44 protein-coding genes (1 of these 44 only partly in view) are annotated in these 57,671 nt (G+C 52.3%); 34 read left to right on the forward strand and 10 right to left on the reverse strand.

All coding sequences use genetic code 11. The features are described 5' to 3' along the window. Positions 1–12: 12 nt before the first annotated feature. Complete coding sequence (locus tag L384_RS22625; protein ID WP_219810704.1) at positions 13–6,903, forward strand: Ig-like domain-containing protein; 6,891 nt, start codon at positions 13–15, stop codon at positions 6,901–6,903. Positions 6,904–7,066: 163 nt separating this feature from the next. Further along, positions 7,067–7,936, forward strand: coding sequence for an OmpA family protein (locus tag L384_RS11125; RefSeq protein WP_223237575.1), 870 nt, complete (start codon positions 7,067–7,069; stop codon positions 7,934–7,936). Between the two features lie 76 nt (positions 7,937–8,012). Here the strand turns inward: L384_RS11125 and L384_RS11120 are convergent, their stop codons facing one another. Continuing rightward, the gene (locus tag L384_RS11120) at positions 8,013–8,708 is read right to left on the reverse strand and encodes a helix-turn-helix transcriptional regulator (protein WP_023315445.1); all 696 of its coding nucleotides are present in this window, start codon (positions 8,706–8,708) and stop codon (positions 8,013–8,015) included. A gap of 362 nt (positions 8,709–9,070) precedes the next feature. On the opposite strand from L384_RS11120, the gene L384_RS11115 reads away from it, so the two are divergent. The 20 genes from L384_RS11115 (at position 9,071) to L384_RS11020 (ending at position 33,545) form a co-directional block, all read left to right on the forward strand. Beyond that, positions 9,071–10,207 (forward strand): polysaccharide export protein, encoded by a 1,137-nt coding sequence (locus L384_RS11115; protein ID WP_023315446.1) that lies wholly within the window; start codon positions 9,071–9,073, stop codon positions 10,205–10,207. 2 nt (positions 10,208–10,209) lie between these two features. Then, positions 10,210–10,659, forward strand: coding sequence for an arsenate reductase/protein-tyrosine-phosphatase family protein (locus L384_RS11110; RefSeq protein ID WP_023315447.1), 450 nt, complete (start codon positions 10,210–10,212; stop codon positions 10,657–10,659). A 17-nt stretch (positions 10,660–10,676) separates the two neighbouring features. Then, positions 10,677–12,824, forward strand: coding sequence for a polysaccharide biosynthesis tyrosine autokinase (locus L384_RS11105; protein ID WP_023324190.1), 2,148 nt, complete (start codon positions 10,677–10,679; stop codon positions 12,822–12,824). A gap of 288 nt (positions 12,825–13,112) precedes the next feature. After that, the gene (locus L384_RS11100; protein ID WP_023315449.1) at positions 13,113–16,985 is read left to right on the forward strand and encodes a two-partner secretion domain-containing protein; all 3,873 of its coding nucleotides are present in this window, start codon (positions 13,113–13,115) and stop codon (positions 16,983–16,985) included. A gap of 88 nt (positions 16,986–17,073) precedes the next feature. Further along, positions 17,074–18,693 carry a ShlB/FhaC/HecB family hemolysin secretion/activation protein gene (locus L384_RS11095; protein ID WP_023315450.1) on the forward strand — a complete coding sequence of 540 codons (1,620 nt, stop codon included), beginning with the start codon at positions 17,074–17,076 and terminating at the stop codon, positions 18,691–18,693. A 17-nt stretch (positions 18,694–18,710) separates the two neighbouring features. Beyond that, complete coding sequence (gene acpS / locus L384_RS11090) at positions 18,711–19,079, forward strand: holo-ACP synthase (RefSeq protein WP_023315451.1); 369 nt, start codon at positions 18,711–18,713, stop codon at positions 19,077–19,079. A gap of 20 nt (positions 19,080–19,099) precedes the next feature. Further along, complete coding sequence (locus L384_RS11085; protein WP_023315452.1) at positions 19,100–19,855, forward strand: SDR family oxidoreductase; 756 nt, start codon at positions 19,100–19,102, stop codon at positions 19,853–19,855. Between the two features lie 3 nt (positions 19,856–19,858). After that, positions 19,859–20,407: a 3-hydroxyacyl-ACP dehydratase FabZ family protein gene (locus tag L384_RS11080; protein ID WP_023315453.1), complete on the forward strand. Its 549-nt coding sequence runs from the start codon at positions 19,859–19,861 to the stop codon at positions 20,405–20,407. 21 nt (positions 20,408–20,428) lie between these two features. Continuing rightward, the gene (locus tag L384_RS11075; protein ID WP_023315454.1) at positions 20,429–20,710 is read left to right on the forward strand and encodes an acyl carrier protein; all 282 of its coding nucleotides are present in this window, start codon (positions 20,429–20,431) and stop codon (positions 20,708–20,710) included. A 29-nt stretch (positions 20,711–20,739) separates the two neighbouring features. Further along, positions 20,740–21,900, forward strand: a complete 1,161-nt coding sequence (locus L384_RS11070) for an aminomethyl transferase family protein (protein ID WP_023315455.1) — start codon at positions 20,740–20,742, stop codon at positions 21,898–21,900. A gap of 97 nt (positions 21,901–21,997) precedes the next feature. After that, positions 21,998–24,556, forward strand: a complete 2,559-nt coding sequence (locus L384_RS11065; protein ID WP_023324191.1) for a beta-ketoacyl-[acyl-carrier-protein] synthase family protein — start codon at positions 21,998–22,000, stop codon at positions 24,554–24,556. 4 nt (positions 24,557–24,560) lie between these two features. Further along, entirely contained in the window at positions 24,561–25,778 is a 1,218-nt protein-coding gene (locus L384_RS11060; protein ID WP_023315457.1) for a beta-ketoacyl synthase, read from the forward strand. An 18-nt stretch (positions 25,779–25,796) separates the two neighbouring features. Next, positions 25,797–26,747, forward strand: coding sequence for a hypothetical protein (locus L384_RS11055; protein WP_023324192.1), 951 nt, complete (start codon positions 25,797–25,799; stop codon positions 26,745–26,747). 10 nt (positions 26,748–26,757) lie between these two features. After that, a complete protein-coding gene (locus L384_RS11050; protein WP_023315459.1) occupies positions 26,758–27,465 on the forward strand; it encodes an ABC transporter ATP-binding protein in 708 nt (235 codons plus the stop codon). After that, positions 27,449–28,096 carry a hypothetical protein gene (locus L384_RS11045; RefSeq protein ID WP_023315460.1) on the forward strand — a complete coding sequence of 216 codons (648 nt, stop codon included), beginning with the start codon at positions 27,449–27,451 and terminating at the stop codon, positions 28,094–28,096. The genes L384_RS11050 and L384_RS11045 overlap by 17 nt, the downstream gene beginning before the upstream one ends. Next, entirely contained in the window at positions 28,097–29,407 is a 1,311-nt protein-coding gene (locus tag L384_RS11040) for an ABC transporter permease (RefSeq protein WP_023324193.1), read from the forward strand. Between the two features lie 39 nt (positions 29,408–29,446). Beyond that, on the forward strand, positions 29,447–30,205 hold the full coding sequence (locus tag L384_RS11035; protein ID WP_032628354.1) for an outer membrane lipoprotein-sorting protein: 759 nt from the start codon (positions 29,447–29,449) through the stop codon (positions 30,203–30,205). Next, positions 30,202–31,590: a hypothetical protein gene (locus tag L384_RS11030; RefSeq protein WP_023315463.1), complete on the forward strand. Its 1,389-nt coding sequence runs from the start codon at positions 30,202–30,204 to the stop codon at positions 31,588–31,590. Before L384_RS11035 ends, L384_RS11030 begins: the two co-directional genes overlap by 4 nt. A 10-nt stretch (positions 31,591–31,600) precedes the next feature. Further along, positions 31,601–32,533 carry an ACP S-malonyltransferase gene (locus L384_RS11025; protein ID WP_023315464.1) on the forward strand — a complete coding sequence of 311 codons (933 nt, stop codon included), beginning with the start codon at positions 31,601–31,603 and terminating at the stop codon, positions 32,531–32,533. Between the two features lie 10 nt (positions 32,534–32,543). Beyond that, on the forward strand, positions 32,544–33,545 hold the full coding sequence (locus L384_RS11020) for a hypothetical protein (protein WP_023324195.1): 1,002 nt from the start codon (positions 32,544–32,546) through the stop codon (positions 33,543–33,545). A 70-nt stretch (positions 33,546–33,615) separates the two neighbouring features. Here L384_RS11020 and L384_RS11015 read toward each other — a convergent pair whose 3' ends face one another. The 7 genes from L384_RS11015 to fadE form a co-directional block, all read right to left on the reverse strand. Further along, positions 33,616–35,361 carry a TolC family protein gene (locus L384_RS11015; RefSeq protein WP_023315466.1) on the reverse strand — a complete coding sequence of 582 codons (1,746 nt, stop codon included), beginning with the start codon at positions 35,359–35,361 and terminating at the stop codon, positions 33,616–33,618. A gap of 4 nt (positions 35,362–35,365) precedes the next feature. Continuing rightward, positions 35,366–36,715: an HlyD family type I secretion periplasmic adaptor subunit gene (locus L384_RS11010; protein WP_023315467.1), complete on the reverse strand. Its 1,350-nt coding sequence runs from the start codon at positions 36,713–36,715 to the stop codon at positions 35,366–35,368. Continuing rightward, on the reverse strand, positions 36,712–38,961 hold the full coding sequence (locus L384_RS11005) for a type I secretion system permease/ATPase (protein ID WP_023324196.1): 2,250 nt from the start codon (positions 38,959–38,961) through the stop codon (positions 36,712–36,714). Before L384_RS11005 ends, L384_RS11010 begins: the two co-directional genes overlap by 4 nt. Positions 38,962–39,213: 252 nt before the next feature. Continuing rightward, positions 39,214–39,849 carry a hypothetical protein gene (locus L384_RS11000; RefSeq protein WP_023324197.1) on the reverse strand — a complete coding sequence of 212 codons (636 nt, stop codon included), beginning with the start codon at positions 39,847–39,849 and terminating at the stop codon, positions 39,214–39,216. Positions 39,850–40,036: 187 nt separating this feature from the next. After that, the gene (locus L384_RS10995) at positions 40,037–40,699 is read right to left on the reverse strand and encodes a helix-turn-helix transcriptional regulator (RefSeq protein ID WP_023315470.1); all 663 of its coding nucleotides are present in this window, start codon (positions 40,697–40,699) and stop codon (positions 40,037–40,039) included. Positions 40,700–41,151: 452 nt separating this feature from the next. Next, positions 41,152–41,928 (reverse strand): amidohydrolase, encoded by a 777-nt coding sequence (locus L384_RS10990; protein WP_023324198.1) that lies wholly within the window; start codon positions 41,926–41,928, stop codon positions 41,152–41,154. Between the two features lie 108 nt (positions 41,929–42,036). Beyond that, complete coding sequence (gene fadE, locus L384_RS10985) at positions 42,037–44,481, reverse strand: acyl-CoA dehydrogenase FadE (RefSeq protein WP_023315472.1); 2,445 nt, start codon at positions 44,479–44,481, stop codon at positions 42,037–42,039. A gap of 239 nt (positions 44,482–44,720) precedes the next feature. Here fadE and lpcA point away from each other — a divergent pair, with 239 nt between their 5' ends. Then, positions 44,721–45,299 (forward strand): D-sedoheptulose 7-phosphate isomerase, encoded by a 579-nt coding sequence (lpcA, locus tag L384_RS10980; protein ID WP_003863232.1) that lies wholly within the window; start codon positions 44,721–44,723, stop codon positions 45,297–45,299. A 48-nt stretch (positions 45,300–45,347) separates the two neighbouring features. Continuing rightward, complete coding sequence (locus L384_RS10975; RefSeq protein WP_017383120.1) at positions 45,348–46,115, forward strand: class II glutamine amidotransferase; 768 nt, start codon at positions 45,348–45,350, stop codon at positions 46,113–46,115. Here L384_RS10975 and dpaA read toward each other — a convergent pair. Next, positions 46,086–46,826: a peptidoglycan meso-diaminopimelic acid protein amidase gene (gene dpaA / locus L384_RS10970; protein ID WP_023315473.1), complete on the reverse strand. Its 741-nt coding sequence runs from the start codon at positions 46,824–46,826 to the stop codon at positions 46,086–46,088. The genes L384_RS10975 and dpaA overlap by 30 nt on opposite strands. 300 nt (positions 46,827–47,126) lie before the next feature. Here dpaA and L384_RS10965 point away from each other — a divergent pair, with 300 nt between their 5' ends. The 8 genes from L384_RS10965 (at position 47,127) to dinB (ending at position 54,332) form a co-directional block, all read left to right on the forward strand. Continuing rightward, positions 47,127–48,470, forward strand: a complete 1,344-nt coding sequence (locus L384_RS10965) for a Na(+)-translocating NADH-quinone reductase subunit A (protein WP_023324199.1) — start codon at positions 47,127–47,129, stop codon at positions 48,468–48,470. A 2-nt stretch (positions 48,471–48,472) separates the two neighbouring features. Then, positions 48,473–49,708, forward strand: coding sequence for an NADH:ubiquinone reductase (Na(+)-transporting) subunit B (locus tag L384_RS10960; protein WP_022647143.1), 1,236 nt, complete (start codon positions 48,473–48,475; stop codon positions 49,706–49,708). Next, entirely contained in the window at positions 49,701–50,495 is a 795-nt protein-coding gene (locus L384_RS10955; protein WP_003863221.1) for a Na(+)-translocating NADH-quinone reductase subunit C, read from the forward strand. Before L384_RS10960 ends, L384_RS10955 begins: the two co-directional genes overlap by 8 nt. Further along, a complete protein-coding gene (locus L384_RS10950) occupies positions 50,488–51,126 on the forward strand; it encodes an NADH:ubiquinone reductase (Na(+)-transporting) subunit D (protein ID WP_003863219.1) in 639 nt (212 codons plus the stop codon). Before L384_RS10955 ends, L384_RS10950 begins: the two co-directional genes overlap by 8 nt. A gap of 6 nt (positions 51,127–51,132) precedes the next feature. Further along, positions 51,133–51,729: an NADH:ubiquinone reductase (Na(+)-transporting) subunit E gene (nqrE, locus tag L384_RS10945; RefSeq protein WP_003863217.1), complete on the forward strand. Its 597-nt coding sequence runs from the start codon at positions 51,133–51,135 to the stop codon at positions 51,727–51,729. Positions 51,730–51,739: 10 nt separating this feature from the next. Continuing rightward, positions 51,740–52,963, forward strand: a complete 1,224-nt coding sequence (gene nqrF / locus L384_RS10940) for an NADH:ubiquinone reductase (Na(+)-transporting) subunit F (protein WP_023315477.1) — start codon at positions 51,740–51,742, stop codon at positions 52,961–52,963. A gap of 2 nt (positions 52,964–52,965) precedes the next feature. Then, positions 52,966–53,166 carry a (Na+)-NQR maturation NqrM gene (gene nqrM, locus L384_RS10935; protein ID WP_003863212.1) on the forward strand — a complete coding sequence of 67 codons (201 nt, stop codon included), beginning with the start codon at positions 52,966–52,968 and terminating at the stop codon, positions 53,164–53,166. A gap of 107 nt (positions 53,167–53,273) precedes the next feature. Beyond that, a complete protein-coding gene (dinB, locus tag L384_RS10930; protein ID WP_003863209.1) occupies positions 53,274–54,332 on the forward strand; it encodes a DNA polymerase IV in 1,059 nt (352 codons plus the stop codon). A gap of 55 nt (positions 54,333–54,387) precedes the next feature. Here dinB and pepD read toward each other — a convergent pair whose 3' ends face one another. Further along, positions 54,388–55,845 (reverse strand): cytosol nonspecific dipeptidase, encoded by a 1,458-nt coding sequence (gene pepD / locus L384_RS10925; protein ID WP_003863206.1) that lies wholly within the window; start codon positions 55,843–55,845, stop codon positions 54,388–54,390. A gap of 259 nt (positions 55,846–56,104) precedes the next feature. Here pepD and gpt point away from each other — a divergent pair, with 259 nt between their 5' ends. After that, positions 56,105–56,563 (forward strand): xanthine phosphoribosyltransferase, encoded by a 459-nt coding sequence (gene gpt, locus L384_RS10920; protein WP_003863205.1) that lies wholly within the window; start codon positions 56,105–56,107, stop codon positions 56,561–56,563. 104 nt (positions 56,564–56,667) lie between these two features. Further along, positions 56,668–57,671 carry the 5' portion of an esterase FrsA gene (gene frsA, locus L384_RS10915; protein ID WP_023295967.1) on the forward strand. It continues 241 nt past the right edge of the window, so the window shows 1,004 of its 1,245 coding nt (coding positions 1–1,004); its start codon is at positions 56,668–56,670; its stop codon lies beyond the right edge, outside the window.

Consider the following 57,671-nt stretch of genomic DNA (forward strand, 5'->3'; position numbering starts at 1 on the left):
ACCGATGCGCCGGTGAAGCCGACCATCGACGCGGCGCTGGACGACGTGGGCACCGTACAGGGCGCCCTGTCTAACGGCAGCAGCACCGACGACCCGACGCCGACCCTGAGCGGCAAGGCGGAAGCGGGCAGCACCGTGAAGATCTACGATCAGAACGGCCTGCTGGGCGAAGTGACGGCGAAGGCCGACGGCACCTGGAGCTTCTCACCGACGGCGAAACTGCCGGAAGGTGAGCACCGCTTCCACGTGACGGCGACGGACAGGGCGGGTAATACCAGCGCAGCGTCCGACGATTTCGTGCTGAACCTGGACTACACCGCACCAGAAGCAAGCAAAGTGAGCATCACTGACGTGGTGGATGACTTTGGTTCTGTGACCGGCTCCGTGACGTCAGGCGGTAAGACTGACGATAACACGCCGCTGATCAAAGGCACCGGCGCGGAAGCGGGCAACACCATCACCGTGTACAACGGCGACAAGGTGATTGGCACCGCCAAAGTACAGGCTGACGGCACCTGGGAGCTTCAGGTCACGAAAGCCCTGCCTGACGGGACTTACAACCTGACGGTGAAAGAGACCGACAGCGTGGGTAACACCACGGCGGCTTCACCGGAATACATTATTCAGATCGATGCAGGCGGTCAGCCGCTGCCACCGACCCTGAGCAGTGTCGAAGATGACGTCGCGCCGCATACCGGTCCATTGCAGAAGGATGCGACAACCAACGACAACACCCTGCTTCTGACCGGTACTGCGGAAGCCAACGTGACGGTTCGCATTTATGGCGGCCCGAACGGTACCACCCTGCTGGGTGAAACCAAGGCCGATGCCCAGGGCAAATGGAGCTTCAACACGCCGAAACTGGCGGACGGCGTTCATACGTTTGTCGCGGAAGCGATTAACGACATTGGTCAGGTAAGCCCGCAGACTGGCGGCTTCCCAATCACGGTTGATACCAGCGCGCCGGGTGAGGTCACAGGCTTTATCGTGAGCGATAACGAAGGTCCGAAGACCGGCGTATTGGCTAATGGCGACACCACTGACGATGCGACGCCGACCATCAGCGGTAAGGCAGAGCCAGGCAGCGTTGTTCACGTCTACGTGAACGGCCAGGAAAACGGTACTGCGGTTGCAGACGCGAACGGTAACTGGACCTACACCACCGGTTCTCTGGCGGATGGAGAATACACCTTCACCGCGCGTGCTGAAGATTCAGCAGGCAATCTGGGAGCTGAAAATGCCGGTGTTACCGTCACGCTTGATACCTCCAGCGTTCCGGTCACCATCGTTCGCGTGATGGACGATAAAGGCAGCGTCACGGGTGAAATGAAGGCGAACGACGTCACTGACGACGCGCGTCCGGAAATTATCGGTAAGGCGAAAGCAGGCAGCACTGTCACCATCATGGATGGCAACGTGGTGTTGGGCAGCGTCAAGGCCGATGCCAGCGGCAACTGGGTATTTACGCCTACCAGCGATCTGGGCGATGGCGTACACAACATTACGGCAACCGCGAAAGATCTGACGGGTAAAGAGGATACCTCCAGCACCTTCAGCTTCGAAATTGACAGTAAAGCACCGAATCGTCCGAGCATTGATTACGCGGAGGATCAGGTGGGTACCGTTAAGGACGACCTGAACAGCAACGATGTCACTGACGATCCGCAGCCGATCCTGCACGGTACGGCTGAAGCGGGCAGCACCGTCAATATTTACACCGTTGACGGCACCCTGCTGGGTTCAGTCACCGCGAACAGCAACGGGGCATGGAACTTCAAGCCGGGCAGCAAGTTACCTGAAGGGAAAAACACCTTCTACGTGACGGCCACGGATGAAGCCGGCAACGTCAGCGACAAGTCTGCGGACTTTATTCTGACTACCGACTACACCGCGCCGGATGCGAGCAAAGTGACCATTGATTCCGTCACGGATAACGTGGGTAACGTTCAGGGGATTGTTGCAGATGGCGGCGTTCTGGACGATTCACGTCCGGTAATTCGCGGCTCTGGTGCGGAAGTAGGCAACGTTATTACCGTGTACACCACGGATAAAGACGGCAACACCAAAGTACTGGGCACCACCACGGTCGATCAGAACGGCAAATGGGAACTGACGCCATCTGAATCGCTGTACGGTGATTCCATCAACCAACTGACCGTGACGGAAACCGATCGCGTTGGCAACGTGGCGAAACCGGCTGACAGCTATGACGTCATTATGTCCGACACGCCGGATGCGCCAGCGATCCTTAACGTTCTGGACGATACCGGCACAACCGTTATCAACCTGGCCAACAATGCGTTGACCAAAGACGATACGCCAACCCTGAAAGGAACGGCGGACGGTGCTGCGGGCGATACTATCACCATTTACAACGGCAGTCAGGTTGTAGGTAAAACAACGCTGAACAGCGATGGCACCTGGAGCTTCACGCCATCTCCGGCACTGGCTGACGGTAGCTACACCTTTACGGTGACCAATACCAACAGCGCGGGTCAGGAGAGCGATCGCAGCGGTTCGTTTACGGTAACCATTGATTCAACAGCGCCGAATCCGGTTTCCGGACTGCAGGTGTCTGACGATCAGGGTGCCTGGAAAGGTCAGTTGACCGACGGTATGACCACCGACGACAACAAGCCAACCTTCACCGGTAAAGCGGAGCAGGGCAGCACGGTTACTATCTATGATAATGGCCAGGCGATGGGTACCGTCACCGTCACCAACCCAGACGGTAGCTGGCAGTTCACGCCGTCCACGCCGCTGGTTGATGGCGAACACCAGTTCGCTACCCAGGTAACGGATCCGGCAGGTAACGCCAGCGCGATCGTTGACGATATCACCGTTAACGTCTCTACGGGCGCAAGCTATCTGCAGCTGCTGCAGGTGGTGGATGATGTCCAGGAAGCGGGTGGTTCTCGCGTGCTTCGCGATGGTGAAGTCACCAACGACAGCCAGGTACAGCTGGTCGGTAAGGCGACGGCGGGCAGTACCATTATCATCACCGACGTGGGTGGCGTTCAGCTGGGCACCGTGAAAGCGGATGCCAACGGTAACTGGGAATTCACGCCGACGAGCAGCCTGAGTGATGGCGCGCACACGCTGCGTATCACCGGGACCGACCCGTCCAATAACCCGCTCACGCCGATCGACTTTGATCTGGTTGTGGATACGGTTGCGCCTGTCGCACCGGCTATCACCGATGTGCTGGACGACGTCAACCCGGTTCAGGGTTCCGTTGCTCACGGCAAGCCGACCAACGACACCACGCCGGAAATCACCGGTACGGCAGAGAAGGGAAGCACGGTGAATGTGTACCATCAGGTGGATGCGACAACCCGCATTCTGCTGGGTACCGCCGTTGCCGATAGCACAACGGGTCAGTGGACGCTACAAATCACTGACGCGAACAAGCTGGCTGAAGGCACCTGGAATCTGGTCGCAACCTCCACGGACGCGGCGGGCAACGTCAGTACGCCGAGCAACACCTGGACAATTGTTGTCGATACCACCGTGTCTGACGCGGTTATCAACATCAGCTCTGTCTCGGAAGACCGTGGCGCTTCAGATACTGACTTCATTACCAGCGATAACACGCTGTTGATTAACGGTGAGCTGAACAAAGCCCTGCAGGCGGACGAGTGGGTTGAGATTAGCCTCGACAACGGTGTGACCTGGACGCGTGCCTCAACGGTAACCGGCACATCCTGGACTGTGGATATGCAGAGCACGCCGCTGAACGATGGTGCTTACACCATTCAGGCGCGCGTGGTGGATAACGCCGGTAACGTCGGCAGCACCGATTCTCAGGCGCTGCAGGTGGCATCGGGCGGCAGTGACATGAACGGTCTGTCTACGACAACCAAAGTGACTACCGATACCAGCCATGGTCTGACGACCGGGGATCACTTCAGCCACGCGGCAACGGCAACCAACGGCGACATGGTCACCCGTGACCGTACGGTGACCATCAGCGGCAACCTGAGCGCGGCGCTGCAGGCGGGCGAACATCTGCAGATCTCTCTGGATAACGGAAAGACCTGGAAAACGCTGGCGCTCAACGGCCAGAGCTGGAGCTATGAACTGCCGGAAGCGACGGCAAGCACCACCCACAGCTTCAAGCTGCAGGTGATTGACGTTGCGGGTAACCCGGGTACGAACACGAACTTTGCCGATAGCTACAACGTGGTTATCGATCTGGATTCTCCGAACGGTATTACCGGGGCGCCAGATGTGCCGCAGCACACCACCACAGGAGATTCGTTCACCTTCTCCAGCGGTCAATACGGTCGTGTTGAAGCGGGGGCGATTATCTCGCTGGTGAGTGACGTCAACAACAACGGGACATATCAGGAAGGTCTGGATCAGGTCATTGGCTTCGTGAAGGCTAACGCTGACGGCTCCTGGAGTCTGAATACGTCGCTGCCTTCTGGCGCACATAACCTGGCCTTTGTGGTCTGGGATGAAGCGGGTAACCGCTCAAGCATGAGCGCCAGCACCAGTACAGGTGTCACCGAAGGTGGCGGCAGTACGCTGATTGAACAAACCTGGGGGGGAACGACCGATGCGGATAGCCGCGGTTTGAACGCCGCTGCGGTGACCATCAGTCAGGACGGTTTGTGGTCATTCTTCCAGAGTGCTCGCGGCACTTCTGGTACAGCAACCGCTAACGCCGGACGTGTCTATGACTCCGTCACGCGTGAAGACTACGATTCAACGTACCTTGCCCAACCGTCAACTGAAAACGGTGCGGGTTACGACGTAGATAGCACGTCATACAGCCGTTATGTTAACTCCGCAGCCTTTGCGGACATTAACCGCGATGGCTATGCCGACGTCATGTCTCAGATCAGTAGCTATAGTAACGCGGGTCGTACCGCCTACTGGCTGCAGAACGCAGACGGTAGTTACTCCGCGAAGGCGCTGGATCAGGGCACCCTGAACCACCTCGGCGGCGTGATTTCCTATGACCGTGAAGGTGATGGCTATCTGGACTTTGTGCTGGGTGACTCCGAAGCAGACTCCATTTCGTTCATCAAAAATACGCAGGGCACGCTGAGTTACGAGGATAATTCCGGCTTCTCTGACGGACATCCTGGCGGGGCACTGCCAACGTCGCTGAGTGTGCTGCACGAAGTAGGGGCTGTGGATATCGATAACAACGGTACCGTAGATATTACGGCACATATCGACTACAACGGCGCTGGCAACCTCGTCGGCAACAACTCCCGCGGTCTGGGTATCTTGTATAACCAGACTACCGGGACGTCGAAGACCAACTTCGGTGAAGTTGGCTACTACGCGAACGTGTTCCGTGACGATGGCCATGAAGACTACGGTAACTTGTCTATCTCCATGACCTATGCGGATTACAACAACGATGGTTGGCTGGATCTGTTCCTGAGCCGTGGTTCGAAGGGGGGCAGTAACAGCGACGAGAGCCGTATCTATCTGAACGATGGTACCGGTAAGCTCAATGCAACGGACAGCCAGGCGCAGTGGTTTGGCGATAACGTTGATGGCGGCACGTCGCTGGCAGTGGACTGGAACCACGACGGTAAGATGGACATCATCGAAGTGCCACGCTCTGGCGTGACTGGCTCGCCAATGTTGTATACCAATACCGGTAGTAACAACTGGGGCGCCAATAAAGTCAGCCTGACAGGTAGCACGACGTTCAACAACATGACGGGTGCCGTCGCACTCGACTATGACTGGGACGGTTCGATGGACCTGGTGCTGTACCGCTCTGGCGCGGATGCTGATGTCGTGGCAAGAGACGACGCGGGACGCACGATGCTGGTGAAAAACACCAATATCGCGGCGGACGGCACGAGCCTGCAGATCCGTATTGTTGACGGCAACGGCATCAATACCTTCTACAGCAACACCGTGAAGTTATACAACTCAGCGGGCGAGCTTGTGGCAACCCAGTTGATTAACCCGCAGTCCTCTGGTTCCAGCAACAGCATGGGTCTGGTGAGCTTCTTCGGGCTGGATCCGAATGAAGTTTACTCCGTGCAGATGCTGCGCATTACCGACGGTGAAGCGGATCACGTTGGCGCAACGAGCAGCATTGGTGGTTACACCAACGGTACGGTAAATGAGAGCTGGGGTGGCCTGACAACAGGTAAAGCCCATGACTCCTACGTACTGACGGCGGAAAGCGGCAATGCGGCAAACAACACCTCTGGCAACAGCGGGATCGTCGGGACGGGCTATAACGACACCTTCTTCGGTTCTGCAGGCAACGACACCTACAACGGTGGCGGCGGCTGGAACCAGATTGTGAGCGGTAAGCCGGTCTGGAGCGAAACTGCCGGTATGGACGTTGTTGACTATAGCCGTTCAACTACTGCGATCAACGCGAACCTGTGGACAGGTACTGCAACCGGTAACGGCACCGATAAACTCCTCAATATCGAGGGTCTCTTAGGTTCCAGCCAGCAGGATACGTTTACGGATAACTCCGCAAATAACCTGTTCGATGGTCGCGGTGGCAATGACGCCTTCTACCTGGTCAACGGCGGTAACGACACGCTGATGTACAACGTGCTGGAAGGAATGACCAACGACAGCACCGGCGGCAACGGGCACGACACTATCCACGGTTTCAAGGTGGGTAATCTGGTGAAAGACAGTGATGCAGACCTGCTCGATATGAGCGAGCTGCTTGACTATAAGGGCTCTATCTCCTTCTTCGAGGACGATGGAAAACTGGAGCTGGATTACTCCTCCCGCGGCGTGCTGGATTACGTCAAGGTGGAAGTTGTCGGAAGCGATACCGTGATCAGTATCGACCGTGACGGTCAGGGCGGACAGCATGGATTTACTCAGGTTGTCACTCTGGCTGATGTTCAAACCGATCTGGTTACGCTGCTGCAGAATAACCAAATAATGATGTAACCCAGTAAAACCCGCCATCTTCGGATGGCGGGATTTCTGCGCATCTCTGTTGTTTTACGATCAATCACTGGGTTAATCGGGAATTTGATAAATGAAAGTAACCCCTCGGAATTTTAAAAAAATAAATCTGGCGTTCTGTGTCGCTGCTGCCTTAAGTGCATTTATGGCTAATCCCGCTTATTCAGCCGAAAAAGTGGAAAAGGCCATCGATTTACCGGTAGTGATTAAACCAGCGCCAAAAAATACGGCACCGCAGCCTTATCGTCCGGTAGCTGGCGTAACGCCTGAACTGGCGCAGGTTGTCGTCTATTATCCGCAGGGCACCGTTCCTGCGACAGTCTATGTGGACCGCGAGCTGCAGTCGGTGCTGTTGCCAGGCCAGTTTACCGTCCTGTGTGCCGCACCCGGTGCGCACACGGTGGAATCCTGGTTCAACGACCAGCCGACCTATCAGGGCAAACAAAACCCGCAGCAGCAGCTCAATACCGAAAGTGCTCAAACCTATTTTATTCAGGTGAACCCAGGCACTACGGGAAATACGGCGGCGCTGGAGGAACGCGCGCGCGCGGAATCACTTCTGAAAAATATGCATAAGCAGACCAGGATTATTAATCGAGCCTCGCAGGTCAAACCCTGTGATTACGTTAATAATACCGGCATAGTGCTTATTCAGGAGCAGGTACTGTTCCGCTTTGCCGCAAGCAACACGGTGGGCATTTTTGCGGAATCTCGCCAGAAGTTGGATGAGGTAGTGAAATTTATCCGCCAGGCGAATAACGTTCGTGAAATTCAGATTATTGGTTATACCGATGCGATTGGTAGCCGTGAAGCCAACCAGCGTCTCTCTGAAGCGCGTGCGAATACGGTTCGTTCGTTATTGATTGAGAAAGGTATTAAGCCAGAGCTTATTAATAACACAGTTGGACAGGGGGTAGCACAAACCGCTGAAGGTTGTGGAACCAGTGCCACCCAGCAAGCGGCGGGTTGTAACGTTAATAGCCGTCGTGTAGAAATTTTAGTGAAAAGCCACTAATTATGCCTAAAGAAAATACGGATCGCAGCGATGCTTTCCGTATTTTTTTGCAGAAGCGAGGAAGGGTTAACGGCGATTATGCACACTGGGGTTCGAAAGCAAGAGGGCTGGCGCTGCTGTAGTATTTTTTCTTCTCCCTGATAATCTCGTTCTCGATTGACTCCCGGATGATCTCGCCACAGGAATATATTTTTTTCAACGAGTTAAAACCCAGTTGCTTCATAATATTATTGGTATAGGTGTAGGTTGTTTTAGGTTTAATGTTGTGCACGAGGCTAATGTCATCAATGGTGTAACCCGCAATCATCAGCTTCAACACACAAAACTCCATATGCGTCAGTTCGATGTATTTGTTAACTACCTTGCTTTTGCTGGGGTGACGCTGGGCATGCATTTTTTTGATGATCTCATCGTTCGTAAGATTATTTATGTTTACAAGACGATGCCTGAAATGGGAACAAATGCAGGAAAACAGTGTGGGAAAAATATCCGAATGATAGGCGATAATAACTTCTGATATGGTTGCATTATGCGCTTTTTTTCGAAGAGAGATCAGCCAGTGGAAGTAAATGATATTACTGTATATCGAGTCAGGTAAAACTAAATATAGGGTAAAAAAAGAGCCCCTCCTGACCTCTTTAGTCCAGGAAAAAAGATTCTGTTGATTGTCAAAAGAGATGACTTTCTCTTTCCTGAATGTTTCTGAAAGCAAATGATGTAGACCGATATTGCTAAACTGACATCGTGATAAAATAACTTTAGACGTATCCATTGGTATTCCTTTGGTTAACTTGAATGGAAGGAGTCCATCTTCGTAATGTTGCATACCGACAGACAGGTACTACGGTATGAATATATTTATATTTTACACGACATGAATAAACTATTAATTAAGAACACTCCTTCAGTAAATGGGAATTGTTAACCTCGCAGGAATGTAATTTCACGCTGACATTAATGTAAGAAAGCGATGTTTTCAACCAGGAATAATCCACATATCCAGGACAGGCAAAACATGTGATGGTTATAATTTTATAAATAATGGCTTGCTGGATTTCTTCCTTACGGGAAGCATGTCGTTTGGCCGATTAATTAAAGAGAGTGTCGTTGTACAGGGATGACATTGTGAAAAGCATGAAAAAAATCGCGGTTCTGTTTATTTTAAGTTCTACCTTACTTCTTGCCGGCTGCCAGATCGCGCCGGGCAGCCATATCGATACCTCCGGAAAAAAAGTGGTTCATTCGCAGGAGAATAAGCAGAGCGAGCTGGATATTCATGTTTATCCCGTCACACCTGCGCTGATAGCGCAGCTGCGGGAAAACGTGGCTGTTGCCCAGGGCAATGCAGAGCTAAACAAGCGCCTGGAGGCGTATGAATACCGTATTGGTGTTGGCGACATTATTATGGTGACCGTTTGGGAACATCCGGAACTCACCACTCCATCAGGACAGTATCGAAGCGCCAGCGATACGGGAAACTGGGTACATTCAGACGGAACTATTTTTTATCCCTACATCGGGAAAGTTGTCGTGAAGGATAAAACGGTGACGGAAGTCAGAGAGATGATTACCGGGCATCTGGCGAAATATATTGAGTCTCCTCAGGTGGAAGTGGGGATTGCTGCGTTCCGTTCACAGAAGGTCACGGTATCGGGTGAGGTAAACCAGTCTGGCCAGCAGCCTATTACTAACGTGCCGCTGACGATTATTGATGCAGTAAACCAGGCCGGTGGCCTGACGGAAAATGCCGACTGGAGCAATGTGGTATTAACCCAGGGGGGCAAAAAGTCGACAATTTCGCTTCAGGCCCTCATGCAGTATGGCGATTTACAGCAGAATAAATTGCTTTATCCGGGCGATATTCTCTATGTCCCACGCAATGACGATTTAAAAGTGTTTGTCATGGGGGATGTTGTTAAGCAGAGCACCATGAAAATGGATCGCTCAGGCATGACGCTGACGGAAGCGCTGGGGAATGCTGAGGGGATGAATCAGCTAACCAGCGATGCCAGTGGGATATTCGTGATCCGTTCTGAGGCCAAATCAGAAGACGTAAACGAGAAACGTGCGGCGATCTACCAGCTCGACGCGCGAGATGCTACTGCACTGGTACTTGGAACAGAATTTAAGCTCAAGCCTTACGACATTGTCTATGTGACATCCGCACCAGTTGCGCGCTGGAACAGGGTCATTAACCAGCTAATGCCGACCATTACGGGTATCTACAGCCTGACGGAAACGACTCGCTTTGTGAGAAACTGGGGAAATTAATCGTGAAGGGGCACTATAACGCCATCCTGGTGGTTTGCACGGGCAATATATGTCGTTCTCCGGCGGGAGAACGAATATTGCGTTCCTGCTTGCCGGAAATGACGGTGGACTCCGCCGGGATTTCAGCACTATCGGGTGAATGTGCCGATCCCGTTATTCTGCAAACCGCCCGGAATTATGGATTTTCTCTGGAAGGGCATATCGCACGTCAGCTCACCCCAGCGATGTGCCGTGAGTACGATCTTATCCTGACGATGGAGAAGAATCATATTGAAGCGGTAACCCGGATGGCCATGGAGGCCAGGGGGAAAACGTTTTTATTCGGCTACTGGCTTCAGCAGCTCGAAATTGCCGACCCGTACCGCCGGGGACGTGAAATATCAGATTTGATTTTTAAACAACTTTTATCCTCTGCTGAAGAATGGGTAAAGGTTTTTCAGCAGATTGAATAAGTAAGGCTGATTACCGTATGAATAACAGATACGTTAGCAACGATCCTCCCGATTATCTCCAGCGCGGGGAGGAGATTGATCTTTTCCATATCCTCAAGGTTTTATTTTATAGCAAAGTGTGGATAGCGGCCACGACTCTCCTGTTTATTGTGTGCGGCATTATTATTGCTAACACTTTGACGCCCATTTACAAAAGTGATGCGTTAATTCAGGTTGAGAAAAACCCTTCTCTGGGAATATTAAGCAAGCTGTCCCCTGTGCTACCTGAGGGGGCAGGGGTAAGTTCTGAATCAGAAGTGTCGTTAATAAAATCACGCCTGGTGATTGGAAAAACGGTGCGCGATTTAGGGCTGGATATCGTCACGACTGAAAAAACCTATCCTGTAGCCAACGGCCTATTGCAACGTCTGTTCGGTCATCAACCGGCGAAAATTGCGATTGCCTATCTTTCCGTACCGGAACCGTATATCAATCAGCCCCTGAAGCTGGACATGGTTCAGTCTGGAGGCTTCGTATTATATATCGGAGAGTCCATTGTTGAGGGCAAAGTCGGTGTGCCTGTCCACACTGACGACGTTGATTTCCTGATTGACAGCGCTCAGCTCACTGAAAATACTTCATTTATTATTATAAAGCGCAACGAGTATTCTGTCATCGAAGAAATAAAGGAGAGACTCTCCATTGATACCAAATCGGGTGGGAACGGCATGTTACATTTGAGCATGACTGGCCCCGAACCGGTGATTATCAGCAAAATACTCGATAATATAGCACATAACTATCTGGCTCAGGACGTTGCGCGGAAGTCAGAAGAGGCCAGTAAAAGCCTGGCTTTTTTAAATAAACAGTTACTGCAAATCAAAAGTAATTTGATAGAGGCTGAAAGTAAACTTAATGAATTTCGGAAGAATAATGAGTCTGTTGACTTATCATTAGAAGCGAAATTTATTCTGGATAATGTTGTTGCTATTGACACTCAACTTAATGAACTGACGTTCAAGGAAGCAGAAATCTCCAAGCTGTATAAACGAACGCACCCTGCGTATAAAGCATTGTCAGAGAAAAAAGCGATTCTTGTTGCAGAAAAAGAGAAGCTCAACCAGCGAATTAGCGCGATGCCCAGCACGCAGCAAGAGATCCTGAGTATGACCCGCGATGTGCAGATGGGTAATGACATTTATCTGGTTTTACTGAATAAACAGCATGAATTAAATATCAGTAAGGCCAGTACGCTGGGCAACGTGCGTATTATCGATCGCGCGGTAACGCAGCTGAAGCCGGTCAAACCTAAAAAGCTGCTGATTGTTATTCTGTCAGCCATGCTCGGTTTCCTTTTCTCATCGGGGATCATCCTTGTTCGCAACATGCTGATAAAAGGGATCAGGCAGCCGGCGGAACTTGAGATGCGCGATATTCCAGTGTATGCGGTTGTTCCCCTCGCTCCGGAGTTGACGAAGCGCAGACGGTGCCGTGCGATCCCGACGTATCAGTCTGATGAGCTGCTGGCAAATTCAGCCCCAACGTCGCTTGCGATAGAGGCGCTGAGAGGGCTTCGTACCAGTCTCCATTTCGCCATGCTTAAAGCCGGTAATAACATATTAATGATCTCCGGCACCTCTCCTGGGGTAGGGAAGTCATTTGTCTGCTCCAACCTGGCTGTCCTGATGGCTCAGGCGGGAACACGGGCATTGTTGATTGACTGCGATTTACGCAGAGGATATTTGCATCGCATTTTCTCAAAGACCGAGAGCAGAGCCGGCCTGGCTGATTTCTTAACGGAAGGCGGCAATATCGAAAGCGTTATTCAGAAAACCGAATATTCAGGAGTGGATTTTATCGGCCGCGGGCGCATGGTCACTCACCCGGCGGAACTCATCATGACGGATAATTTTGCAGAGTTGATAAGGGCATGCTCAACGTTGTACGACGTGGTAATCGTTGATACCCCTCCCATCCTGAGCGTAACGGACGCAGCGATTATAGGAAGATATGCATCGACTTCCCTGATGGTGGTGCGGTTCGAACAAAACTCGATAAAAGAAGTGGAGGCGGGACTGCGCCGCTTTGAACAAAATGATGTTGCCATTCAGGGTACGATATTTAACGGTGTAGAAAAAAGGGCTGCTGAGTCTTACACCTATGGTGATTATTCTTATCAGGATTAGCGCATTGTTTTTAATAAAGGATGAGTCATTAAGGCAACAGGAAGTCTACTATTCCTAATGTCAAATGACTTGTTCCTAATCAAAAGTGCCGAATAAGTGGTGCAGTCTGAATGCCATTCCAGATCAAAAATGACAAAATTAATCTTAATTACGCGCTTGAGTCTAAATTAACGAAAAGGTAGGGAACCCCAGGAGGTCAATGATCATAGGAAGTGAAGATTTTATTTAGAGTGGCGAAATTATAATTCCTAGAGAATGTAATGATTCCGTAATAAAGAGTAGGTAATAATGAAAAGTAATAAGAATAATGTCTTTCAATTAGAACTGAAGTGGCACCCTGTTGCCGCTTCAGTTCTGCTCGCTCTGCCGTTTGTTGCGCACACTGCAGAGATCAGCATGAAGAACGGTGTCGTTTCTTCTGTCGGCAACGTGCCTGTTATCAACATTAATAAAGCCAACGATAAGGGGCTTTCACATAATGTGTATGACAAGCTAAACGTAGATAAGAACGGTCTTATCTTTAATAACAGCGTTGGGGGTGCGAATACAACCCTGGCGGGCCAGATTCAGGGGAACAGCAACCTGACCTCCGGTGCAGCAAAAGTTATTCTGAACGAAGTCACTTCTAAAAATGCCTCTGCAATTAACGGCATGATGGAAGTTGCGGGTGATAAAGCCGATTTAATCATTGCCAACCCGAACGGAATTACCGTTAACGGCGGTGGTTCTATTAACACCAGTAAGCTGACCCTGACTACCGGTACGCCAGATATTCAGAACGATGCGTTAGCCGGTTATTCTGTGAATGGTGGAACCATTACGCTGGGTAAACTGAACAACTCCAGCCCGACAGAAATTCTGTCCCGCAACGTTGTGGTGAACGGTAAAGTCACCGCCAACGAGCTGAACGTTGTTGCCGGCAATAACTACGTTGATGCAGCAGGCCAGGTGACCGGTTCGGTAACGGCCGCCGGAACGCGCAATGCTAACAGCATTGACGTTGCTGCTCTGGGCGGTATGTATGCCAATAAAATTAACCTCATCAGCACCGAGAGCGGTGTGGGCGTGCGTAATCAGGGCGTTATTGCTGGCGGCATCGGCGGCGTAAATATTGACGCTAACGGTCAGCTGCTGAACAACAATGCGCGCATTGAATCCTCTGGTCAGATCAATATTAAAACCAAGGGTGCACTGAACAACACCACCGGGGATATTACTTCCGTCGGTACCATTGCGCTGGACACCAATAAAAATAGCCTCAACAACAGCCGTTCGGGCAATATTTCGACCATGGCAGACCTCTATGTAAATAGCGGTGCTATCGACAATACCAACGGAAAGATTGCGGCTGCAGGCATGCTGGCGGTAGATACCAATAACAATACCTTAACCAACTATGGAAAAGGTGTTGCTGTAGGGATTGAAGCAGGAATTGTTGCGTTAAAAACCGGCACCCTGAATAACAGCAACGGTCAGATCCTCGGCGGATACGTTGGCCTTGAGTCTGCTTCGGTAAATAACAACAGCGGTATGGTTGACTCTCTGGGCGATGTGAACGTCGTCAGCGGCGGTAACGTTGATAACAACCGCGGCATGCTCCGTTCTGCCGGTGGTTTCACCAAGATTGCAGCCAAAGGTACCGTTAATAACGGTTCAACCAAAACGGCAGATACCGCCAGCGATGACTCTTTAGGCATTATTGCCGAGAAGGGCGTGCAGATTGCAGCGAACAGCATCAACAACAACGGTGGGCAGATGGCGTCGAATGGCGATATCTCCCTGGAAAGCGCCGGCGCTATTGATAACTACTCTGGCAAGCTTAACTCCAACAGCAAAGTGATTGCTAAAGCGGCCTCCCTGCGTAACGACAACGGCGGTGTTGCAGGCCGTACCGGCGTGAGCGCGGCGGTTGGCGGCAATATCACCAACTACATCGGCGTCTTCAGCTCTGAAGAAGGTGATGTTGCCCTGGCGTCGAATGCCCTGAACAACCGCGGTGGCTTCATTATGGGACAGAACGTCTCCATTAATACCAACGCTGGTGTGAACAACAACACGGCATTTATTGTAGCCAATAAGGTTCTGTCCGTAACGGCCGGCGACAATATTGAAAACCGCTACGCTGATGATTTCGGCACTGCCTTCGGTACCTACTTCGGTATGCCGCAGCAAAATGGTGGAATGGTCGGCAAGCAGGGCGTTTCGCTGTCTGGCAACTACATCTACAACAGCCAAAGCCGTATCGTTTCGGAGGACGGTCCGCTCACAATTCTGGCGAAAGGTACCATCGACAACAGCCGCGCGTTACTGGTGAGCGGTGGAGATGCAACCATCAAAGCTGGCGGTACGTTGAACAACAACTACTCGACCATCTACAGCATGGGTAATATGGCGATCGACGCCAACAGCCTGAGCAACTACAGCGATGGCGCGCTCGAAGATAACGATGCAACGGGCGTTATTGCGGCTGATAAAAACCTGACCATGAACGTGAAGGGCAGCCTGACCAACTACGGCTGGATCAGCAGTCTGGGTGATGCCATCGTCAACATTCTGAACGGCTCTTTCACTAACCGTAATACCGTTTCTGCCGAGAAATCACTGACGGTTTCCGCGCTGACCGGTATCGACAACCTGAAAGATATCGCTGCTGGCGAGCATCTGGTGGTGAACAGCCAGCGTGGCGTGACCAACAGCTCCAACAGCAACATGGTTGGCGATAAGGTTACGATCTCCGCGGGCTATGACATCAATAACCGTGGGAATATCGTTGCTGACAGCAGCCTGGCAATGAGCGCGAAAGGCAATATCTATAACGATCTGAATATGATCAGCTATGGCGATGCGACCTTAAGTGCCAATACCATTGATAACAACTCGCGCAAAATCAAAGCGGTCGGTGATTTAACGCTGACTGCCGCAGGGAATGTTAACAACAGCCGCGGTGAAATAAGCGCTGAGGCTGGCGACGTGACCATTACTGCTGGTGGTACGGTTGATAACTACTACGGTCAGATCCTGTCCGGTAGCGACATTGCCCTGAAAGCCAACCGACTGAACAACGATTACGGTCAGGTTGCCGCCTACGGCAATATCGATCTGGCTCTGACGGGTAATTTCGACAGCAACCGTGGCTCTGTCCTTTCTCAGACTGGTGACATCAAACTGGCTGCCAACACCGTTGACAACAATAACGGTTTGATTGCTGGTAAGAACGTTACCGTCGATGCAAAAGGCACCGTGTACAACAACACCGCCATGATCGTAGCTGATAAGAAGCTCTCTGTTACTGCGGCAGGGAATATTGAAAACCGTGACGGTAACAACTTTGTTCGTAATCACGGCGAAACCTTCGGTGTGACGGGCGATGTTGGCGGCATGATTGGTCGTCAAGGCGCGTCGCTTTCCGGTCAGAACGTCTACAACAACAACAGCAGCATCATCGCGGATGAAGGTGCGCTGAGCGTACTGTCTAATGGGACGCTGGATAATACGCGTGCAATGCTGGTGAGCGGCGCGGATGCCGTCATCAAAGCAGCGGGAACGTTCTATAACAACTATGCAACCACCTGGAGTGCGGGCAACCTTGACGTCACCGCAGGTACGCTGAATAACTACAGCGACGGCAGCATGGAGAACAACACCGCGACCGGCGTTATCGCGTCAGATAAGACTCTGAATCTGACCGTTGATAACAACGTCACCAACTATGGCTGGATCAGCGGTAAAGGCGATCTGAACTTCAACGTCCTGAAAGGTGCACTGACTAACCGCAATGCCATCTCTTCAGGTAATGCACTGGCAATTAATGCCGCAAACGGTGTTGAGAACTATAAAGACATCGTAGGCGTCACCAGCGCAAAAATTGATACTCAGCGTCATGTCACCAATAACGCCAACAGCAATATCCTCGCGCAGAATATCGCGATTAATGCCGGTACCGACATTAACAACCGCGGTAATATCGTGAGCGATTATACCCTGCTGGTGAAAACGGCAGGCAATATTTATAACTACCTGAATATGGTGAGTTATGGTGTTGCCGGTATCACCGTCAACAACTTGACTAACAGCGGTAGCAGCGCCGTGTTCGGCGGTCTGTCTGGTATGGAACTTAATGCAAATAAAGTCACTAATACCGGCGACGTTGTAGGTCTGTAATTTATAAGGTGTAACAAAAGGCAGCAGCTATCGCCTGATAGCGCAAAGTCAGAACGAGACCCTGCTGCCTTTTTTTCTGAGAAAGTTAATGGAATCGCGATTTAAATTTTTACCGCTATTGTTGCTGTTGAGTTTTCACGCCTTCGCTGAAGATGGCATAAACAATCTTATCAAACAGCAGCAAAATGCCGATCTGAATACTTTCAAAGAGCAAAAGGTTTATCGGCAGGACGTTTATTCCAGCACCGAGCGTAAAGTATTCAGGCTGAATGATTTACCGCAAGAAGAGAACTGCTTTACGATTACGTCGCTCGTTCTTAAAAATGATTTTCTACAGCGTAAGACCGACAGGGCCATTAAAAAAGAGATCCTGGGCCGCTGTGTAGGCAGTATTGGCGTGGTAAAAATTGCCGCGGCGCTGCAGGACTTTTATATTGATGCGGGTTACATCACGACCCGAATTACGATCCCAACGCAAAACATTTCGTCCGGCACGCTGAAGCTTGACGTGAGCGCAGGGAAAATTGAAAAGATTATTGTCGACAGTAGCGACATTAATCCGTGGATGCTGCCTTTTGCGAAAGAAGACATCCTGAATATTCGCGATATCGAGCAAGGGCTGGAAAACCTCCAGCAGGAGCCGGGCGTTGACGTCAAAATCAACATCGAACCGGGTACAAGGCAGGGCTATAGCACGATTCACATCCGCACCAACCGCGTGAAAAACTGGAGCGTGCGCGCGAGCTATAACAACTGGGGGGTTAAAGAGACGGGGCAATACCTGACCTCTGCGGTGGGCTACCTGTATAACATCGCCCGGTTCAGTGACCTATTTTATCTGGCGGGAACAAAAAGCACAAACGGCCGCTATGAAAGTGTGAGTGGTTACTACGCGCTGCCGGTAGGCTACTGGAACTATTCTCTGTTCTACAGCACCAGCAGGTCGCGTCAGACCATACCGCTTTTCTACACCAGCGTAGACTATGCGGGTAAAAGCGATTACGCAAACGTCAAAGCATCGCGCACGCTGTATCGGGATAAAACCCGTAAGGTGAGCGGCAGTGCAGAACTGATACGCCGGAAATCAGGCTATACCGTTGATGGCGAAGCGCTGGTCTTACAGAAGCGTGATATGGATAACGTTAAGGTTGGCGTTAACTATAAGCAACAGTTAGTGAATGCTCACTGGGACTCCTCACTCTCCTGGCAGCGTTTTTTAACCTGGTTCGGGGCAGAACATACGCCCGATATGGTCTACGGCGACGTCAGTCCCGTTAGCCAGCTGGTGAACGTTGAAAGCAACTACACCCGCCAGCTCGGCAGCAGCGTGTATAGCGCCTTTTTTTTGGCGCAATACGCACCGCGTGAGCTGACGCTTCAGGATCAGATGACGATAGGCGATCGCTGGAGCGTGCGCGGGTTTGAAAACAGCGTTGGCCTTACCGGAAACAGCGGATACTTTCTGCAAAATACGTTTTATCATCCGGTGCGTGGAATTGACGCTAATTATTATTTAGGCGTTGACGCGGGTCACATAAGACGAGACAGCCAGTATGGCCAGGAAATTATCATCGGCAGCACGCTCGGTATTCAGGGGAACGTGAAGAGCCTGGCATATGATTCGTCCATCTCAATGCCGATAAAATTCCCCGGCAGCATGGACGTGAACAAATTTAATTTTAATCTGAATATTTCTTATCAGCTCTGAACAGGGAAGCATGACACATGCGTATCGGCACGGACATCGTGGAGGTTTCGCGAATAAAGCGGGCGATAACAAACTGGCAAAATGATTTTTTACAGCGCGTCTTTACCCAGCAGGAAAATATAAAAATTAACCGGGAAGATCCGAACTATGAACGCGCCTCGGGCTTCTGGGCGGCAAAAGAGGCGATGGTTAAAGCGCTTGGTTGTGGATATCGCGACGGGATTACGTTTAAAGATATTGAAATTAGCCATGACGAACTGGGCTGCCCCCATTTCATTTTTTCCGGGCGAGTCAAAGAGATGCTTGACGACAAGCAGCTCAAGAATGCCTCGCTCAGTATTTCGCATTGTCAGAATTATGCGACTGCCGTTGTCATACTTTATTAACCTAATTATTTGTGAATATTATGTATCAATATAACGATCTGAAGGCAAAGACGGTTCTGGTTACCGGAGCCAGCGGTGATATTGGTCTGGCGATCTGTGCGAAGTTTCTCGATCAGGACTGCGATGTGTATGCGCTGTACAAATCGAATGCCGTGCAGTTAACGGAGCTGAAAGAGACGCATCCTGCCGGGAACAAGCTGTCGATTATTCAGTGCGATCTTGCCGATCCGCAGAGCGTTTCTGCGCTCTGTGCTCATCTGACGCAAGCTGCCGGAAAGCTGGACGTGCTGGTCAACAATGCCGGCATTGTCAAAGACAGCCTCTTCGCCTCGATGAGCTTTGATGATTTTAGTCAGGTAGTAGACACCAACCTGTTCAGTATTTTCCGCCTGACCAAAGAGGCACTAATGCTGCTGCGTTCGGCGGAAAGCCCGGCCATCATCAACGTGGCGTCCATTGCGGCCATTATCCCAAGCGTCGGGCAGGCGAACTACAGTGCCTCAAAAGGGGCGATCCTCGGATTTACCCGTACGCTGGCAGCCGAGCTGGCGCCGTACGGCGTGCGCGTTAACGCCATTGCGCCGGGAATGATTGAATCCAAAATGGTCAAAAAAGTTTCCCGCACGGTAGTGCGCGGCGTTACCGCGTCTATTCCATTGCGCCGGCTGGGTAAATGCGACGAGGTGGCGAACACCGTCGTTTACTTAGGATCGACAGCGTCCAGTTACATTGTGGGCCAAACCATCGTTATCGATGGCGGCCTGGTGATGCGGTGAGTTATGTCTAAATACGTTATCCCCTCGAAGATCTTTCTGGAAATGGGCGGCTGGCGTCAGCCGCTGCTGATGGTCGACAGAATTGATGACTTCAAATACGGCGAAAATGGCTTTGTGAAGGTGACGAAGCACATCACCTATAACGAACCTTATTTGCTCGGGCACTTCCCGGACGATCCGATCATGCCCGGGGTGATTATTTCTGAAATCTTTGGGCAGGCCAGCGAATACCTCTCGTTCCTCACCGATATCTGCGACATCTACGGCGAGACGTACGGTGGCGAACTCAAATCGTTACGCGATATCCATGCGCTCATTCAGCGTGATGAAATGCGGGAGATCATCCGCACCCGCCGCGCGCAGGTGCGCGGCGTACTGGCTGCCCAGAATTTAAAATTTAAGGATATTGCCTACCCTGGCGACTCGATTGAAGTCACCAGCAAGCTGGCATTTTCTGATGCTCATGGCTTTAAGCACTACTCCGTGACGGCAAACGTCGGAAAGCGATTAATCAGCCACGGCACAATTATTAATTACCGCGAAAGTAAGTAAACCCCTGAGAGAGTTAATACCATGTCTACAATGAAAAACGAAATTGACCAGCGCAAGGATGTGCTGATAACAATTAAAACTGAGATTATTCAGCGTTTGAATATTCAGCGCGATGAATCTCAAATTGATGATGATACTGCCCTGTTTGGTAATGGCTTAAAACTGGATTCCGTTGATGCAACGGAAATCGTGGTCATGCTGGATAAAGTTTTCGATATTAAAGTCAGCGAAAGCGACGATCCTTCTTATATGAGAAGTATCAACAATCTGGCGACATTTATCATCCAGAAGAAAAAAGCGTAATTCACCATTGCGAATAACAGGATCCCGTTATGACGTCTCTTTATGATTTTCATTTGAAAAACAATGCGAAAATGGGCATTTATAACAATGCCAACGTGCCTTCTGCCTACCACGACCCGATGGTGGAATATAAAGCCGTGCGTGAAAATGCTCTGCTGGTGGACTATTCCCACATGTCCATCGTCAGCGTGATGGGCGATGATGCCTGGGCTCTGGTGAATTACTATGTCTCTGCGGACGTTTCTATTATCCGTGACGAGCAGGGGATTTACTCTCTGGTACTGAATGAAGACGGTACCGTGCGCGGTGACGTGTATGTCCTTTGCGCTTCAGACGGCTACTACATCATGTCTGAAAACATTCCGGCAGCGGAAATTATCGCTGGCCTGAATGCCCTTCTGGTAAAAGCGGACGAACTGGATATTCAGGAAACCCCGGACATTGCTGATATGCGCGAGCAGAACTGGGGGGCCATCATGGTTGAAGGGCCATACTCCTGGGAACTGATGTCTGAGATCCACGGTTTCGACGTTATCGGCCTGCCTTACTATGAGTATATGAATACCGACGACGAGCTGATGGTATTCCGCTGCGGCAAGCATGGCGAGTTCGCCTATATGGTTGTGGGCCAGCAGGAACAGCTGCTGGAGCAGTGGCAGCAGCTGCTGGAGCAGGGGGATAAATATCAGCTGAAGACCGGCGGTCTGGACTACCAGAAAATCGTGCGTATCGAAAACCCTGGCTGGGACGAGGCGCTGTGGGCTGGCTACCGCCTCAACCCGGTAGAGCTCCAGATGCAGTGGGCCGTACAGTACGACAAAGAAGGCTTTGTGGGTAAAGAGGCAGCGGAAGCGTTGTCCCATAGCGAAGGCTCTCGCAAGGTAATCGGCATGATTGTCGAAGGGGAATGTGCGGGTATTGCCTCAGGCGACAGCGTACTGGTTGACGGTCAGGAAGTCGGTAAAGTGGCGAAGGCTATTTTCTCTCCAGCCCTGCAGTGCGTTATTGCGCTGGCACTGATTGAGAATGAATTTGCCTGGTCTGATATTAGCGGCTTTGATATTCAAACCGCTTCTGAAAACGTCGCCGCGAAAACCAAAGGGATGCCTTTCATCTATAACCTGAGCATGCTGGTTAATCCGACCGAGAACAGCTTTGTTGATGCATCTAAAGCAAAAAGCGCGCTGTAGTTAATTATTCACTGAAACAGTGAGGGAGAGTCGTGGATTAATTAATGCCACGGCTCCTCTCATGCTGTTACTTGTCTGTACACGGTGGTACATAGTTATGAAGACAAACCGGAAACGCGTTGTTATTACCGGGATTGGGATCCTCTCCTCGCTGGCGGATAACCTGCAGGATTTCAGAGACGCATTATTAAATAAAAAAAATGGCGTGACCGACAGCGTGCGTTTTTCAAAATGGTTTGAAAACGCCAGAGCGGCTGAAGTTTTGCATGATATTGATTATTCAGAATTGCCTGATGATGTGATTGCATCTCTGGATAATGCTGCACTCTGGGCCTACAAGGTCGGAAAAGATGCGCTGAACCAGGCGGGCTTGGCCGAAAATAAGGCTCACCTGAAAAACACCGGCCTGATTGTGGGCGTTTCTTCCGCCGGCACCGAGGCGTTCTTACCGCTGTTCGAACAACGTATGGAAGATTTCTCCCTGCGTAAAGCCTTATTCTCAGGCGGTTTCTCTTCCTGCTGTTCCAGCGTTTCTACGCTGCTCGGGCTGCAGGGCGGGGTTGAGCTGGTGGCGACCGCCTGTACGGCCAGCCCGAATGCGGTCGGGATGGCGTTTGACTATATCCAGAACGGCAAAAGCAAAACGATGCTGGCCGTTGGGACAGAGCCAATCTACCTGCCAACCTTCGCTGGGTTTTACGCCCTCAACGTGATGCATCCCGAAGCCTGCACGCCGTTTTCCGGCAACTCCGGCATGTCGATTGGCGAAGGCGCGGGTGCCGTGGTGCTGGAAGAATATGAGCACGCCGTTGCGCGCGGTGCCACCATTTACGGTGAAATTCTCTCCTATGCCACCTCCTGCGATGCGTTCCATGAAACCGGACCGGATCCGCGCGCCAGCGGCGCTGTGCAGGTAATGCATAAGGCGATGGAAAACGCGGGCGTCACCCCAGAGCAGATTGAGTACGTCAACGCCCACGGTACCGGCACTGAAGCGAACGACCGCATCGAAACGCTGGCGATGAAAAAGGTGTTCGCTAACAACGAAAAGCTGCTGGTTAGCTCTACCAAGTCTTACTTCGGCCACAACATCGGTGCGGCGGGGATCGTCGAACTGATCGCCTGCCTGGTTACGCTACCGGATAACCGCGTGCTGCCGACGCTGAACTTCAATAACGCGCGTCCTAACTGCGATCTGGACTACGTGCCGAACGACTTCCGCGATCGGAAAATCAACCTCTTCATGAAGAACAATTATGCGTTCGGCGGTAATAACTGCAGCATGATTATCAGCATGGATCCGTGTTCCGTTCCGGTCAGCGTCTACGACGAAAAGCGCGTCGCGATCTCCGGTCTCGGTGCCGTCTCCGCGATTGGCCACACCGTTAACGAGATCCTCGACAACGTCTGGAAGCAAAGCCAAAGCGTAGAGCTGGGGGGCGTCACCTTCCCGGAAGACACGCTGGAAGAAGCGAAAGAGCTGCTGGATGTTCTCGAAACGACCCGTCAGTTTGAGGACCTGTTCGGTGAAGCGTTTAGCGATCTCACGGCAACCCGTCCGGAAGCGAACGAGCACTTCAAAACCTTCCAGGTCACCGGCCTTGAGCCGCGTAAACATCTGCGTCGCTTCGATCCGCGAAAAGCCACCCGTGGCGGTACGTTTGCGCTAATCGCGTTGTCCGAAGCGCTGGAGCAGGCGAAGCGTAAAATTAAACGTGATGGCGATGCGCTGGGTATGGTGATGGGAATGTCCAGCGGCCCGCAGGAAACCACCTACAAATATCTGCAAAGCCTGAAGCCCGATCCGCGCAAGGTCAGAACCTCTGAATTCCCGGGCTCGCTGATGAACTCTATCCCAACGTTCTGCGGCATTTCCGAAGGGATCAAGGGCTATACCACCACGCTGGCGACCGGGGAAAACGCGGCACTCGGCGCATTAACCTACGGCTACGAAATTGTGCGTCAGGATCTGCAGCCGCAGGTGCTGGTGGGCGGTGCGGACGAGTATTTCCCCTCAATGTCTCTCTACATGGATGCGGTCACCCGGAAGCTCCATATGACCTCTGACGCGCGGGATTATCACATCTACGGTAACGATCCGAAGGGTTATATCCCAGGCGAAGGTGCGTGCATGCTGCTGCTGGAAGATCCGCAGCGCGCGGCGGAGCGTGGCGCCGAGGTGCTGGCAGAAGTGGTTGGTTACGGCAAATCCTGTAGCAATAGCTATTTTGACGCCTCACAGCAGGGCGAGAAATCTGCCTCTATGGCGCTGGCCATCGCCCGCGCGCTGAAGGATGCCGGCATGACGGCGCAGGAGATCGACCTGGTCTGCGGCACCAGCAAAGGCAGCGATGAAAGTTCACGCATTGAAATCGATGCGATCGCTGAAGCCTTCGCGCAGGCAAAACCGGACGTGCCTGTGGTGAACTATAACGCCTGCTTTGGTTTTGTCGCGTCTGCTGCCGGGCTGCTTAACCTGGCGGTCATCATTGACTGTATTAAGAAGCAGGCGGTTCCCGCTATTCCTCATACCGTTGAGTTCTTCGATAAGCGAATTAACTTCGTTCGTGAACCGTTGAAATTGGCCCTTAAGCACGTGCTGCTGGTGGGCGCGACGGAAGGCGGCAACTACTACGCGTTTGTGATTAAAGGATAATATTGTGGATAATGCCGCTATTATTTCGGGGTTCAGTTCCTGCCTGCCGTTTGCCGAAGACAGCCTTCAGCTTATGCAAAACCTGAAGCTGGGCAAACGCGTTGAAAGAAAGCCCTGGTTTAAATCCGACGACGAGGCAATTAAGTGTGGGTTCGATGGCAATAAGCATATTGCCACGCTGGATCATACGGATGATAGCGCATTAGATCTGCTTTATCGTCTGATTGACGATGCACTCGCCCAGGCCGGGCTGGATGTCCAGTGGCTGGGCGGGTGTAACGCTCGCGTTTATTTAACCGGCATCGGCCCTCGGGTCGATGGTATGGCCTTCAAGAATTTTTATAACAAAAATGATGTTGAAGATATTTATCTTTCAAAATCATTAATGACGCTGCACGTCGACAATATGTCGCAGGACAAGATTGCAGGACATATTGCGCGTAAATATCACCTGCAGTATCTCCCCCCCAATATGAACTGCACCAGTAATTCAGCGATGACGGCGGTGCATTTAGGCTGTCAGGCCATCGAGCATGGCGGCGTTGATATTGTGCTGGTGGTGAATTGCTCAAAAATTAAAACCCAGGATATCTGGTTCCTCGATACCCAATCGATGCTGGATACGCACCTGGTTCAGCCTTTCGGTGAGAACAGTAAAGGTGTTCTTTTTGCGGAAGGATACAGCGCGATTCTGCTCGAAAATGCGCGTCACCGCCGCGCAAGGAAGGCAGGCTCCGGCGTGCGGCTGCAAACCACCTACACGCAGATTAGCGCCGGAAGAAGCAATGACAGCTCATGGCTCAGCACCAATATCCTGAAGGTGATGCAGGCTGCGATGAAAAAAGCGGACCTGAGTGCGGAAGAACTGTGCGCAATCATGCCGCACGGTAACGGCTCATCCATCAGTGACAAAGCGGAAGCTAAAGCAATAGCGGTCTTCGCTGAGGAAAATACCATTCCGGTTCTCGCCTACAAAGGCCAGATTGGCTATACCGCCACCGGTTCAGGAATTGTCGATTTAATTATTGGACACCATACGTTATCGCAGCAAGAGCTTATTTCCCCGGTGGGGAATGACACCATTATTGAAAGCGTTGCGCAGCATGTCCTTATTGACCAGGGCATTATTGGGCACCACAAAAAACATCTTCTTAAAGTCGGCGTTGGCGTGGATGGTTCAATCATTGGTGCCGTGATGTCTGATATTCACCGGGGCCTTTGAAGGAGCGTGGAGAGCCATATGTATTTATCCTCATTTTCGCTTGTTGAGCCGGAAGATAAATTTTATTTCTATCAACCCAGCTGGTTAAACGCCTGGGAAGCACATTTATTTAATAAGGCGCTTAAATCTACCCACGCCAATGGATGGGGATTAAAACGTTTTGGTACGCAGCCGGACCTCTACCCGGGAGAGATGATCCGTAACCCTCACTATCAAAAATATCTTGAGGCGATGGAGAAGGCGGCTGATGACGCGCTGATGGCGCTGCCGACCAAAGAGCGTATGAAGCTATTAAAGCAGCGTACGGCATTTATCTACGTCGATTCCTGGGGCGAATCCGGGCCGTTTGAGAATATTTCCAGCGCGTTGCACATATCAACGATCGATACGCTGCCGAAAAACCTGGTCAAGAAATTCTCGGTTAACGCACCTACGTTCAAGCTGCGAAGCGAGAAGCAATCTTTCGTGCAGGCCATCGCTCTGGCGAACGATTACCTGAGCTGGGATGTTTTTGATTTTGTGGTGATTTGTACGGCTTACCGGGCGATCCCCATCCTGGTGTTTTCTGATGAAGATATTTCCCTAAAGTGGGGGGAGAAACGCAGGGACAAGGCCGAAGACGTGAATTTAACGGTTGAACGCGCCGGATGTTTCATCTTCAGCCAGCAGGAGAGCGCTATTCGGGTGAAGGGGGGGCAATACGTCATGGCCGATGCCATCGAGCACACCCAGGTTCCTGAACAGATTGCGTTTTCGGGCCTGCGCAAAGACCTGCTGTCTCGCTCGGCGCTGCCCGCGAATAACACGCTGGATCTGGTTGATCTCTACGGTGCCAGCGGCTGCCTGACTCCAGCGTTAAGTTTCGCCTGGCTCAAACAACATGCTGATTTTTCGGGGCGATTAAGAACCATCGTTCCCGACAAGCAGTTTGGCTACAGCTATTTCGACATTGAATATTGCAAGGAATAACGACATCTCCATGAGCGGAATAATTAAAGAACTCCCAATGATATCGTTGAACAATATCTATAAGAGTTATGGCTCGGGCGAAGGCAAAGTCGATGCCCTGAAAAATATCAATCTGGAAATAGAAAAAGGTGAATTTCTGGCGCTTTGCGGCCCGTCCGGCAGCGGTAAAAGTACCTTGTTAAATATCCTCTCGGGAATTGATAAACCCACCGTGGGAACGGTGATGTTTCTGAAAAAATTACTCAACCATCTGCCGGAAGAACAGCTCGCGGCGATCCGCGGTAGACACCTGGGTTTTATTTTTCAGTTTTTCAATCTGATACCCGTATTGAGCGTATTCGATAACGTCTTTTTCCCGCTGGTGTTAAACGGCCATGTCGGAAAAAAAGAAGCCAGAGAGCGGGCGCTGCATTTTATTGAGAGCGTGGGGCTTGCGGGATTTACCGAACGTAAACCGGGCCAGCTTTCGGGCGGGCAGCAGCAGCGCGTGGCCATCGCCCGGGCGCTGGCACACGACCCGCAGGTTGTCATTGCCGATGAACCGACCGGAAATCTCGATCTGGTCACCGGGGAAGCCATTCTGGATCTCCTGCTGAAAATTAATCAGGAGACACGCACCACTTTTATTATTTCCACGCACTCCAGCCAGCTTAAAGAGCGTGCACGGCGCGTGGTTGAAATTAAGGACGGAGTTTTAGTTCATGATTCACAAACGTAATTTTTTCCTTCTCTGCTGGTTTCTGCTGTGCCTGGCCTATGCCGGAAACATCAAAGCTGCACCGGCACCGGTAGCCGAGCACGTCATAAAAAGCGGTTTCCCGATGGAGGCAGACATGCTCGCCGAGATGACGCAGTCGCTCTTCAAGGAATACAAAGCCAACGACAATCCTCTGTCTCTGGTTTTCTATGCCTACGGTACGCTGCGTCAGGCCGACTATTTCCTTAAAACCAATGACTTTATTCGGGCATCTGAGTTCGGCAAAACGGGCTTTTTCTACCTGGATGAGGCGGTCGATCTCTATGCAGAGAACCCGCTGGTGCGCTACATGCGCGCGCGAGTCGATGCGTATTTGCCTGCGGCTATCGGACGCTGTGTGGTGACGTTAAACGATACGGAACAGATGCTGAAAACCCCTGGCATATTCAATGCCGGTTTAGTGGAACACATTAACGAAATGCGCTATCGCGCGCTGTTGAGTTGTAAACGCAAGAAGCAGGCGGACGCGTTACTGGCTGAAATAGAGCTGCGTAATGCCAGTACCGCATCGTCTCTGGCATCGGGCAATGCGCCAGAGTGGGATATCAACGAAGTGACAGAAGTACTGTTACCGCTGGTGAAAGGGAAATAAATGTCCGGGGAAATGGTGTTCGCGATAAGCGTTGTTGTGTTGATCCTGCTTTTTGTCCTCTGGTGTGTATTATTTCGTTCGCGGGACGTAAAGTTTGCTTTCTTAAATCTGTTTCGCCACAAAAGGCGCTCGTTTTCAACGATTGCCGCCATTATGTTAGGTGGCGTGTCGATTTTTCTGTACGGCGGTTTTATTGATTACTCCTTTTGGATCCTGAAAGAGCAAACCATCCGTACTAACATTGGTCATGTTCAGATTTATAATAAAAACTATTTCGAAACATCCAATAAAAACAAAAGTCTGATCGAAGATTACCCGGCATTAAAGAAAGCGATCCTCAACGATCCGACTCTGGCCGAGAGTATCTCGACGCTCTCCGGCCAGCTGGAGTTCACCGGTGTTATTTCGCAGTATGAGAGCGAAACCTCCAGCTATTTCTCCGCGCTGGGCGTAGAGCCGCTGCCGGCACTGAAGCTGGGCTCGTTTGATAAATTAATCATCGGCAGCGATCTGTCCCGCATCCGTACGGATGAAATCACGCTTGGGAGCGGGCTGGCGAAAACGCTCAATGCCCACTATGACGACTGGCTGGACGTGCTGGTGGTCAACACGCAGGGCGGACAGGGCGCGCTGTCAATGAAGCTTCGCGGCATCTTTGAATCGGGCATCAAAGATTACGATGACGTAGCGATGAAAATTCCGCTGGATACTGCGCAACGTATTATGGGCACCGCTAGCGTGAGTAAGGTGCTGATCCTGTTAAAAGAGGACGATACTGCCGCGTTCACGGCGAAACTGCGTCAATTTATTGCCGACCACAAATTACCGTTAATCGTCAAAGACTGGAAAGAGGCCTCGATATTTTATCAGCAGGTCGAGGGGCTTTTATCAGGGATCTACTTCTTCATAAAGCTCATCGTTGGTCTGATTGTCATCTTTATGATCGGTAACTCGATGACGATGAATATTATCGAGCGCACCCGGGAAATTACCACGCTCAGGGCGATTGGCCTGAAGCCGCTACACGTGACTCGCCTGTTTTTGCTGGAGGGCATTTTCATCGGCATTATCGGCGCGTTGGGCAGCTTGGCGATTGGTTATGCCATTGCTGCCGTGATTAACCTCTACGGTATCGCGATGCCGCCGTCGCCAGGGCAATCGCAGGGCTACACGGCATTTATCAAAACCGACAGCGCCGCGCTTAACTGGATAACCCTGGTATTGCCGATCCTGGCCGCGACGGGAGCTTCAGTACTGCCCGCGCTGCGTGCTTCACGTCTCAATATTTCGGATGCATTTAAATTCTCGTAAGGAAACGATATGAAAGTTCGTGTTATTGCTCATCTCCTGATGGGGGCGTGCCTCTTTTCAGCAGCGGCTTATTCTGCCGCGGCTGACGAACGCGCGCTGGAAATTATTCGCCGTGCGGATGAAGTCCGTTCGCCAAATAAGCCGTTTCGCTACACCCTCACTATTCATGAATTTAAAGCGGGCGCCACACGGCCCGAAAATAAACAGGTGCTGGATATTTCCATGCGCTTTATGAAACCAGAGGGGGAAATCAAAGCGGATGCCCGCTCCCTGGCGCGCTTTGTTTATCCCCCGCGCGACAAGGGCAAAGTGCTGCTCTCAGACTGGTACGATCTATGGTTCTACACCCCTGAACTGCGCCGTCCGGTTCCCGTCTCACGCCAGCAGCGGCTGATTGGGCAAATATCCAATGGCGACGTGATTGTCACCAACTTTGAATATGCCTACGACGCCTCGCTTAAGGGAGAAACTGCCTGCGGTGAGGCGCGGTGTTACGTGCTGGAGCTGGTCCGCAAATCTGCGGAGGTCACCTGGCCGAAGGTGATGTATTACGTCGAAAGCATGGGAGATAACCGTCCGTATAAGGCGGCCTATTTCTCTCTGGATAATAAGTTAATTAAAGAAGTTTTATATCAGGATTTCCAAATGGTATTAGGCAAGATGCGGCCGATGAAAATTACAGTGAAAGAGGTGCGTCACGGTAACAGTTATTCCGTCATGGAGTACAGCGACGTCCGTCTGGAGTCGTTACCTGAATCGGCGTTCACTCGCGAGTCTATTCAGCGAGGTGTGAAATGAAGCGCACGTTGACCGGATTAACCCTCGTGCTTTCTGCTCTGCCGGTAAGCGTGTTTGCTGACTGCCTCTCGGGTAATGACGTCGCAAAAAACACGTCCGTGACGTTATATGAGCAGGTGTCCGCCGTTAAAAAACAGATTTCAGACTGGCGAATCAATGGTCGAAACCCATATACCAGACACAATATCTATAACGATGCCGGAGTGAATGTTTCAAGTCGCTGCTCGTTGATTGATAATGCGCTTGATCTGGACTTTTCCGTCTATGGGCTGACCTGGTACACGCCGCGCAAGCTCGGGGCATTTGAAGAGGACGATCGCCGCTCGCGTCTGCTAATTGAGCGGCTCAAGCTTGCCTATACCGTGTCGGACAGCCTGCAGCTTGAGGTTGGCAAACTCCAGGCCAGGCAAGGGCTCTTCTTCCTGCGCTCGCCTTCCGATCTCACGCCGCATTATTACGACGGAGCAAAACCAACGCGGATTTACGATCCCGAGCTCCGTACGGCTTATCAGTCCTCTTCATGGGCGGCAACGCTGTCGATGGACAACCGGGATGAGTCGTTCTCGCTGACGGTGATTCCGAAGCTGGCCTCAATTGATAAATATTATCTGACCTCCGGAAACTGGTCTGCAAACCAGCGCGGCAACAGCAGTGAGTCATGGCTGCTGGGCTATACCTCTCACGCCTTCCGTGACCATACGCCGGGTATGCGCGTTCTGATGGGCGATTCGCATTCGGTTGCGCTTTCAGACAGTTACCACTACACCCCGCAGCTCACCATCAGTGCCGAAGTGGCGTGGCATGCGGAGCAGCGCTGGCGCCATCTGTCGGACGAAAAAACTGCTGAGCTGGCGCGATATGAATTCCCCGACTCGCTGTATGAAACAGAGGATAAACAGGGCGTGGAGGTGGCCGTTGGTGCGCAATACACCTCCGATACCTTCAACGTGTTTGGACTGGAATATTACTACCAGAGCGAAGGCTATTCGCGCTCTGAGTGGAATAAACAGCGTGACCTGATGACCTTTTTGAACACCGCGACAGGCTATGCGCCGCTCGACAGGGCATTTGATTCCTACAAGTACCTGATGGCCTCCGAGATAAGCAATACGGGCAATAAAGGCATGCTGCAGGGGAAACACTATCTCAACGCCTGGTCCAGCGTGCAGTTCACGCATCAGATCGCCGCGCAACCCTATTTGATCCTCAACCTGATGGATCAAAGCACCCTGACGGGGCTACACCTCAGCGCACCGCTGACCTTTATTGATGACCAGCTGGAGGCCTATACCGGCGTCTATTCAGCACTGGGTAGCGCAAATTCTGAGTTTGCCTTCTTCGGCGATGTCGCCGGTGGCTATGTTGGCTTTAAGTATTATTTATAAGGAAATGACAATGACGCTTAATAACGCATCGCAGCCTGTCGTGCTGCTGTTTTCCGGGCAAGGGAATCCAGTGATTGGGATGGGTAGCGATCTCTGGGATCTGAATTCAACGACGAAACAGATTTGGGATTGTGCCAGCGATATTTCTGGGCTTGATTTGCGCCGACTCTGCCTAAAGGGGCCGATGAACAGACTGATTCAGACTACAGTGCAACAGCTGGCCGTCACGGCAATTAACGTATCGCTGTATACCCTTTGCCGCGAGCGTTTTCCGGCGCTTCGGGTGACGGGAGCCTGTGGCCACAGCGTGGGGGAATACAGTGCGCTTTACGCTGCGGGTGCGATCTCGCTGGAGACGCTTTTCCGCACCCTCCATTTTCGCGCCAGCACCATGGATGCGGTCAGCAAAAGGCAGAAGGGCGCGATGATTGCGCTGAAGGGGGCGGATTTTGCCGCCCTGAGCAACATCATCACCCGCTACGGGTTTGAGCTGGATATTAGCTGTGATAATACCCCGCGTCAGCAAGTTATCGGCGGGACACCGGCTGCGCTTAGCGAGTTCGCTAAGGTGCTGGTGGACGAAGGCTATGAGCCGATTAAGCTCGGCGTCAGCGGCGCGTGGCACACGCGTTTGATGGAAGAGGGCGTACAGCTGATGCGCGATTTTCTCGCCGGACAGCCTTTCACCTCACCCGCGTACGACGTGCTGATGAACGTGACGGGCAAAATAGAAATCGTTCCGGAGGCCATTAAGGAAAACCTCTCGCTGCACCTGACCCACACGGTCAAATGGCGTGAATCCATGACGCGGTTTATCGAACAGCCAGGCAGCCCGCTGTTCCTGGAGATGAGTAACAAACCTTATCTTGGCCAAATGCTGAATGATTTCGTCGGTTTTAATGCCGAACGCGTTCTGCACTGTAGAAAAGCATTAGAGATGTAAAGGTCGAGATATGATTCCAGATTATTTAACGTTCATTCGCTTTCAGGATAAAAGGAACCTTCTTTTTATCTATATCGTGACGTTTGTGCTGCTGGGCTTTTACTGGAAAAATGCCGGGTTCTCCTTTACCCGACAGGATGTCTGGCTGGCGAGCGCTATTTTTGCGCTGATACTGTATAGCTTCACTGCCGACCTCAAGGCGTTCTGGGCGTACAAGTGCGTGGTTAAGAATGTCGACTTGTCCATTTTTCTCAAGAAAGAGGCCCGGCCGACGGCTCCGATTGTTTACGATCCTCTCGTTGCTATGGTTATCGCCACGCTGGTTTTCGCTGGCATTAGTGCACTGATGCTTACCCTGGCTCAGCCGGACATCGTGCTGCTGACGCTGACCATCGTTGCCCCGCTGATTATCTGGGGAATGTTCGCCGCGATGCGCACGATCTACATTCGACAGGTCATCGCATCGACAAGGGATAAAGGGAAATATAAGCGTTTGTCCCAGTATCTGGCCATCGCCATTACCCTGTCCATCGTGATGAACCTGCTGACAATTAGTCCCTTACGTAACAGTGAGCAATTTGAGCGCTATGGCCGGTACTTCACCCTCGAGTCCATCATTACCATGCTGGTGCTTTGTGCGGTGGTGCTGGCAATCAATCTTCTGTTTTTACGGTTCACGAAGCGATATATCTTTTTGGGGCACCTTTTCCTTAACGAGATCGATCTCTTTTTCTCTCCGGCGATCCCCTGGCGGGCTTTGTCTGAGAAACCGCTGTGGCTGAGGCTGGTGATGCTGTTGTGTGTGGAGTTTGCCTGGTCGGCGATTGTCGGATTGCTGCTTACCCTGCTCGGATGGAAGGTATGGTTTGAAGTGTACTTCCTGCTCAGCTACCTCCCTTGCCTGGCCTATTACGCTCTCCATACGTGGTGGAAATGGCATAACGATTTCATGATGTCGAGCGATATGTATCTGCGCTGGGCGGAGATCGATAAAGAAAACCCGCTGTGGTAAGACGTCAGAGGCAATAAAAAAGCCAGACCGTCATTACTGACGGTCTGGCTTTTTATCAGGTCGATACGATTCAGGTTATTCGCATCCAGGACAGCATCATCGCGGCGCTGGCAATAACATTTACGTTGGAAATGTATCCGTCATAGCGATTATTAATGGCGGAGAGCTGGTTGTTAAAGTGGTCGTTTTCAGCGGTCAAAACGTCAAGCAGCGTTCGTTTGCCCAGGTGATACCACTGCTGGTAGAACATCTGACGCACGCGGTCTGTTTCGCCTGAGAGACGATCGTAGTCATCGGCGCGCAGGAATGACGAATCACGGACCTGCACCTGATAGTTGATTTGATACTCCAGGTCGCGGTAACTCACCTCATACTGCTGCTGCGCGACGTTAGCTTTGGCGCGGGCCGTCATCTGAGCGGCACGCTGAGAGCCGCCGCTAAACGCTTCCCATTCGACGTTAAGGCCGGTATACCAGCCGCTTTCGTTGCCGTTGCTGTCTTTGGCTGTGCTTTTAGATACCACCCAGTTGACCTGCGGCAGCGCCGCGGCCTTAATGCTCTCCGCTTCATATTCCGCAGCGCGGACTTTTGCTTGCAGGTTCAGCATCATCGGGTTCTTATCCAGCGACGCAATGGCGACCGATGCCGGAATAATCGTATCCTGCCAGTTGAGATCGTCTGGTAGCGATGGCTCTGCGCCAAGCAGGCGCACCAGCTTAATTTTACTCGCGCTCAGCTGATGTTCGATATTGTCCATGCTCGCTTGTGCAGACATCAGTTTCGCTTTTGCCTGTACCAGTTCGCTCTCTCTGCCGCGGTCCGCCTGGGTAATTTGCGACAGCATATTAACCAGCTCTTTCATCCGACCAACGTAATGCTTCGCCACTATTCGGCTTTGCTCATAGCGGCTCATATTCATCAGTTCAGACACGGTGTTATAGGCCAGCTGCTCCCGGGAATACTCTTTTGAATAACGAGCGGCCTTGGCCGTCTCCAGCGAGTTATCTACCTGATTACCGATCCTGCCCCAGTCGATGATCGGGGTATTAACGGATACGGTTCCGCTGGAGTCGCTAAAATGCGTGTTGTTGGAAGAAGCCTGCCGATCTCCACCCATCGTCGTCAACGGCGAGGTTACGCCCAGCCGCACCTGGGGCAAACGCTGGCCTTTGACCTGATCCACCATATAATCCGAGGCCAGAACCTCAGAGGAGGCTGCACGAAGTTCGGGGCTGTACGCCAGCGCTCTTGCGACCATGCTGCGAAGAAACTCCCGCGAATCACTGGTGCTGGTGCCGTTGAAGTTGCCTTGCACCATGCCGCTGGTGGCGCGACTATTTGCCGACGCGCTGTGGCGACGAACTGTGGCATAGGCCGGATCGGGCTCATAGTATTCGGTGACGGCCGGGAAGAAGTCGTAATTCTTTTTCAGTGCTGCCCTGTTACCCGCCGTGCTTTGCGGCTTCGACATTGGCGCTGCGGCCTGCTGTGCGGTGGCATAACGCTCAGGTTGCGGCGCGGAGAAGGCCCGAGTCGGCACGGCTTTGGACGTACTGGCATATTGCGACTGCGTGCGCATAGAAGGCAAGGATGTGGCAGGCGCGGCATTCTGAGAACGCGCGCGTGCTACCGGCTGCGTTTGCGATGCGCGGTTTAGTTCTGACTGCGTGCGCATAGGTGGCAGCGAGGCCGGGATGTTTTTGATCTGCGCCGCGTCAGCCGCGTGAAGCGGGGTGACAAAAGAAGAGCAGGGCAAACAGAGTGCAACCGCGGCTGCAACCCTGGCCCAACGGCGCTCTTTACGTGCCTTAACCATAAAATTATCTCTCCCTGAATGCTTCACGCGCTTTCAGTATTGGTTTGAGGATGTAAGACAAAATGGTCTTCTCCCCGGTTCTGATTTCAACGTTTGCCACCATCCCCGGAATGATCGGGAACGCTTTATCTTTAACCTGTAGCGCCGCCCGGTTTGTACGGACAAAGACCCGGTAATAGGTCGAATCACCACGTCCCTGACGGGCTTTCTCTTCATCAATTAGCGTGTCTGAACTCAGGTGTTCGACGACGCCGGTCAGGCCGCCGTAAATGGCGTAGTCGTAGGCGGTAATTTTTACCGTCGCGGGAAGACCCGGATGAATAAATGCCACATCAGAGGGTTTAATTTTGGCTTCGACCAGCAGGTTATCTTCGAGCGGAATAATGGTCATGATCTCCGCTCCCTGCTGTATAACTCCGCCGCGCGTGGTCACGCGGATATTGTTTACCGTGCCGCGCACGGGGGCGACAACGGTAGTACGGTTCATCACGTCCTGACGTCCGCGCAGGATCTCCTCCGCCTGCGCCAGTTCAGATTCCAGACGGTTTAGCTCGCTGTTGGCATCAGAGCGGAAGCGGTTGGTCCGTTCGGCAATTTGCAGGCTGAACTCGTTGGCCTGACGCTTGAGGCGCAGGATCTCCACATCGGACATCAGCCCTTTGCGAGCCAGCGGCTCGGAAAGGCTGACCTCGTTTTGCGCCAGTGCCAGGCTGCGCTGCAATGCCTGTACGCTTTCATTCAGGGTTTTGAGGCGCGCGTTATAGGCCTGCGTCTCATCACGCACGATGGACTCAATTCCTGCAATTTCCGGCGGGAAGGTCAGGGGAGTGTCATAGGCTTCAGCCCTGAGACGAGCAATGCTGCCCTTCAGCCCCTGAACTTTTGAAAGCGATTCACCGTAGCTGGCGCCGGCACGCGTGGGGTCGATTTTCAGCAGGATTTGTCCTTTCTCGACAATATCGCCCTCCTGAACGTTCAGCTCCTCAAGAATGCCCCCCTCCAGGCTCTGAATAAGCTGCTCACGGCTGGCCGGGATGACTTTTCCATCGCCACGCGTTATCTCTTCAACGCGAGCGAAATGTGCCCACACCAGCGCGACGACGACAACCATCGTGATGGTATAGAGCATGATCATGCTGAAAGGGGTTTTCTGCGCGATCAGGGCGCCCTGCAGGTCATGCATGAATTTCAGATCGTCCGCTTTTACCTTTCCTGTCGGCTGCGGTTTTTGCACCGCCAGCGCTGTTTTTCCGGCGCCGCCCTCAATTTTTCTCAACGCCGTGGAGGAAGCTCCCGCTCCGCTATCGGCCTCTCCTTTTGAGGCGTTCTGATTCACATCGTCCTCGTTCATCATCCCTTCACACCTTGTTCCTGTTGCTTTTCTTCAACCGAATGCATCGTTTGTTTTTTCTTCAGCACGTTCTCATTCAGGCTTTCCATGACCCGATCTTTTGCCCCGTCTTTCACAACGTGCCCGTCTTCCAGCACAATCAGGCGTTCAACCAGACTGAGTACGGACATGCGATGCGTGACAATGATCAGCGTTTGCCCCTTTGTGGCCTCTTTTAACCGCCGCAGGAATAACGTCTCCGTCATCGCATCCATGGAGCTGGTCGGTTCATCCATCAGTAAAATCTTCGGCCTTAGCAACAGGCAGCGGGCCAGTGCAACGAGCTGCTTTTGTCCACCCGACAGGCAGTTCCCCATTTCACCAATGGGCATGTCAAAACCCAGCGGGTGTCTGGCTGCGACCTGATCCAGCCCGGTCAGGCGAACCACGCGCAGAAACTCTTCCGTGCTTACGCCCGGGTTGCCAATAATGATGTTATGACGCAGCGTGCCGTAAAAAAGACGGCAGTCTTGCCCGACATAGCCTACGGCCGCACGCCAGTCCGCCGGATCAACCTGGGTTGCATCAACTTCATCAATGAATATCTGCCCGCTGCTCTGCTGATACAGGCGCGCCATCACCCGCAGCAGGGTAGACTTCCCGCTGCCGATCCTGCCCAGAATCGCAATCTGCTCACCGGCTTCAATATTGATATTGATATTCTCGAGAATGCGCGGGGCTACCATCATTCCCGGCACTGGATAGGTGAACCCCACTTTGTGCAGGCGCATGCTGCCCGTGAAATTCGGCGTTGGTAGATAGGTAATTAAGGAATCGCGTTCAGTGGGGGTATCCATCAGCTGGTTAAGCGATTTCAGGGCCGTTTTGGCATGCTGATAACGCAACGCCAGCCCGACAACGGATGCCAGCGGGGCGAGAGAACGGCTGGAAAGGATCACTACGCCAATCATGGCGCCCATCGTGAGCTCGCCCGCGTGGATCAAATACACACCCAGCACAACAATACAGACCGTGGTAATTTGCTGAACGAAGGAGACAAAATTGGTTGTCAGCATGGAAAGGTTGCGGGTTTTCATGGAGGAAGCGGCAGCCAGCGCGCTGAAATCATCCCAGCGCTTTTGCATAACGCCTTCACCCTGCGCAGCTTTCAGGGCTTCAAGTCCCTCAATGCTTTCAATCAGCAGGCCTTGCTTGAGCGAAATCTCGCGAACGTTTTCTTCCATATAGCGACCCAGCGGCCACTGAATAACGATGCTGGCAATTAAAATGAGCGGCATTGCCACCAGGGGCACCACGGCAAGCGGACCGCCAATCATATAAATGATGAACATGAACAGCACGCAGAAGGGCAGGTCGGACAGCGTGGCGAGCGTCGCAGAGGTAATAAAATCCCGTACTGCCTCAAAATCGCGCAGCTGGTTAGCGAAGGTCCCGGAAGAATGTGGTTTATATTCCATGCGCATAGACATCACCTGGCGAAAAAGCTTCGCGCCCAGGATCAGGTCTGCCTTTTTCCCCGCGATATCGATCAGGTATGCGCGGATCTGGCGGCTGGAAAACTCAAATATATTGGCAATCACGACGCCAATAGCCAGCGACCAGAGGGTGACATAGGCCTGCGTCGGGATCACCCGGTCATAGACGTTCATCGTAAAGAAGGTGCCAGCCAGCGTAAGTATATTTGCCAGCAGTGCCGCCAGCGCAGCGCTGTAAAAATAGTGGCGGTAGCGCCACAGCGTAGAATAAAGCCAGTGACCTTCATTCTGCGCTTTCGGTAAGAGAAGATCGTCGGCACGCGCATCCAGACTGGGTTTTGGCGTGGTGACAAGGGCATAGCCGCCGTAAACTTCCAGCAAATCAGCCGCTGAAACGGTAAGTATTCCTTCGTTTTCAGGCACCACGATCTGATAGGTGAATTGTCCGCGTTTACCGTTACGCGCGGTAATAATGCAATACGTTCCATCTTTGCGGGCGATCAGCAGCGGAAAGAGCCAGGACGATATTGAATTAAGATCGCGTTTTACCCAGCCAGCAGATATCCCCATCTGGTCGAGCATACGCAAAGCCATTTCCGGCTCAAGCTTGTCGCTTTTCGGCAAGCCAGCGTAAAGAACTTCTTTGCTGGCATACTTAGCGTGATGTGCACAAAGCCATTCAACACCCCACAAAAGAGAATCTTTTCTGGGTTCTTCAATATTATTGAAATCGTGCTCTGAATTAACTTTTACGGTGGAAAGATGCGTATTCATTATCGAATCCAGACCTGTAGTTACGTTCCTTACTTTAAAAATAAAGTGAAGGCATGCTATTAAAATTGACCAAGAACATCCGTAAGTACGAAGTTTATGGCTGATGGTTATAGTGAAATTACAAGCGCTGGCAATATCGTAGTGTAAAGTTAGCCGTATATGTACACAATAAAGATAAACCACTGCATGATTAAGAATATTATATGTGGATTGATCCAGGTTTATGTTTTTTCAGGTTTTTTGAACTGAGGGTTAACTGGCGAGCCTTGAAATAGGTACGCCCAGCTTGTTCTCGATTCTTATCTTCATGGCGTAAATGTTTTTAACATTTGTAGCATTCTTCATGGCTATCTTTTTCGGGAGTTGTCCCTTATACAATTCAGAAAACAGGGCGTATTCATTTGCACTAAGTTTGGCTTTCTTCTCCGAAGGTCGCGTTATCTTGCCAAGGAACGACTGGCGAATTTTAAATTTTATATCATCAATAATATCATCATGAAAAATGACGGTGCTGATTATTGTTTCGCTTGTGTCGTTATAAAACCAGTAATGGGCAATCGCGGCCATCTTTTTATCAGTTATCAGGATCAGTCTTGCGTTTTTAAAACGATCTAACCAGCTGTTTGTTAAGAAAAAATTTATATTCTTATAGTTAAAATCAATGACTACAATGGGTTGAGAAATGATTTTAACCGTAATGTTGTTAAAGTATTGTAATATACCTTCTATCAAAAAAGAGTTATTTTCAGGCCAGATATAAAATTCAGAACCATTACACTCGCCCTGTTGTTCAGTACGAAAAGAAGGAAAAACACATTTATTCATACACCCATAGCAGCGCATAGTGTTGTCGTTGTGCTCAATATGTCTAATAGTAACGATATCCATGTGATAAAACTCTATGCGTTAAAATTATAAATGTTAAATCTACTATAATATATCAATATTTATATTAATAATGCATTAAGGAAAAAAACGAGTTGTGATGAGATAAAGCATCGTTTATCCAGGAATTTTCTACAGAAATTAATCCCCATCCGTGATTGTCGATTTTTTTACGCAATACCATTTAAGGCTAATTCACCAGGCGGGTGATAGAAACTCCCAGTTTGCGCTCAATTCTGTTTTTCATGGCATAGGTGTTTTTGACGCTAGTACCGTTCTGATACGCGATTTTTTTAGGTGTCCATCCATTGAACAAGAACGAAAACAGGCTGAATTCATTCTGGCTCAGTTTTGGCCTACTCCCGGATGGTTTGATCGTTTTTGCCAGGAACGTTTTCTTCAGTTTCGTGGCAACCTCCTCAGCGGAATCATCATAAAAGATAATAGAGCTGATGGTGGTCTCTAACGTATCGTTATAGAACCAGTAATGGGCAATCGCCGTCATCTTTTTGTCAGTGACGAGGATAAGGCGCATATTTTTGAATTGTTCGAGCCAGCTATCGTTCAGAAAATAGGTGATATTTTTATGGCTAAAATCAATAATCACGACTGGCTGAGAAATATATTTGTCGCTCACACATTCAAAATAGTGCCGGATACCTTCTACAAGGTAAGAATTGTTATCAGGCCAAATATAGCATTCAAGTCCTGTGCAGGTTTTACGAGCGCACGCTTCAGCGTCACCAAACAGGCATTTTTTCACACAACCATAGCAATGCATCGACGGCGTGTGGCTCACCTGCTGACCATCATTATGAGATAAATAAATAGAGTTATTAGTGTGAAATAACATATTACACCTTATACGCGATGATTAAGCACGATATTAGTTTTGGACGAAGCATCAACCTCGTCGTTTGATGTGAGGCATCATACTGAATACCTGGTATAAGTCTTAATTAAATAGTCTGAACACACCTTTTCAGGCTGCATTTAAGATTTAAGTCTATATTTTTCAAGTACTTACATGTTTTCTTAAATGGCCGATTTACGGGTTTTAGGGTTATTGTTCTTCTGTTTTGTTAATGGGTGGTTATTTGTTTTCACTTGGTAATGCTATTGCAATTAACATAATGTTAAACATTGAAGGACTAAACTTTATAAGGTTGGAATAGAATGTTTCGATAAAAATAAAAGAGGGGGTGGGCGGGAGCGTCAGATTCAGTGTGAATGTAAATATTGCTTATTTACCAGGTCGCGCATTAGGTTCTCGTACGACCTGGCTAAAGTAAACGACGATGTCCTTTATTTATTTTCTATGCTAAAACGATCGGCATCCTGCCAGGCCGGAAACTTCTCGCGATATTCCGTTAGCGCAGTTAACGAAAGCTCGGCGTCAATTCGCGTGGCCTGATGCGGCTCGGCTGTAGCAATAATTTCTCCCTGCGGGCTTATTACCCGGCTGTCGCCGCGATAATGGTGTCCGTTACCATCCGTGCCTACGCGGTTACATCCCACAATATAAGCCTGGTTTTCAATTGCCCGCGCCGTTAATAACGCCTGCCAGTGAAGTGAACGTGGCGCAGGCCAGTTGGCAACATACAGCGCCAGGTCATAATCGTTGCGGTTGCGCGACCACACCGGGAAGCGCAGGTCATAGCAGACCAGCGGCAGAATACGCCAGCCACGCCATTCAAATACCACGCGTTCGCTTCCGGCTTCATAATGTTGATGTTCATCCGCCATGCGGAACAGGTGGCGCTTATCGTAGAAATGCACCTTTCCCTCTGGCTCGACCAGCAGGAAGCGGTTAACCGGCCCGCGTTCGGTCTGGAGGGCGACGCTACCGGCAATCAGCGCGTTTGTCTCCTGCGCTTTGGCGTGCATCCAGGCCACAACCTCGTCCTGCGGCATCGACTGTTTTGCAGCCTCCATCGCAAAACCCGTGGTGAACATCTCCGGCAGGACAATCACATCGCGACCGCTAATCTCTTCGAGCTGGCGATCGAAATGGCGAAGGTTGGCTGGACCGTCCATCCAAACTAAAGGCTGCTGCAAAACAGAAATCTTCAAACCAGGCACGATACCGACTCCTTAAAAGATCGCTTTTTGACACTGTAGCACGTCATTACGAGAAAATGTGGCATTAAAAAACCCCGCACGGAGCGGGGTTGATGGACGCTGAACGTCTTATGCGGCTTCAGGTTTGCGGTGCTTCTCCGGCAGCTTTACCGGCTGTGTCGCCAGCTCTTCTGGTTCGAAATCATCCACGTTAATACTGCGCAGACGGCTCTCTTCGGCTTTCACCAGAATCGCAGCTTCGCTGTTGTCGATGATGCCACCCGCCAGCGCCTGTTTTGCCAGCTCATCCAGTCGTGTAAACGGCAGATTTTTGCCCAGCTGTTTGCAGATCTTCTGGTGAATCGGGTCGGCGGCCATCACGTCAAGCAGCGCCTCTTCCAGCAAACCTACCGGGTTATGCGGGGTAGGTGCCAGATATTGACCCCGACCAATACGAGAGCGGGTTGCGCTCGGTACCTGGAGGATCTTCGCTACCTTGTGATCCAGCTTGTCGGACGGCGCCAGGTGATGACGACCGGTCGGGAAGATCACGACGCGCAGGGCACCTGCCACGAAGCGGTTCGGGAAGTTCGCCAGCAGATCGTCAATTGCCTGTTCGGCCTGATACATCGCATCCTGCACGCCCCAGTGCACCAGCGGCAGATCCGCTTCCTGACGGCCTTCATCGTCGTAGCGTTTCAGCACCGCAGAGGCCAGGAAGATCTGGCTCAGCACATCACCCAGACGGGCGGAGATGCGCTCGCGACGCTTCAGGCTACCGCCCAGCACCGCCATGGAAACGTCAGACAGCAGAGCCAGGTTGGCGCTCAGACGGTTAAGGTGCTGGTAGTAACGTTTGGTCGCATCACCGGTTGGCGTCGCGCTGGTCAGCCCGCGCGTCAGGCCCAGCCAGAAGCTGCGCACCTTGTTACTGCCGACGTGACCGATATGTTTGAACAGCAGCTTGTCGAAGGCATCCACATCATTATTCTGAGCGGCAGCCATCTCTTCCAGCACGTACGGATGGCAGCGAATGGCGCCCTGACCGAAGATCATCATGCTGCGGGTCAGGATGTTTGCCCCTTCAACAGTGATGGCAATCGGAGCGCCCTGATAGCTGCGTGCCAGGAAGTTGCCTTCACCGAGCATGATCCCTTTACCGCCTGCGATATCCATTGCATCAATAATTGACTGCTGTGCACGGTGGGTACAGTGGTATTTCACAATTGCCGACAGCACGGCGGGTTTTTCGCCCAGCATAATTCCGTAGGTAATCAGCGAGGCTGCGGCGTCCATCACGTATGCATTGCCCGCAATACGCGCCAGCGGCTCTTCGATACCTTCCATCTTGCCGATGGAGATTTTGAACTGACGGCGGATATGCGCGTAAGCCCCAATCCCCATCGCCACCGATTTCAGACCGCCGGTTGAGTTCGACGGCAGGGTAATGCCGCGGCCCACAGACAGACATTCTACCAGCATACGCCAGCCCTGACCGGCCATTTTCGGGCCACCGATGATGTAATCAATCGGGACAAAGATATCCTGACCGCGGGTAGGACCGTTCTGGAACGGTACGTTCAGCGGGAAGTGACGGCGACCAATCTCAACACCTGGGGTCGAGGTTGGGATCAGCGCACAGGTAATGCCCAGATCTTCTTCACCGCCCAGCAGTTTTTCCGGGTCAGAGAGTTTGAACGCCAGGCCCAGCACCGTGGCGATAGGCGCGAGGGTGATATAACGTTTGTTCCAGGTCAGGCGCATGCCCAGCACCTGCTGGCCCTGCCACTCGCCCATGCAAACCACGCCGGTATCGGGGATCGCGCCGGCATCAGAGCCCGCCTCCGGGCTGGTCAGCGCGAAGCACGGAATTTCCTGGCCACGCGCCAGACGCGGCAGGTAGTGATCTTTCTGCTCTTCTGTACCGTAATGCTGTAACAGCTCGCCCGGGCCTAAGGAGTTTGGCACGCCAACGGTAATCGCCAGGATCCCGGAGACACCCGCCAGTTTTTGCAGCACGCGAGCCTGAGCGTAAGCGGAGAATTCCAGACCGCCATACTCTTTCTTAATGATCATCGCGAAGAAGCGATGCTCTTTCAGGTATGCCCACAGCTCAGGCGGCAGGTCGGCCATTTCGTGAGTGATGGCAAAGTCGTTTGCCATGCGGCACGCTTCTTCTACCGGACCATCAATAAAGGCCTGTTCTTCGGCGGTCAGACGCGGCTGTGGATAGTTGTGAAGCTTTTTCCAGTCCGGGTTGCCCTGGAACAGATCGCCTTCCCACCAGGTCGTACCGGCGTCAATCGCTTCTTTCTCTGTACGCGACATCGGCGGCATCACTTTACGGAATCCCCTGAACACCGGCACAGAGATCATCGACTTACGCATCGGCGTCAGGTTAAACGGCAGTAAAATGATGGCCAGGGGAACAAGAACCCAGATATTCCACAGGCCAGCGACGCCAAGTGCAGCCGTCCAGGCCAGAAGAATCAGGCTACTCAGGAATAAACTAACACGGTGATAGAACAACACACCGAGCAGTACAACGGTTGCGAGAATGCTCAAAATCATCATAAAGAAAAGCTCCCTTGCTTGTAGGAGGTCTGACCACTTGTGATGATATGGTTGTAGTTGATGTCATTTCCTTTAGCAATGTGTTTACAAAATAATTACAACCTGGTTCACATTGTTCGCGTTTTAGCCGGCACAAAAAATCAAAACGCCGGACGATTCGCATGGCTTTAGCTTCTCGCTTTTACTGCTATCCGGTACACTCCACTGTGTTATTTCATCAATACTGAAGGATTATCCTCATGTACCAGGATCTTATTCGTAACGAACTGAACGAAGCGGCGGAAACGCTGGCGAACTTTCTGAAAGATGATGCCAATATTCACGCTATTCAGCGCGCGGCGGTCCTGCTTGCCGACAGCTTCAAAGCCGGCGGTAAAGTGCTCTCCTGCGGTAACGGCGGTTCCCACTGTGACGCCATGCACTTCGCCGAGGAGCTGACCGGACGCTATCGCGAAAACCGTCCGGGCTACCCGGCGATTGCGATTTCCGACGTGAGCCACATCTCCTGTGTAGGCAACGATTTTGGTTACGACCACATCTTTTCCCGCTACGTTGAAGCCGTAGGCCGTGAAGGCGATGTGCTTCTCGGTATCTCCACGTCCGGTAACTCCGCTAACGTGATCAAAGCGATCGCCGCCGCGCGTGAGAAGGGCATGAAAGTGATCACCCTGACCGGGAAAGATGGCGGTAAGATGGACGGTACAGCGGACATTGAAATCCGCGTTCCACACTTCGGTTATGCCGATCGCGTTCAGGAAATTCACATCAAAGTGATCCACATCCTGATCCAATTGATCGAAAAAGAGATGGTTAAGTAAGACTTCGCTGGGGGGCGCCGGTGCCCCCCGCTGTTGTGGAGGTGATCTATGTGCGAACTGCTCGGGATGAGCGCCAATGTGCCAACCGATATCTGCTTTAGTTTTACCGGGCTGGTTCAGCGCGGTGGAGGAACCGGGCCGCATAAAGACGGCTGGGGCATTACCTTCTACGAAGGCAAAGGATGCCGCACGTTTAAAGATCCACAGCCCAGCTTTAACTCACCCATTGCCAGACTGGTGCAGGACTATCCTATTAAATCCTGTTCGGTGATCGCGCATATTCGCCAGGCCAATCGCGGCGAAGTGGCGCTGGAAAATACCCATCCGTTTACCCGTGAACTGTGGGGCCGTAACTGGACCTACGCGCACAACGGGCAGCTCTCGGGCTATAAATCACTGGAAACCGGCAATTTTCGTCCTGTCGGTGAAACGGACAGCGAAAAAGCATTTTGCTGGCTGCTGCACAAGCTGACCGAGCGCTACCCCCGTACGCCCGGCAACATGACCGCCGTTTTTAAATACATAGCGTCACTGGCGTCTGAGTTACGCGAGAAGGGCGTCTTTAATATGCTGCTGTCTGACGGGCGCTACGTGATGGCGTTCTGCTCGACAAATCTGTTCTGGATCACCCGACGTGCGCCGTTTGGCGTCGCCACGCTGCTCGATCAGGATGTGGAAATTGATTTTCAGAAGGAGACCACACCGAACGATGTGGTCACTGTCATTGCAACGCAGCCGCTGACGGGCAACGAAACCTGGCAAAAGATCATGCCAGGCGAGTGGGCGCTATTTTGTCTCGGGGACCGCGTAATTTGACGCCAGCTGCGGCTGAACCACTTCATGGCTGAGCGGTTTACTCACCACGTAACGGCCATTGACGATGGACACCACCGGCGGCTTATGGGTCTGCTCGAAGTAGTCATAGCCCGGTTTTAGCTGTTTCCAGAAATCTGTGTAAACAGAGTACTTATGGCGTGCCATGTTCGCATCCGTCATACGGAACGGATAGATGCTGACCTGAACATTCGGCTGACCGAAGACCAGTGCGCCCGTGACAAACTGGAAGATTTCATCAATGCCGGAATCCGTCATCGCATAACAGCCGACAGACACGCAGGCGCCGTGGATCATCAGGTATTTCCCTTCGTAACCGTGCGCACGGTCGAAGGCATTGGGGAAACCGATGTTAATCGCTTTATAGAAGCGGCTGTCCGGTTTTAGCTGGTTACGCTGAACGTTGTAAAACCCTTCCGGACTTTTGAAGTCACCCTGCCGCTGTTTCGGCCCCAGCCCGCCAGAATAGTTACAGATTTTGTAGCTATCGAGCAGCTGATAAGTCTCGCCCATTTTGACAAACAGATCGAGTGTGCGCTCTTCCTTGAAGATTTGAATATAAACCGGGGATCCCATCAACTGCTGTTTATACTCTTTACTGATCGGCGTCGTTGAACTATTACTGCCAAGCAGCCCGGCAAACGACATGCACGGTATCAGAAGCATCGCAATGAACAATGCGATTTTACGCATACTACTGGTTCCTTGATAAAACAATGACCAACTTGCCAGAACGGCAAAAGACACCCGAAATCAGACTAATCTGGACAGGAGCGCTCACATTAGCACCGATGGAGATTTTCGCAAGAGCCAACCTTTGAGTTTACAAATTAGTTTTACTTTATAACCCATTCACATTGTCCTGACTCCAGGAACTTTGCGCAATAGCTCGCATTTCGGCGCGCCAGACGGCGGATTTGCTGCCCCTGGCAGGGCCGAAAATGGTACACTCCGGCCTCTCTGGATTGTTGTTCATGGATACCTGCTAACCACATGTTTAGAATCAGAAAAGGACTCGATCTGCCAATCTCTGGCGTGCCTGAACAGCACGTTACCACCGGCGCCAGTATTCATCATGTCGCCATTGTAGGTGATGATTACGTGGGCATGCGTCCTGCGATGCTGGTACAGGAAGGCGATCGCGTAATAAAAGGCCAGGCACTCTTCGAGGATAAAAAAAATCCTGGCGTTATGTTTACAGCCCCAGCCAGCGGCACCGTTGTTGCCATCCATCGTGGTGAGCGTCGCGTCCTGCAATCGGTTGTTATTCAAATTGAAGGTGATGAGAAACGCGAATTTGCGCGTTTTGACGCCGCCGATCTCGCCACCCTCAGCCACGACGTGGTGCAGACGCAACTGCTGGAGTCGGGACTGTGGACGGCGCTTCGCACGCGGCCCTATAGCAAAACGCCCGTGCCAGGCACTGTGCCGGCCGCTATCTTCGTTACGGCCATCGACACCAACCCGCTCAGCGCAGATCCGCAGCCTCTTATCCTGGCGGAACGAAAAGCTTTCGATGCCGGCCTCACCGTGTTAACACGCCTGACGCCGGGCAAAGTGCATGTCTGCCAGGCCAGCGGCGGTAAGCTGGGCGGTCATCCGCAAGGGCAGGTGGCCTTTAATGAATTTGCCGGCCCGCATCCGGCGGGGCTGGTGGGAACGCATATTCATTTCCTGGAGCCGGTAAGCCTGACGAAACAGGTCTGGCATCTTAATTATCAGGACGTGATCGCTATCGGTAAGCTGTTCACCACGGGTGAGCTGTGCGCAGAACGCATTATTGCCATCGGCGGCCCTCAGGCAACCCAACCGCGTCTGGTTCGCACGCTGCTTGGGGCTGACCTGACGGCGCTGTTGGCTGGCGAAACGAAAGAGGGTGAAAACCGTATTATTTCCGGTTCGGTGCTGAGCGGCAGGCACGCGACAGGCCCGATGGCCTGGCTGGGTCGTTTCCATCTTCAGGTGAGTGTGGTGCTTGAAGGACGCGATAAAGAGCTGTTCGGCTGGGTACTGCCTGGCGCAGAAAAATACTCGGTAACCCGCACCACGCTCGGCCACTTCCTGCGTCATAAGCTGTTTAACTTCTCCACCAGCACCAACGGCGGTGAGCGCGCCATGGTTCCGATTGGCAACTACGAACGCGTGATGCCGCTGGATATTCTGCCCACCGTGCTGCTGCGGGATCTCCTGGCCGGTGATACCGACGGTGCCCAGGCGCTGGGCTGTCTGGAGCTGGACGAAGAAGATCTGGCGCTGTGTACCTATGTGTGTCCAAGTAAATACGAATATGGACCCGTATTGCGCGAGGTGTTAACCCGCATTGAGCAGGAAGGATAAACATGGGCTTAAAACACCTCTTTGAAAAAATTGAGCCGCACTTTACCGAAGGGAAGCTCAAAAAGTACTACCCGCTGTATGAAGCGACAACGACCATTTTCTACACGCCGGGTCTGGTAACGAAAGGCGCGGCGCACGTTCGCGACGCCATCGACCTCAAGCGAATGATGATTCTGGTCTGGTTTGCGGTCTTCCCGGCCATGTTCTGGGGGATGTATAACGTTGGGTTGCAAACTATTCCGGCGCTGCACCATATGTATGATGCAGAGCAGCTGGCGCAGGTGATTCAGTCTGACTGGCACTATCGTCTGGCACAGTCGCTGGGGGTGAGCTTTGCGGCAGATGCCGGCTGGATCAGCATGATGACGCTGGGCGCTGTCTTCTTCCTCCCCATCTATATGACTGTCTTTATCGTGGGCGGTTTCTGGGAGGTGCTGTTCGCCATTATTCGCAAACATGAGATCAACGAGGGCTTCTTTGTTACCTCTATTCTGTTTGCGCTGATTGTTCCGCCAACGCTGCCGCTCTGGCAAGCGGCGATGGGGATCAGCTTTGGCGTGGTGATTGCCAAGGAGATCTTCGGCGGGACCGGACGCAACTTCCTCAACCCGGCGCTGGCAGGACGCGCGTTCCTGTTCTTTGCTTATCCGGCGCAAATCTCGGGCGACCTGGTGTGGACGGCAGCAGACGGATTCTCCGGCGCGACGCCACTTTCACAGTGGGCGGCTGGCGGCGGCGAAACGCTGGTCAATAATGCAACCGGACAGCCTGTCACCTGGTTTGATGCGTTTATCGGCAATATTCCAGGCTCCATCGGTGAAGTGTCTACCCTGATGATTTTGATCGGCGGGGCTATCATCCTCTTTGGCCGCGTGGCGTCCTGGCGCATTGTCGCTGGCGTCATGCTCGGGATGGTACTCACCGCCACGCTTTTCAACTTCATTGGTTCAGACACAAACCCGATGTTCTCCATGCCGTGGTACTGGCACCTTGTGCTGGGAGGCTTTGCGTTTGGCATGATGTTCATGGCCACCGATCCGGTCTCAGCTTCGTTTACCGACAGAGGTAAATGGTGTTACGGCGCGCTCATTGGGGTGATGTGTGTACTGATTCGCGTGGTCAACCCGGCTTATCCGGAAGGGATGATGTTGGCCATTCTGTTTGCCAATCTGTTTGCGCCGCTGTTCGACTACCTGGTCGTGCGCGCCAACATTAAGCGGAGGAAGGCGCGTGGCTGAGATCAAAAATAACGACAGCATCAGCAAAACGCTGCTGGTGGTGCTGGTACTGTGTCTGGTTTGTTCCATTGTCGTGGCCGGTTCTGCCGTAGGGTTGAAACCGCTACAGCAGGAGCAACGTGCGCTGGATAAACAGCGTAACATCCTGGCCGTTGCCGGGCTGATGCAGGAAGGCATGACGAAGGATGACGTCGCAGCGGTGTTTGCCGAACGTATTACCGCACGGCTGGTGGATTTAAAAACCGGGGAGTTAATGGATAAAGACCCGGCGAAATACAACCAGGCGCTGGCGCTAAAAGATCCGCAAATGAGCACCACGCTTGACGCCTCGCAGGATCCGGCAGGCATTAAGCGCCGCAGCAATGTCGCGGAGATTTACCTCGTCCGTGACGAGCAAAAACGCATTCAGAAAATCGTGTTGCCCATCTATGGCAACGGTTTATGGTCAATGATGTACGCCTTTGTGGCGCTGGATACCGACGGCCGTACGGTTAAAGGCATTACTTATTACGATCAGGGCGAAACGCCGGGGCTGGGGGGCGAAGTTGAGAACCCTAACTGGCGGGCACAGTTTGTTGGTAAAAAAGTGCTCGACGACAACGGCCAGCCTGCGCTGAAGGTGGTAAAAGGGGGCGCGCGTCCCGGCGATGAATTTGCCGTTGATGGCCTTTCCGGCGCCACGCTCACCTCAAACGGTGTGCAGCACAGCTTTGATTTCTGGATGGGTGAACTGGGCTTTGGTCCCTTCCTGAAGAATGTACGTGAAGGAGCGCTGAATAATGGCTGATACGGGTGAACTGAAAGAAGTTAAAAAGGTGCTGATTGGCCCGCTGTTAGCCAATAACCCGATAACGCTTCAGGTGCTGGGGGTGTGCTCGGCGCTGGCGGTCACCACCAAGCTGGAAACGGCGGTGGTCATGACGCTGGCGGTAACGCTGGTGACAGCGTTTTCCAGCATGTTTATCTCAATGATCCGCCACCACATACCCAACAGCGTAAGGATCATCGTGCAGATGGCGATCATCGCCTCGCTGGTGATCGTGGTCGATCAGCTCCTGCGCGCCTTCGCCTATGAAACCTCGAAGCAGCTTTCGGTGTTTGTCGGCCTGATTATCACCAACTGTATCGTGATGGGGCGTGCTGAAGCCTATGCGATGAAAATGCCGCCGCTGGCGAGCTTTATGGACGGTATCGGCAACGGCCTGGGTTACGGCGTAATCCTGTTGACGGTTGGTTTCCTGCGCGAACTTATTGGCAGCGGCAAGCTGTTTGGCATTCCGGTGTTGGATACGGTACAGAACGGCGGCTGGTATCTGCCGAACGGCCTGTTCCTGCTGGCCCCAAGCGCATTTTTCATTATCGGTTTGCTGATCTGGCTGATTCGTACGTTGAAGCCTGAACAGCAGGAAAAGGAGTAACCGACAATGGCTCATTACCTGAGTTTATTTGTGCGCGCGGTGTTTGTTGAAAACATGGCGCTCGCTTTCTTCCTGGGCATGTGTACGTTCCTTGCCGTTTCTAAAAAGGTATCGACGGCATTTGGTCTGGGCGTGGCAGTTACCGTTGTGCTGGGGCTTTCCGTTCCGATTAACAACCTGGTATTCAACTTCGTGCTGCGCGATGGCGCGCTGGTGGAGGGGGTTGATCTTAGCTTCCTGAACTTCATCACCTTTATCGGAGTGATTGCGGCGCTTGTTCAGATCCTGGAGATGATCCTCGATAAATACTTCCCGTCGCTGTACAACGCGCTGGGGATCTTCCTGCCGCTGATCGCCGTGAACTGCGCCATTTTTGGCGGTGTTTCCTTTATGGTTCAGCGTGATTACAACTTCAGTGAATCGGTTGTGTATGGCTTCGGTTCCGGTATCGGCTGGATGCTGGCGATTGTTACCATGGCGGGGATCCGTGAAAAAATGAAATATGCCAACGTACCTGCGGGGCTTCGTGGCTTAGGGATCACCTTTATCACCACCGGCCTGATGGCGTTGGGCTTTATGTCCTTCTCCGGTGTGCAGCTATAAGGGCTAACAAATGGAAATTATTCTTGGCGTGGTGATGTTCACGCTGATAGTACTGGTGCTGTCAGGGCTGATCCTGGCGGCGCGTGCGAAGCTGGTCAATTCCGGGGATGTGATCATTGATATCAATGACGATCCGCAGAATCAGATCCGTACCCCGGCAGGGGATAAGCTGCTTAACACGCTCTCCGGCAACGGGATTTTTGTCTCGTCTGCCTGTGGCGGCGGTGGCTCCTGTGGCCAGTGCCGTGTGACGGTGAAAGAGGGCGGCGGTGATATTCTGCCAACGGAACTGTCCCATATTACGAAGCGTGAAGCGAAAGAGGGATGCCGTCTGGCGTGTCAGGTCGCTGTGCGCCAGAACATGAAGATTGAGCTGCCGGAGGAGATCTTCGGCGTGAAAAAATGGGAGTGCGAAGTTATCTCTAACGATAACAAAGCCACGTTCATTAAAGAGCTCAAGCTGCGTGTCCCTGAAGGGGAGAGCGTCCCGTTCCGTGCGGGTGGGTATATCCAGATTGAATGTCCGGCACACACCGTCGCGTATGCTGACTTCGACGTGCCCGAAGAGTACCGGGCCGACTGGGATAAATTTAACCTCTTCCGCTTCGTTTCCGAGGTAAAAGAGCCCGCGCTCCGCGCCTATTCCATGGCTAACTACCCGGAAGAGAAGGGCATTATTATGCTCAACGTGCGTATCGCCACGCCGCCACCGAATGTGCCTGATGCCCCCCCTGGCGTCATGTCATCCTATATCTGGTCCCTCAAGCCTGGCGACAAAGTGACGATTTCCGGCCCGTTCGGCGAATTCTTTGCCAAAGATACTGACGCGGAGATGGTCTTTATCGGCGGCGGAGCGGGTATGGCGCCGATGCGTTCGCATATCTTTGACCAGCTCAAACGACTTGGCAGCAAGCGCAAGATCAGCTTCTGGTACGGAGCGCGTTCACTGCGCGAAATGTTCTATGACGATGAGTTTGAACAACTGGCACGTGATAACCCTAACTTTACCTTCCATGTGGCGTTATCCGATCCGCAGCCGGAAGATAACTGGACAGGCTATACGGGCTTCATCCACAACGTGCTGTATGAAAATTACCTCAAACAGCACCCGGCACCGGAAGACTGCGAGTTCTATATGTGTGGTCCACCAATGATGAACGCGGCCGTGATTAAGATGCTAAAAGATCTTGGCGTGGAAGATGAGAACATCATGCTCGATGATTTCGGAGGCTGATTATGCTGACCTTTCTGGCGACCTTTGCGGTGTTTGTGCTGGTGATCTTCGGCATGTCCTTAGGCTGGATCATCAAGCGTAAAAGCATTCAGGGCAGTTGCGGAGGCATCTCTTCCATCGGAATGGAAAAAGTGTGCGATTGTCCGGAACCGTGCGATGCGCGGAAAAAGCGGATGGCTCGCGAGCAGCAACGCATTATTTAGTCTTCCTGGTCGGGTAAGGCAACGCCGCCACCCGACAATTCCCATGCACACTTCTCAACCCTCATTTGTTTACTGTATACTTATCCAGTAACGAGTGAGGGCTTACTATGCGCAAAATAATCCACGTCGATATGGACTGCTTTTTTGCCGCAGTGGAGATGCGTGACAACCCGGCGCTGCGGGATATTCCCATTGCCATTGGCGGCAGCCGGGTACAGCGCGGTGTCATCAGCACCGCCAACTATCCTGCTCGCAAATACGGCGTGCGCAGCGCCATGCCGACAGCGATGGCGCTGAAACTGTGCCCGCATCTCACTCTTTTGCCCGGACGTTTTGATGCCTATAAAGAAGCATCGAGCCACATTCGGGAGATCTTTTCCCGCTACACCTCACTGATTGAACCGTTATCGCTGGATGAAGCCTATCTGGATGTCACCCACAGCGTGCACTGCCACGGCTCCGCCACCCTGATGGCGCAGGAGATCCGCCAGACTATTTTCAACGAGCTGAACCTGACGGCATCGGCGGGTGTCGCGCCGGTCAAATTTCTCGCCAAAATCGCCTCCGATTTAAATAAGCCCAACGGCCAGTACGTTATCACTCCGGAAGAAGTTTCGGCGTTTTTAAAGACGCTGCCGCTCAGCAAAATCCCCGGAGTGGGCAAAGTCTCCGCCGCGAAGCTGGAAAGTATGGGGCTACGCACCTGCGAAGACGTTCAGCGCAGCGATCTGGCGCTGCTGCTTAAGCGTTTTGGCAAGTTTGGCCGCGTACTGTGGGAACGCAGTCAGGGCATTGATGACCGGGATGTGAACAACGAACGGCTGCGTAAATCGGTCGGCGTTGAACGCACGCTGAGTGAAGATATCCATGACTGGACCGAATGTGAAACCATTATTACGGAACAACTCTATCCTGAACTTGAACGACGCTTACTGAAGGTCAAACCGGATCTGCTTATTGCCCGGCAGGGCATCAAACTGAAATTTAACGATTTTCAGCAAACGACGCAGGAACACGTCTGGCCACGCCTCAACAAAGAGGATCTTATCGCGACGGCAAAAAAGGCATGGGAAGAACGGCGGGGCGGGCGAGGGGTGAGGCTGGTGGGGCTGCACGTCACCTTGCTGGATCCGCAGCTGGAGCGTCAGCTGGTGTTGGGACTGTAGATTACGCTAATTGTAGGCCCGGTAAGCGTAGCGCCACCGGGCAACAGACGGCGAATTACTTCGCAGGGATTGCTTTCAGCAGCTCAGTCAGCAGCGTCCAGTAGTGACCGACGCTTTCAATATGAACCTGCTCATCCGGGGAGTGTGGCCCGGTGATGGTCGGCCCAATGGAGACCATGTCCATATCCGGATACGGTTTCTTGAACAGACCACACTCCAGACCCGCGTGAATAACCTGAATGTTCGGGGTGCTGTTGAACAGTCGCTGATAAGTTTCACGCACCAGTGCCATGACCGGAGAACTTGCATCCGGCTGCCAGCCCGGGTAGCTGCCTTTTGCAGACGTTTTCGCGCCCGCCAGGGTACCCAGAGATTCCAGCATGCTCACAACGTACTCTTTACCGCTGTCGATCAGGGAACGGATCAGGCAGATGATCTCTGCGCTGTCGTCACCCATGGTCACCACGCCCACGTTCAGGGAGGTTTCCACCACGCCTTTCGCCACGTCAGAGTTGCGAATAACGCCGTTTGGCGTTGCGTTCAGCAGCTGGACGAACGTGTCACGAGACTGTGCGGTCAGCGCGGCTTTATCCGTCGTAACGGACTCCAGCACCACCGTCAGGTTTTTCTCTTTTGCAGACAGTTCGTTTTTCAGGATCTCCAGATACACGCTGGAGAGTTTTTTCAGTTCGTCCGCTTTCGACGCAGGCACTGCCAAGGTAGCGAAGGCTTCGCGAGGGATCGCGTTACGCAGAGTACCGCCGTTGAAGTCCACCAGACGCAGATCCAGTTCAGCGGCATGGCCCGCCAGGAAACGCGCCAGCAGTTTGTTGGCGTTGCCCAGGCCCAGGTGAATATCCCCGCCGGAGTGACCGCCTTTCAGCCCTTTCAGCGTCAGCTTAAAGGTCTCGAATCCGGCAGGGATCGCTTCGCGGGACAGCGGCAGGGTAGAGATGAAATCGATCCCGCCCGCGCAGCCCATGTAGATCTCACCTTCTTCTTCGGAGTCGGTGTTGATTAGAATGTCCGCTTGCAGCCAGTTTGCCTGGAGACCGAACGCGCCATCCATGCCCGCTTCTTCAGTCATGGTCAGCAGCACTTCCAGCGGACCGTGTTCAACGCTGTCGTCAGCCAGCACGGCCAGCGCGGAAGCCATACCAATGCCGTTATCTGCGCCCAGGGTCGTGCCCCGCGCCTTCACCCACTCGCCGTCGATGTACGGCTGAATCGGGTCTTTTGTGAAGTCGTGAACGGTGTCGTTGTTTTTCTGCGGAACCATGTCCAGGTGCGCCTGCAATACCACTGGCTTACGGTTTTCCATACCTGCGGTGGCAGGTTTGCGGATAAGAATATTGCCAACCTGGTCGCGTTCAGCGTGCAGACCTTTTTCCTTTGCCCAGCCCATAATATGTTCGGCAAGCTGTTCTTCGTGATAGGAAGGGTGCGGAATGGAGCAGATTTTGGCAAAAATATCCCACAGCGGCTGTGGAGATAATTGAGACAGTTCAGACACGATAGGTCTCCTTGTCGTTGCGCTGCAAAACAATGTTGCAGGTCACAGGGTTAGCAGGTTAATCGTTACCACAAGTCAGGCTTGCGAGATGCAACTGAGAATACCACTTTCTCCCGTGGCTGGTAGCATTAAGCATGTAAAAACTCAGGCTCATGGCGCGTAACACTGGTTTTTAGTGCGTCAGATCTCTATAATCTCGCGCAACCTGGTTCACCCTCATTTTTTTTAAGCCGTATATAAACAGGCTGGGACACTTCACATGAGCGAAAAATACGTCGTCACCTGGGACATGTTGCAGATTCACGCACGCAAACTGGCTGCGCGTCTGATGCCTTCCGAACAGTGGAAAGGCATTATTGCCGTCAGCCGTGGCGGTCTGGTACCGGGGGCGCTGCTGGCACGTGAGCTGGGTATTCGTCATGTCGATACCGTATGTATCTCCAGCTACGATCACGACAACCAGCGCGAACTGAAAGTGCTGAAACGCGCGGAAGGCGACGGTGAAGGCTTTATCGTTATCGACGATCTGGTGGATACCGGCGGTACTGCGGTGGCTATCCGCGAAATGTATCCAAAAGCGCACTTCGTCACTATCTTCGCGAAACCAGCGGGTCGCCCACTGGTTGATGATTACGTCATTGATATCCCGCAGGATACCTGGATTGAACAGCCATGGGATATGGGCGTGGTCTTCGTACCGCCTATCTCTGGCCGTTAATTTCAGTACGTAACTTTACACGCCCGGTTATGCCGGGCGTTGTTCTTTTTACCCTGCCACGCGTTACAATGGTCTTCATATGACGTATCCATGGAGGCAACGCAATGACGCAGGCGAATCTCACCGAAACTCTCTTCAAACCCCGTTTCAAGCACCCTGAAACGTCGACGCTGGTGCGTCGGTTTAATCCGGGGACAATGCCTGCCGTTCAGTCAGCGTTAGACGGTAAAAACGTGCCCCACTGGTATCGAATGATTAACCGCCTGATGTGGATCTGGCGCGGCATCGATCCGCGTGAAATCCTCGACGTGCAGGCGCGTATCGTGATGAGCGAGTCCGAGCGTACCGACAGCGATCTCTACGATACGGTGGTGGGCTACCGTGGTGGAAACTGGATCTACGAATGGTCAAAGCAGGCCATGCTCTGGCAGCAAAAAGCGAGCCAGGAAGAAGATGCCACTCTCAGCGGCAAGCACTGGCTGCATGCGGCAAACCTTTACAGCATCGCTGCATATCCGCATCTTAAAGGCGACGAACTGGCAGAGCAGGCGCAGGCGCTGGCAAACCGGGCTTATGAAGAGGCTGCGCAGCGGTTGCCTGGCCGGATGCGTGAAATTGAGTTCGCCATTCCCGGCGGCAGCCCGGTGACCGGATTCCTGCATATGCCGGAGGGGGAAGGGCCGTTCCCGACGGTTCTGATGTGCGGTGGACTGGACTCGTTACAAATTGACTATTACAGCCTGTATGAGCGCTACTTTGCCCCAAACGGAATCGCCATGCTCACGCTTGATATGCCTTCCATTGGTTTTTCATCCAAATGGAAACTTACGCAAGACTCCAGCCTGCTGCACCAGCATGCATTAAAAGCGCTGGAGAATATCCCCTGGGTTGATCACACCCGGGTTGGCGCGTTTGGCTTCCGCTTTGGCGCTAACGTCGCGGTACGGCTTGCCTACCTTGAATCTTCACGCCTGAAGGCCGTCGCCTGTCTTGGTCCGGTGGTGCATGCTCTGTTAAGCGATCCTGCGCGTCAGGGTAGCGTTCCTGAGATGTATCTGGACGTACTGGCGAGCCGACTTGGCATGCATGATGCTTCAGACGAAGCGTT

Origin of the sequence: Enterobacter sp. MGH 38 (assembly GCF_000492855.1) — a bacterium.
Lineage (GTDB): Bacteria > Pseudomonadota > Gammaproteobacteria > Enterobacterales > Enterobacteriaceae > Enterobacter > Enterobacter hormaechei_C.

What these genes read in the sequence shown, in the direction of transcription:
- L384_RS11125 (WP_223237575.1), top strand. Translation starts at nt 7,067, where the DNA reads ATGGCTAATCCCGCTTATTCAGCCGAAAAAGTGGAAAAGGCCATCGAT.
- L384_RS11120 (WP_023315445.1), bottom strand. Translation starts at nt 8,708, where the DNA reads ATGGATACGTCTAAAGTTATTTTATCACGATGTCAGTTTAGCAATATC.
- L384_RS11115 (WP_023315446.1), top strand. Translation starts at nt 9,071, where the DNA reads ATGAAAAAAATCGCGGTTCTGTTTATTTTAAGTTCTACCTTACTTCTT.
- L384_RS11105 (WP_023324190.1), top strand. Translation starts at nt 10,677, where the DNA reads ATGAATAACAGATACGTTAGCAACGATCCTCCCGATTATCTCCAGCGC.
- L384_RS11100 (WP_023315449.1), top strand. Translation starts at nt 13,113, where the DNA reads ATGAAAAGTAATAAGAATAATGTCTTTCAATTAGAACTGAAGTGGCAC.
- L384_RS11095 (WP_023315450.1), top strand. Translation starts at nt 17,074, where the DNA reads ATGGAATCGCGATTTAAATTTTTACCGCTATTGTTGCTGTTGAGTTTT.
- acpS (WP_023315451.1), top strand. Translation starts at nt 18,711, where the DNA reads ATGCGTATCGGCACGGACATCGTGGAGGTTTCGCGAATAAAGCGGGCG.
- L384_RS11085 (WP_023315452.1), top strand. Translation starts at nt 19,100, where the DNA reads ATGTATCAATATAACGATCTGAAGGCAAAGACGGTTCTGGTTACCGGA.
- L384_RS11080 (WP_023315453.1), top strand. Translation starts at nt 19,859, where the DNA reads ATGTCTAAATACGTTATCCCCTCGAAGATCTTTCTGGAAATGGGCGGC.
- L384_RS11075 (WP_023315454.1), top strand. Translation starts at nt 20,429, where the DNA reads ATGTCTACAATGAAAAACGAAATTGACCAGCGCAAGGATGTGCTGATA.
- L384_RS11070 (WP_023315455.1), top strand. Translation starts at nt 20,740, where the DNA reads ATGACGTCTCTTTATGATTTTCATTTGAAAAACAATGCGAAAATGGGC.
- L384_RS11065 (WP_023324191.1), top strand. Translation starts at nt 21,998, where the DNA reads ATGAAGACAAACCGGAAACGCGTTGTTATTACCGGGATTGGGATCCTC.
- L384_RS11055 (WP_023324192.1), top strand. Translation starts at nt 25,797, where the DNA reads ATGTATTTATCCTCATTTTCGCTTGTTGAGCCGGAAGATAAATTTTAT.
- L384_RS11050 (WP_023315459.1), top strand. Translation starts at nt 26,758, where the DNA reads ATGAGCGGAATAATTAAAGAACTCCCAATGATATCGTTGAACAATATC.
- L384_RS11045 (WP_023315460.1), top strand. Translation starts at nt 27,449, where the DNA reads ATGATTCACAAACGTAATTTTTTCCTTCTCTGCTGGTTTCTGCTGTGC.
- L384_RS11040 (WP_023324193.1), top strand. Translation starts at nt 28,097, where the DNA reads ATGTCCGGGGAAATGGTGTTCGCGATAAGCGTTGTTGTGTTGATCCTG.
- L384_RS11035 (WP_032628354.1), top strand. Translation starts at nt 29,447, where the DNA reads ATGGGGGCGTGCCTCTTTTCAGCAGCGGCTTATTCTGCCGCGGCTGAC.
- L384_RS11030 (WP_023315463.1), top strand. Translation starts at nt 30,202, where the DNA reads ATGAAGCGCACGTTGACCGGATTAACCCTCGTGCTTTCTGCTCTGCCG.
- L384_RS11025 (WP_023315464.1), top strand. Translation starts at nt 31,601, where the DNA reads ATGACGCTTAATAACGCATCGCAGCCTGTCGTGCTGCTGTTTTCCGGG.
- L384_RS11020 (WP_023324195.1), top strand. Translation starts at nt 32,544, where the DNA reads ATGATTCCAGATTATTTAACGTTCATTCGCTTTCAGGATAAAAGGAAC.
- L384_RS11015 (WP_023315466.1), bottom strand. Translation starts at nt 35,361, where the DNA reads ATGGTTAAGGCACGTAAAGAGCGCCGTTGGGCCAGGGTTGCAGCCGCG.
- L384_RS11010 (WP_023315467.1), bottom strand. Translation starts at nt 36,715, where the DNA reads ATGATGAACGAGGACGATGTGAATCAGAACGCCTCAAAAGGAGAGGCC.
- L384_RS11005 (WP_023324196.1), bottom strand. Translation starts at nt 38,961, where the DNA reads ATGAATACGCATCTTTCCACCGTAAAAGTTAATTCAGAGCACGATTTC.
- L384_RS11000 (WP_023324197.1), bottom strand. Translation starts at nt 39,849, where the DNA reads ATGGATATCGTTACTATTAGACATATTGAGCACAACGACAACACTATG.
- L384_RS10995 (WP_023315470.1), bottom strand. Translation starts at nt 40,699, where the DNA reads ATGTTATTTCACACTAATAACTCTATTTATTTATCTCATAATGATGGT.
- fadE (WP_023315472.1), bottom strand. Translation starts at nt 44,481, where the DNA reads ATGATGATTTTGAGCATTCTCGCAACCGTTGTACTGCTCGGTGTGTTG.
- lpcA (WP_003863232.1), top strand. Translation starts at nt 44,721, where the DNA reads ATGTACCAGGATCTTATTCGTAACGAACTGAACGAAGCGGCGGAAACG.
- L384_RS10975 (WP_017383120.1), top strand. Translation starts at nt 45,348, where the DNA reads ATGTGCGAACTGCTCGGGATGAGCGCCAATGTGCCAACCGATATCTGC.
- dpaA (WP_023315473.1), bottom strand. Translation starts at nt 46,826, where the DNA reads ATGCGTAAAATCGCATTGTTCATTGCGATGCTTCTGATACCGTGCATG.
- L384_RS10965 (WP_023324199.1), top strand. Translation starts at nt 47,127, where the DNA reads ATGTTTAGAATCAGAAAAGGACTCGATCTGCCAATCTCTGGCGTGCCT.
- L384_RS10960 (WP_022647143.1), top strand. Translation starts at nt 48,473, where the DNA reads ATGGGCTTAAAACACCTCTTTGAAAAAATTGAGCCGCACTTTACCGAA.
- L384_RS10950 (WP_003863219.1), top strand. Translation starts at nt 50,488, where the DNA reads ATGGCTGATACGGGTGAACTGAAAGAAGTTAAAAAGGTGCTGATTGGC.
- nqrE (WP_003863217.1), top strand. Translation starts at nt 51,133, where the DNA reads ATGGCTCATTACCTGAGTTTATTTGTGCGCGCGGTGTTTGTTGAAAAC.
- nqrF (WP_023315477.1), top strand. Translation starts at nt 51,740, where the DNA reads ATGGAAATTATTCTTGGCGTGGTGATGTTCACGCTGATAGTACTGGTG.
- nqrM (WP_003863212.1), top strand. Translation starts at nt 52,966, where the DNA reads ATGCTGACCTTTCTGGCGACCTTTGCGGTGTTTGTGCTGGTGATCTTC.
- dinB (WP_003863209.1), top strand. Translation starts at nt 53,274, where the DNA reads ATGCGCAAAATAATCCACGTCGATATGGACTGCTTTTTTGCCGCAGTG.
- gpt (WP_003863205.1), top strand. Translation starts at nt 56,105, where the DNA reads ATGAGCGAAAAATACGTCGTCACCTGGGACATGTTGCAGATTCACGCA.